Consider the following 55529-nt stretch of genomic DNA (forward strand, 5'->3'; position numbering starts at 1 on the left):
GGGGGAGCGGCGTGGTTCGTGGGGTGTTTTCAGCCAGGTGCAGTGCAGTGCAGGTGCAGGCGTAGGTGCGGCGTTCGGCACTCGGGGCCGGTGCCCTGACACGGCACCGGCCCCGTCCTCGTGTTCAACCGGCTGCGGCGGCCCCGAACCACTCGGGCAGCCGACCGAGCAGGTCGTGCTGGTCGTCACCGACCCACGCCACATGGCCGTCCGGCCGCAGCAGCACGGCGGGTGCGTCCAGTTCCTCGCTGACGTCGACGACGTGGTCGACCCGGTCCGCCCAGCCCGCCACCGAGAGCCGGCCGGTCTGGTCGAGGAGCAGTCCGCGGCCGCCGTGCATCAGGGAGTAGAGACGCCCGCGCTTCAGCTCCACGTCCCGCAGCCGCCGGCCGAGCAACTCGTGCCCCTCGCCGAAGTCGTAGCGGATCCCGATCGCGGTGATCTTCTCGGTGAGGTACCGGCTCACGTCGTCGAAGTCCATCAGCTCGGACAGCAGCCGACGCACCGCCAGGGGGCCGGGCTCGGTGGACAGCAGCAGCATCTGCGCACGGGTGTTGCCGAGCACGTCCGCGGCCACCGGGTGCCGTTCGCGCTCGTAGCTGTCCAGCAGCCCTTCCGGAGCCCAGCCGTTGACGGTGGCGGCCAGTTTCCAGCCGAGGTTGAAAGCGTCCTGGATGCCGAGGTTGAGCCCCTGCCCGCCGGTCGGCGGATGGATGTGCGCGGAGTCGCCGGCCAGCAGCACCCGGCCGACCCGGTAGCGCTCGGCCTGCCGGGTCGCGTCGCCGAAGCGGGACAGCCAACGCGGTGAGTGCACGCCGAAGTCGGTGCCGGCGATCGCCCGCAGCTGTTGCCTGAACTCCTCGAAGTCCGGCGGTGTCCTGCGGTCCTCGGCCACGTCCTTGGCGGGTACGACGACGCGGTACACCCCGTCCCCGAGCGGCATGAAGCCGAACCGCTTCTGAGTCCTGCGGACTTCGGTCATCACCGCGACGAGTTCCTCGTGCGGCACGCCCGCCTTCATCTCGCCCAGCAGGGTGTCGACCGAGCTGGGCTCGCCGGGGAAGGCGACTTCGAGGAGCTTGCGCACCGTGCTGCGGCCGCCGTCACAGCCGACGAGGTGGCGAGAGCGCAGTCGCGTGCCGTCGGCGAGGTCGACGCTCACCCCGTCCTCGTCCTGACTCAGCCCGACCAGTTCGTGGCCGCGCCGGATCTCGGCGCCGAGTTCGGTGGCGTGTTCGGCCAGCAGGCGGTCGGTCGTGGTCTGCGGGATGCCGAGGGTGTAGGCGTGGGCGGTGTCCAGCCGTTCGGGCCACGGCTTCTCGATCCCCGCGAAGAAGCCGCCGACCCGGTACTGCTTCCCGTGCTCCAGGAACCTCCCGAGCAGGCCGCGTTGGTCCATCACTTCGATGCTGCGCGCGTGCAGTCCGAGTGCACGGACCACCTTGGTCGGCTCCGGGTCCTTCTCCAGCACCACCACACGCACCCCGTGCAGCCGGAGTTCGGCGGCCAGCATCAGGCCGGTCGGGCCACCGCCGGCGATGATCACGTCGATCATGAATCCCCCAAAGTGCGCATACCTCGCGCATCACTTATTTTCCGCAGGTTCTGGCTCAGGCGGGAGATTCTGCTGCACCAGGGGGGTCTTGCCGCAAGGCCCCCCGTGCGCTATAGGTTGAGAGTGGCAAGGAGCAGCGGACTCCTTGCCTTCTCTGTTTCCGGTCGGCTTCCGGATGACCGACTGCCGGGACCGACGTCCGGGGCCGTATCTCCTGATCAGCGACTGATGAAGGCGTCCGCGTGCTCGGCGGCCCACTGGGCGAAGGTGCGGGCCGGGCGGCCCGTGACCTTCTCGACGGTGTCGACGACCGTGCGGCCCACCTCGGGGGTGTTCCCGTACGCCTCCAGCAGGAAGGCGATCACGTCCTCCGGCTGCCCCGCCGCCCGCCACTGCTCGACCGCCTGTTCCTCGGTCAGCTCGACCAGGGCGATCTCCCGGCCGCGGGCGGCGGCGATCGCCGCGACCTTGTCGCCCACGGTGAGCAGTTCGGGCCCGGTGATCACGTACTCCTGACCGCCGTGGCCCTCCTCGGTGAGCGCGACCGCGGCGACGGCGCCGATGTCGCCCTCGTGCACCATGGCGCTCAGCCGGGCGACGAACGGCTCGCGCACCTCGTCCGAACCCTGGATCCCGTCCGCCCACTCCAGGGCGTTCGCCATGAACTCGACCGGCATCAGTACGGTCCACCCCACGCCCTCGTCGGCACGTACGGCGTCCTCCAGCGGGCTGGGGCCGCCGCCGTGCAGCACGGTGACCCGGTGGACGCCGGCCGCGCGGGCCAGCTCCAGGATCCGGGGGCCCGTCTCCAGCGGGGCGAAGTAGGGCCCGCCGAAGGTGATCAGGTGGAGGCCGGTGACGCCCTCCAGGGCCGGGATCAGGGTGTCGGGCTCGGTCAGGTCTCCCCGGACGACCTCGACGCCGGCCGGGAAGGCGGCCTTGGCGGGGTCCCGGGTGAGGGCGCGGACCTCGTGCCCGCGGGCCAGCAGCTCGGCGACGATCCGGCGGCCGACCGTGCCGGTTGCTCCACCGACGAGGATCTTCTGGGCCGGGGCCTGGGCCTGGGGCTGAGCCAGAGCCTGGGTCTGCTTCTGCTTCTGCTTCTGCGGCTGCGTCTGCGTCATGAAAGGAACGTAGAAGGACTTGCGGTCAGCTTCGGTCCGCAAGTCCGGTCGCCCCGGACGACGGCCCGGCCCGGGGCGTCGGCGCGCGGGTCGGTGACCGACGGGCGGGGTCGGTGACCGACGGGCGGTGCCTACGGCGTGAGGAACTCCGACGTGGAGAAGGAGACCGACGGCTCCGTCGCCACCAGCCCCTTCTTCATCCCCGGATACACGGCCACCGTGTCCTTGGTCTCGTCGGAATACGTCCGCACCACCAGCTCGTCCCGCCCGTCGCCGTCGAAGTCGCCGACCGTGACGACACGCGTGGTACCCCGGGCGGGCGGCTGCACGGTCACCATGCCCGCCGCCGTGAGGCCGGCCGCACGGCCCCGGAAGACGCGGACCTGCGAGCCGCTGGAGACGAGTTCGCTCAGACCGTCGCCGTCGAAGTCGGCGGCGTCGAGCACGGAGCCGGGGACGTCGAGGGTGCCGCGTACGGCCGCTGCCGTGAGGTCGTAGCGCAGGGACGTTTCGCCCATGGTGCCGACCGCCGCGTCGAGGCCGTCCTCGCCCTTGCCGAAGGCGCCGAGGGCGACGTCGATGCCGGCCGGCAGCGCCGCTGCGGTGCGGGTGGGGCCGGCCGGGCCGCCGAGGACGAGGGCCGAACGGCCCGCGCCCTGTGCCGTACGGACCACCAGGTCGTCGTATCCGTCGTCGTCGACGTCGGCGGACGGGCCCGTCGGGGCGTTGCCGGGCGCCTGGATCGGGGCTCCCGCCGCCCTCGGGCCGCCCTTGCGGGTGAACGGGCCGCGCAGGAAGGACAGTCGGCCGCCCGACGCGTGGACGACCAGGTCCTGCGTGCCGTCGCCGTCGAAGTCGCCGCACACCGGCTGGTCGGGCCAGTCGTTGCCCACGCGGGCGGCATCGGGGATGGCGAGCTTGACCGCCTTGCCCGTGAGGCCCTGCGGGGAGCCGAAGAGGAGCTGGAGGGGGACCGGGGGCCTGCCCTGGCCGTCGAAGGGCGGGTCGGTGGAGACGACGAGGTCCGTGAAGCCGTCCTTGTCCAGATCGCAGGTGGCCTCCGCGTCGAACACCGCCGGCAGCCGACCCTTGGTCGGGGCGGCCTGCCGCCCGGGGCTGAGCAACTGCCGGGCGCCCGGGGTGAGTCCGTGCTCGCTGCCGTAGACGATGCCGATGCCCGCGTCGTCGGCGTGGGCATCGGCCTTGGCCAGGTCGTTGAGGACCAGGTCACGATGACCGTCGCCGTTGAAGTCGTCCGGTGTCCTGCTGCCCTTGCCCCGGGGCACGGGCAACTGCGCGGGGGCGTCGGCGATCTGGACGGGGGTGGGCCGGGCCGGCGCGGCCTCCTTGTCCGGGGTGGGGCCGCAGGCCGCGGCGAGCAGGAGGGTGGTGCTCATGACCGCCGTACACATCCCGGCTCTTCGCGTGCGCACCGCTCACCTCGTCAGCACCAGGGGAAACAACCGGGTAATCATGCACGTGTGCGAGTGAGGGCGACAGTCCTGTGCCGGGATTCCGGGCCGCCGCCGGGCGGCCGGGCGCGCTTTTCGGACAGGACGCCCATCCGGAGGCCGTGCGTGTTCGTTTTCCGGCCTGTGGCGGCGGCACGTTTCGTTTCCCGCGCCACTGCGGCCGTGTGACCGGGGCAGATGACCGTCACGGGACACGACCATCCGATCGGAGAGCAGGACCCGCGGCATGACAGAGCAAGAGGATCAGCTCAGGAGGGTTGCCGCCCTGGAGGAAGAGCTGGCGCAGATGCGGCACGCCGTCGTCTCGCACGCCGTCGTCGACCAGGCCATCGGGGTGGTGCTCGTCTACGGGGGCCTGCCGCCCGAGGAGGGCTGGGAGATCCTCAGGGATATCTCCCAGCGCACGAACACCAAGCTGCGTGAGGTGGCCGAGCATCTGGTGCGGTGGCCGCAGTACGGGTGGCTGCCGCCCGAGATCCGCCATGAGTTGGACGCCGCGCTGGGGCGCCGTAGACCGCCCTCCCCCGAGTTCCGGACGGCCGCCGTGTGACCGCCGTCCGACTTCGCGCCCCGTCCGCCCCCGGCCGCTCAGCCGTGCAGGGTGCGGGAGGGGCTGGTGCCGTAGGCGTCTCGGTACAGCGCTGCGAAACGGCCGGGATGCGCGAAGCCCCAGCGCGCGGCGATGTCGCCGACGGTGACGTCACCGGACGGCTGGGCTGCCCGCAGTTCGCGGTGGGCGTGCGCGAGCCGGGCCCGGCGCAGATAGGCGAGCGGGGTGGTGTCGAGGTGCCGTCGGAAGGCGTACTGCAGGGCTCGTACGGTGACGTGGGCCGCCGCCGCGATGTCGGCGACGGTGAGGGGCTGGTCGGCGTGGTCGTCGATGAAGGCGACGGCCCGCCGCAGGGTGGTGGAGCGGGCGTCGGTGCGGTCCTGCGCGCTGTCGTCCGTGTCCGCCGTGTTGGGGAAGGCCGCCAGGACCGAGGCGGCCAGCATCTGACTGCTCGTCGACGCGACCAGCGGCTGCTCGCGGACCGCCGGGTCGGCGAGCACGTGGTCGCGCAGATAGACGATGGTCTGTCGCAGGTGCTCGGCCGCGGCGGGGGAGTGCGGGCGGTGCCCGGTCAGGCGTACCGGCTCCTGGGGGGCCTCGGCGCCGGTGGCGGCCACCTGGTCCAGCAGACGGGGGTCCAGCATCGTGATGTTGTAGCGGGCGGAACAGATGCGGCCCGCGTACGACAGATGGGGCGGCGCGAACATCACCAGGTCGCCGGGCCCGAAGTTGTCCCGGACACCTGGCAGGACGTGGTCCTGGATCGTCCCCTCGTGGACCATGCACAGGCAGATCTTCCCGAGCGGTGTGACCGAGTAGCTCATCTCGAAGTTCAGGTCGAGCTCGTCGACGCTGACCGACGGCATGGTGTCGCGCTGGATACGGGCCCTGCTGGCGCCGGGGGAGCCGCTGCCGATGCGCATCCGCGCGTAGGCACGACTGAGGAAGTCCTCCGTCACCTGGAGGTCGTCGCTGTCGAAGACCAGCGATTCCATAGCATCACCGCCCTGGCCGGCTTCTTTCCCACGCTGCCGCTCGCCCCGAAGGGCACGGGCCGACCCGTCCGCACGGTGGACGGCCGTGGGTACTCCTCCTGCTGCGCCTTCCCGCACAGCCGCGACCGACACCCGCCCGGTGCGCCTGCCCCGCCCGGTGCGCCGGCCCCGCCCTGCGCATCGGCGCCGTCGAGCCCGGGAAGTCCCCCCGCCCGCGGGCGTGAAGTCCCGCGCCGGGAAAGCCCGTTGAGAAGAAGGTCGGCCTTGGGCAGGGTCTGGGGCCATGGAGTTCTTCTGCTACCACCGTGACCGCCCCGCCTCGCTCGCCCTGCGCGAGGAGCTGCAGGAAGCCCACTGGACCTACATGGACGGGTACGCGAAGGAGCTGATCGCCCGCGGCCCGACCTTCGCCGCCGACGGCGAGACGCCCACGGGCAGTGTGCACGTCGTCGACCTGTCGGGTCCGGCCGCCGCCCGCGCGTTCGCCTTCGACGAGCCCAACCAGCGGGCCGGGGTGTACCGGGACGTGCTGCTGCGCAGGTGGCGCAACCTGCTGGGGCGCACGATGTGGGACTTCCCCGGCGGCCCGACCGGCGGCGACCGCTATCTGGTGCTCGGCCTCGGCGCGGGACGGGCCGTCGACCTCACCGTGCCGGCCGACCGTGACGAGCTGATCGCGTACGGGCCGCTGCTGTCCGACGACGGCACCGCCTGGCTGGGCACGGCCGTGCTGCTCAGGGCCCCGGATCCGAAGACGGCGCGCGCGGTCCTGAGCGCGGACGGGTACGCGGACGTGGAGGTCCACGCGTGGGAGTTCGGCGGTCGGCGGTGACGACCGGCTTCCCCGGTGCCCGGCGCCGGCACCACCGGCCGGGTCGGCCGGCGTGATGCCGTCCCGCTGGGAACGCCACGGTTCGCGCGAATGATTCGACGGGTCACGCGCCCGGTCACGCAGGGAGCGAGGTGTGCCCAGCGGTACGGTCCACACATATTCGGAATTTCATTGGGAAGTCGACGGCATTGGATATTCCTGATAATCACCGTTGACGGATATTCCCCCGAATGCCAGATGTCCTGCGCCGTCCGGTGCTCGTTAGGTGGACGTGACTTGGCAGGAAAGATATGCGGCTGAGGACGGCTCGCTCCGCCTCTGGCAGGCAGCTGATCAGACCACTGCGGAAAGCATCACACACTGCTCGGATCTGCTTGACGACTTCCTGAGAACCATCAGTCGGATGGAGAGTGAATATCTCAGGGAGTCAAGGGAAGTGGAGAACTTTTAAAATGAGGTCCGATTATGACGCGCTAGACGGACAGCCGCTCACTCAACAGGTCGACACGCAGCACTTCTGGCAGGTCCCCGATCCGACGATCACGTCCGAGGGCTGGGATCCGGACGCCGAACTGGCGCAGATGCTGAACACCACGCACGGGGTCGACCTGAACCCCGCTCCACCCCTGCCGACCCCCGCCTCGCCGCTGTCGGACGGCGCTCGCCGCCCCCGCCGCCCGGTCAACCGGCGACGGCACCAGGCGAGCTCGCACTTCCTTGCCGGCAACCCCAAGGTCATCACTGTCGCGGTCCTGGTCGCGGCCATCACGGTGTGCGCGGTGACGATGCTGACCTGGTCCATCTCGTACTCGTACGATCAGCTCCGCGCCATCGCGCTGCTCGTGGTGTCGCCGAAGCTGGCGCAATGGTGGCCGCTCACGGTGTACGGGCCGTGGATGTTAGCGGGACTGTCCATCCTGCGAGCCGCGGTTCAGCGGAGAACCGCCCGGCGTTCCTGGGCCGTCATGCTGGTTTCCTCCGGCACGGCGGTGGCGCTCTGCATCGGCCAGTCCCCGCATTCCCTGCTCGCGATGGTGATCGTCGGAATTCCACCGATCACCGCCCTGATCTGCTTTCGGGAACTCGTCGGTCAGTTCTCGTCACGGCCGGGTCCGAAACACGCCGCCGACGCGCTGGGCGGGTCCAAGCAGAACCGGTCCTGAGATCAGTACCGGTAGGGCTGCTGCGGCGACTGCCCGTACGGCTGCCGGCCGTCGTGGGCACCGCCGGGGACGGCCTGTGCCTGGAGCTGCTCGGCCTGCTCCGCGGTCACCTTCTGCTCGGCGCCGCAGAAGGTGCACTGCGTGGCGTACTTGGTCGAGAACGGGAACAGCGGCACGAAGAACAGCGTGAACTTCGTGACGCGCTTGCGGAGCGTGTGCGCGGCGGGGTTGCCGCACTGGCCGCACACCAGCGTCAGTATCGCCAGCTGGTAGAGGTAGCCCTTGGTGCCGAAGATGATCACGCGGTCGGTCCTTTCGATCAGTTCCTGCCCTCAAGCCTGCCGCACCACGACGCCCCCTGTCCCGCGTGGGAACAGGGGGCGTCGCGCTGTGCCGCGTGGGCCCGGTCACTTCACCGGCGTCGGCTCCGGCTCGCTCTCCGCCTCGGCCTCGCCCGCCGGGGGCTCGTCGTCCGGGACGGGGGTCTTGACGGACTCCAGCAGCAGCTGGGCGACGTCGACGACCTGGATCGACTCCTTGGCCTTGCCGTCGTTCTTCTTGCCGTTGACCGAGTCGGTCAGCATGACCAGGCAGAACGGGCAGGCCGTGGACACGATGTCCGGGTTGACGGAGAGGGCCTCGTCGACGCGCTCGTTGTTGATGCGCTTGCCGATCCGCTCCTCCATCCACATCCGCGCACCACCGGCGCCACAGCAGAAGCCGCGCTCCTTGTGACGGTGCATCTCCTCGTTGCGGACGCCCGGGACGCTGGCGATGATCTCGCGCGGCGGCGTGTAGATCTTGTTGTGGCGGCCCAGGTAGCACGGGTCGTGGTAGGTGATGATGCCCTCGACCGGCGTGACCGGGACCAGCTTGCCCTCGTCCACCAGGTGCTGGAGCAGCTGGGTGTGGTGGATGACCTCGTAGTCGCCGCCGATCTGCGGGTACTCGTTGCCGATCGTGTTGAGGCAGTGCGGGCAGGTGGCGACGATCTTCTTCGCCGACTTCGGCTTCTTCGACTCGGGCACGACGTTGCCCTCGTCGTCCATCTCCTCGCCGAACGCCATGTTCAAAGCCATGACGTTCTCCATGCCGAGCTCCTGGAACAGGGGCTCGTTGCCGAGGCGGCGGGCGGAGTCACCGGTGCACTTCTCGTCGCCGCCCATGATCGCGAACTTCACGCCCGCCATGTGCAGCAGCTCGGCGAAGGCCTTGGTGGTCTTCTTCGCCCGGTCCTCCAGGGCGCCGGCGCAGCCCACCCAGTACAGGTACTCGACCTCGGTGAGGTCCTCGATGTCCTTGCCGACGACCGGCACCTCGAAGTCGACTTCCTTCAGCCACTCCAGGCGCTGCTTCTTCGCCAGACCCCAGGGGTTGCCCTTCTTCTCCAGGTTCTTGAGCATCGTGCCCGCCTCGGACGGGAAGGCGCTCTCGATCATCACCTGGTAGCGGCGCATGTCGACGATGTGGTCGATGTGCTCGATGTCCACCGGGCACTGCTCGACGCAGGCGCCGCAGGTGGTGCAGGACCACAGGACGTCCGGGTCGATGACGCCGTTCTCTTCCACGGTGCCGATCAGCGGGCGCTCGGCCTCCGCGAGGGCGGCCGCGGGGACGTCCTTGAGCTGCTCCTCGGACGCCTTCTCCTCGCCCTCCATGGTCTTGCCGCCGCCGGCCAGCAGGTACGGCGCCTTGGCGTGCGCGTGGTCGCGCAGCGACATGATCAGCAGCTTCGGGGAGAGCGGCTTGCCCGTGTTCCAGGCGGGGCACTGCGACTGGCAGCGGCCGCACTCGGTGCAGGTGGAGAAGTCCAGCAGGCCCTTCCAGGAGAACTGCTCGACCTGGGAGACACCGAAGACGTCGTCGTCACCGGGGTCGGTGAAGTCGATCGGCTTGCCGCCGGACGTCATGGGCTGCAGGGCGCCGAGGGCCGTCTCACCGGTGGCGTTGCGCTTGAACCAGATGTTCGGGAAGGCCAGGAAGCGGTGCCAGGCCACACCCATGTTGGTGTTCAGCGAGACCACGATCATCCAGATGAACGAGGTGCTGATCTTCACCATCGCGGTGAGGTAGATCAGGTTCTGCAGCGCGGTCACGCTCAGGCCCTTGAAGGCCAGGACCAGCGGGTACGAGGCGAAGTACGCGGCCTCGTAGTGCTCCACGTGGTGGATCGCACCCTCCAGGCCGCGCAGCACGTAGATCGCGAGGCCGATGGTGAGGATGACGTACTCGACGAAGTACGCCTGGCCGGACTTGGAGCCGGCGAAGCGGGACTTGCGCCCGGCGCGGGACGGCAGGCTCAGTAGCCGGATGACCATCAGCACGGCGATGCCCAGGATCGTCATCACGCCGATGAACTCGATGTAGAGCTCGAACGGCAGGAACCCGCCGATGACCGGCAGCGTCCAGTCCGCCTGGAAGAGCTGCCCGAACGCCTGCGCGAGGGTCGGCGGCAGAGTCAGGAAGCCGACCGCCACGAACCAGTGGGCGATGCCGACGACGCCCCACCGGTTCATCCGGGTGTGGCCGAGGAACTCCCGTACCAGCGTCACACTGCGCGCGTAGGGGTTGTCGGTCCGGCTGCCGGCCGGTACCGGCTGGCCGAGCTTGAAGTACCGGACGAACTGGCCGATGGCGCGTGCGAGCAGCGCAACGCCGACCACGGTCAGGACCAGCGACACGATGATCGCGGCGAGTTGCATTTCGGGGCTCCTCGGGCCTGCGAGGGGTTCTTCGGGAGGGGTTCTACGAGGGGATCTTCGAGATTACTAAGCGGTAACTTATGCAGTCCGTCTGAGACTACCCCCATCTTCCGTCGCACTGTAGCCAGGTGCGGGGTGATCTGAATCGCTGAGGGTTGCCTTAAGATCCGATCGTGTTATTCATCACGAATTGGGGCATATCGCACTAACCTAGCGCCGTGCTGTACGGGATTGCCGCTGCCACGAGCGCCCTACTCCTCGCCGCCTTCCTCGCGGCGCTGTTCCGGCTGCCCGCTCTGCGCCTCGGCATCGTCGACCGTCGACGTCAGCGGCCCCTGCCGCTGCTCGGCGGTGCGGGTGTCGCCCTCACCACCTGCCTGGTCGTCGCCGCCTGGGAGTGGGCGGGGGTCGCCCCGCTGGGCTCCGAGATCAGACGGCTGCTGATCGCCGCGGGCGCCGTCGCCCTCCTCGGGCTGGTCGCCGACGTACGGCGGGTGAAGGCGCGGTTCCTGCTCGGCGGTACGGCCGTGGCGGCGGCCTGCGTGGTGCCGTACGGCGAGACGGGCTTCCTGTTCGGGGTGCCGGCCATCGGCTGGATCGTCGTCGTCAGCCTCGGTTTCAAGGCGCTCGACCACGCGGACGCGCTCGCCGGGACCGTCGGGGTCGTCACCGCCTTCGGTGTCGGTGTCTGCGCGGCGGCCGAGATGATGGACGAACTCGCCGTACTGCTGAGCGTGCTGGCCGCCGCCCTGACCGGTTTCCTCATGCACAACTGGCCGCCCGCGCGCATCGGTCTCGGATCGTGCGGGTCGCTGTTCATCGGGTTCGTGCTGGCCTCGTCGGCCGTGATGACCCGCGCCGGGCACCCTCCGGCCGCGAGCGCGGGTGTCCTCTACGCCCTCACCGCCCTGGTCACCGCCGACGTCCTGCTCGTGGTGGTGTCCCGCAGGCTGGCCGGACGGCCGCTGCTGCGCGGCGGACCGGACCATCTCGCCCATCGCCTGCGCCGGCTCGGCCTCACCCCGCCGGGGGCCGCCGTGCTGCTGGGGGTGCTGGCCTTCTCCGGGGTACTCGTCGGCGTCCTGGTGCACATGGGATGGGTGTCGCGGTCGAGCGCGTACTGGGTGGGGGTCGGGGCCCTGATCGTCGTACTCGCATCGCTGCGGATCAAGGTCTACGGGCCTCGGCGTCAACCCTCCTTCCCCCGGAGGGGGCCCGTGGGGACCTCCACTCGACTGGCATCCACGCAGGTCAGAGGCTAGTTGCGTGTAAGGAACAGATAAGACTTGAGTGGGGTGGACTCAGCTCTGTTGACCGGGGGGAGGCCGTCATGCACACTTGAGTCCGTTCCACTCAAGTCAGCTGGAGGAATCAACCATGGCACGTGCGGTCGGCATCGACCTGGGCACGACTAACTCCGTCGTCAGCGTTCTGGAGGGCGGCGAGCCCACCGTCATCACCAACGCCGAGGGCGCCAGGACCACGCCGTCCGTCGTCGCCTTCGCCAAGAACGGCGAGGTGCTGGTCGGCGAGGTGGCCAAGCGCCAGGCGGTCACCAACGTGGACCGGACCATCCGTTCCGTGAAGCGCCACATGGGCACCGACTGGAAGATGGAGCTCGACGGGAAGCCCTTCAACCCGCAGCAGATCTCCGCCTTCATCCTCCAGAAGCTGAAGCGGGACGCCGAGTCCTACCTGGGCGAGAAGGTCACGGACGCGGTCATCACCGTCCCGGCCTACTTCAACGACTCCGAGCGCCAGGCGACGAAGGAGGCCGGCGAGATCGCCGGTCTGAACGTCCTGCGCATCGTCAACGAGCCCACCGCGGCGGCGCTCGCGTACGGCCTCGACAAGGACGACCAGACGATCCTCGTCTTCGACCTCGGCGGCGGCACCTTCGACGTGTCCCTGCTGGAGATCGGCGACGGCGTCGTCGAGGTGAAGGCCACCAACGGTGACAACCACCTCGGTGGTGACGACTGGGACCAGCGCGTCGTCGACTACCTGGTGCAGCAGTTCAAGTCCGGTCACGGCGTGGACCTCGCCAAGGACAAGATGGCGCTGCAGCGTCTGCGTGAGGCCGCCGAGAAGGCCAAGATCGAGCTGTCCTCGTCCACCGAGACCTCGATCAACCTGCCTTACATCACCGCCTCCGCCGAGGGCCCGCTGCACCTGGACGAGAAGCTCACCCGGGCTCAGTTCCAGCAGCTGACGGCCGACCTGCTGGAGCGCTGCAAGACCCCGTTCTTCAACGTCATGAAGGACGCCGGCGTCTCCATCAACGAGATCGACCACGTCGTCCTCGTCGGTGGCTCGACCCGTATGCCCGCCGTCGCCGAGCTCGTCAAGGAGCTGACCGGCGGCAAGGAGGCCAACAAGGGCGTGAACCCGGACGAGGTCGTCGCCATCGGCGCCTCGCTCCAGGCCGGTGTCCTCAAGGGTGAGGTCAAGGACGTCCTGCTCCTCGACGTGACCCCGCTGTCCCTCGGTATCGAGACCAAGGGCGGCATCATGACCAAGCTCATCGAGCGCAACACCACGATCCCGACCAAGCGGTCCGAGATCTTCACCACGGCCGAGGACAACCAGCCGTCCGTGCAGATCCAGGTCTACCAGGGCGAGCGCGAGATCGCGGCGTACAACAAGAAGCTCGGGATGTTCGAGCTGACCGGTCTGCCGCCGGCGCCGCGCGGTGTCCCGCAGATCGAGGTCTCCTTCGACATCGACGCCAACGGCATCATGCACGTGACCGCCAAGGACCTGGGCACGGGCAAGGAGCAGAAGATGACCGTCACCGGCGGCTCCTCGCTGCCGAAGGACGAGGTCGACCGGATGCGCCAGGAGGCCGAGCAGTACGCGGAGGAGGACCACCGCCGCCGCGAGGCCGCCGAGACCCGCAACCAGGGCGAGCAGCTCGTCTACCAGACGGAGAAGTTCCTCAAGGACAACGAGGACAAGGTCCCCGCCGAGGTCAAGACCGAGGTCGAGTCGGCCGTCGAGGAGCTGAAGACCGCGCTCAAGGGCGAGGACACCGCCGAGATCCGCACGGCCACCGAGAAGGTCGCCGCGGTCTCCCAGAAGGTCGGCCAGGCCATGTACGCCGACGCCCAGGGCGCTCAGGCCGCGGGTGGTCCGGAGGGCGCCGCCCAGGGTGGCAAGCCCGCCGACGACGACGTCGTGGACGCCGAGATCGTGGACGACGAGCGCAAGGACGGTGCCGCGTAATGACGGAGGAGACCCCGGGCTTCGAGGAGAAGCCCGACGTCCCCTCCGGCGCGACCCCTGACGACGCCGAGTCGAAGGCCGCTCCTCAGGAGGGAGCGGCCCCGGCCGGGGACGGAGCAGCAGACGCGGGCCTGGTGGCCCAGCTGGACCAGGTGCGCACCGCGCTCGGTGAGCGCACCGCGGACCTCCAGCGGCTCCAGGCCGAGTACCAGAACTACCGCCGCCGGGTCGAGCGGGACCGGATCACGGTCAAGGAGATCGCCATCGCGAACCTCCTGACCGAGCTCCTGCCCGTGCTCGACGACATCGGCCGCGCGCGGGAGCACGGCGAGCTCGTCGGCGGATTCAAGTCCGTCGCGGAGTCGCTGGAGACCGTCGCGGCGAAGATGGGCCTGCAGCAGTTCGGCAAGGAGGGCGAGCCCTTCGACCCGACGATCCACGAGGCCCTGATGCACTCCTACGCGCCGGACGTCACCGAGACGACCTGCGTGGCGATCCTGCAGCCCGGGTACCGCATCGGCGAGCGCACCATCCGCCCCGCGCGGGTGGCCGTCGCCGAGCCCCAGCCGGGCGCGCAGACCGTCAAGACCGAGGAGTCCGAAGAGAACGCGGCGGCCGACGACAAGGAGAGCGGTGGCCCGGACGAGGGCTGACGTTGGACTGACGAACTCGACAGGGAAGGAGGGACGTCGGGGATGAGCACCAAGGACTTCATCGAGAAGGACTACTACAAGGTCCTCGGCGTCCCCAAGGACGCCACCGAGGCCGAGATCAAGAAGGCGTACCGCAAGCTCGCCCGCGAGTACCACCCGGACGCCAACAAGGGCAACGTCAAGGCTGAGGAGCGCTTCAAGGAGATCTCCGAGGCGAACGACGTCCTCGGCGACCCCAAGAAGCGCAAGGAGTACGACGAGGCTCGCGCCCTCTTCGGCAACGGCGGCTTCCGCCCGGGGCCGGGCGGCGCGGGCGGCTCCTTCAACTTCGACCTGGGCGACCTCTTCGGAGGCGGCGCCCAGGGCGGCCAGCAAGGAGCCGGCGGCTTCGGCGGCGGCCTCGGTGACGTCTTCGGGGGCCTGTTCAACCGGGGCGGTACGGGCACGACCCGCACCCAGCCCCGGCGCGGCCAGGACATCGACACCGAGGTCACCCTCAGCTTCACCGAGGCGATCGAGGGGGCGACGGTCCCGCTGCGCATGTCCTCGCAGTCTCCCTGCAAGGCCTGTGCGGGCACCGGTGACAAGAACGGCACGCCGAGGGTGTGCCCGACGTGTGTGGGCACCGGCCAGGTGGCGCGGGGCTCGGGCGGCGGGTTCTCCCTGACCGACCCGTGCCCGGACTGCAAGGGGCGCGGCCTGATCGCCGAGCACCCGTGCCTGGACTGCAAGGGCAGCGGGCGCGCCAAGTCGTCCCGGACCATGCAGGTCCGCATCCCGGCCGGGGTGTCGGACGGCCAGCGCATCCGGCTGCGCGGCAAGGGCGCGCCCGGTGAGCGCGGCGGCCCGGCGGGTGACCTCTACGTGACCGTGCACGTCGGCGAGCACCCGGTGTTCGGGCGCAAGGGCGACAACCTCACGGTGACCGTCCCCGTGACCTTCACGGAGGCGGCCCTCGGCGGCGAGGTCAGGGTCCCCACCCTGGGCGGACCGCCGGTCACGCTGAAACTGCCGCCCGGCACCCCCAACGGCCGCACCATGCGGGCGCGGGGCAAGGGCGCGGTCCGCAAGGACGGCACCCGCGGCGACCTGCTGGTCACCGTCGAGGTGAGTGTCCCGAAGGACCTTTCGGGGAAGGCTCGTGACGCGCTTGAGGCGTATCGCGAGGCAACCGCGGGTGAGGACCCGCGGGCGGAGCTGTTCCAGGCCGCGAAGGGAGCATGAGACAGATGGACGGTCGTCGACGCAACCCGTATGAACTGACCGAGGAGACCCCGGTCTACGTCATTTCGGTGGCGGCCCAGCTGTCCGGCCTGCACCCGCAGACCCTGCGCCAGTACGACCGCCTCGGCCTGGTGTCTCCCGACCGCACGGCCGGGCGGGGCCGCCGCTACTCGGCCCGCGACATCGAACTGCTGCGCACCGTCCAGCAGTTGTCGCAGGACGAGGGCATCAACCTGGCCGGTATCAAGCGCATCATCGAACTGGAGAACCAGGTCGCCGCGCTCCAGTCCCGGGTCGCCGAGATGCAGGCGGCCCTGGACGGCGCGGCGGCGGCGATGCAGCAGCGCGAGGCGGCGGTGCACGCGTCGTACCGCCGCGACCTGGTGCCGTACCAGGAGGTGCAGCAGACCAGCGCGCTGGTGGTGTGGCGGCCGAAGAAGGCCAGGGACTGAGCACGTACGCGGAAGCGAAGGGGCCCGGAGGTACGACCTCCGGGCCCCTTTCCGCGTACGTGGCACGGGCTTCAGGGAATGAGTTGTCCGATGGCGTCCGCGACCAGCATCCACATGGGCTGCGCGCCGGTGCCGAACGCGGCGGCGAGGGCGTACCCGAGAGCCACGTCCAGGGCCTCCGGGGCCGCGTCCGCCCGCCAGTCGGCCACCACCCTGCCGTCGCCCTCGCAGGTGAGAGCGGCCAGCCGCCGCCCGTCCCGCAGCAGGCGGCTGTCCGGCAGGGAGTCGGGCACCAGCCGCCAGACGTGTCCCGCGTACCGGACGTCGACCCGGTACGAACGCCGGGTCAGCCCTCCCTCCGCCGGGTACAGGCCGGCCTCCTCGCCGTCGACGGTGAGCGTGAGCCGGCCGGCGGCCCGGGTGCCGACGGGGATGTGCTCCTCGGCCTCGGTACCGGCGGCGCGGCTCAGTACGATCCGCGGGACCGCCTCGCCCTCGACGACGACATGACCGCGCTCGGTGTCCAGATGGACGGTCAGCGGGCCGAACAGGCTGTCCTCGACGGGGGTTTCGGTGGGAGTCATGAGGATGATCTTCTCAGACGCGGTCGGCCGACCGTTGCGGTGACCGACCGGTCCTCAGGTCCGCACGTCCTTCCCCAAGCCGATCCCGCGGCTGCCGTCGAGGGAAGCCGCCGGTGTCCCGGTCTGGCTGATATCGCCCTTTGAAGCCCATTGCGCGCTGTATGCCGGTGATGGCGCCTTTCCGGGCCGTGGTCGCGGCGATCGCGCGCCTGGCTGAGTTCATTCGTTCCTCTGGTCGAATGCGGTACGGCGGTCGGTAAGCCGCTCCGATCGCGACTCGCGCGGAATGGAGTCGGTTGTGTGGATCTTGCCCTTCCGTGCGATCGCGGTTCGGTGGAGGGGGCGTAAAGGGCGTTTGGAGGGGTTCCGTCATGTCTTCACATGCGCAGCGGAGCGTGGTGTTGCGCACTCGTTAAGTCATTCCGCTTGACGCTGGGGGCCGTCGCCGCGTTGTCTTTTCAGACATCTGGGCGCATTAGCGCCCGTGTCCCGATGGCACCAGAAGTGAGCTCCTCTATGCGTTCCATGCGCCCCACGCGTCGTCTCGCCACCGCCGTGGCCGCCGCGTCCACGATGACCCTTTCGCTGACCGCGTGCGGGACGCTGGGGGTCAGTGGGGACAGCAGCGCGGCGAGCCCGACCAAGGGCAACGACGTCACCGTGGGGCTGCTGCTGCCGGAGACGGCCAACACGCGCTACGACAAGTTCGACTACCCCATCATCAGGAACAAGGTCCAGGAACTCACCGACAAGCAGGGTCGGGTCGTCTACCTGAACGCCGACGCGGACGCGGCCAAGCAGGCCAGCCAGCTGCAGAAGATGATCGACGACCAGGTCGACGTGATCCTGCTGGACGCCGTCGACTCGCACGCCATCGCCGACGGCGTGCAGAAGGCCAAGGACGCCGGCATCCCGGTCATCGCCTACGACCGCCTGGCCGAGGGGCCCATCGACGCGTACGTCTCCTTCGACAACGAACTCGTCGGCGAGGTGCAGGGCCGCTCCCTGCTGGAGGCCATGGGCGGCTCCAGCGTCGACTCGTCCGACAAGATCGTGATGATGAACGGCTCGCCCACCGACCCGAACGCCGCGCAGTTCAAGGCGGGTGCCCTCTCCGAGCTCAAGGGCGCGGTCGACATCGCCAGGACCTACGACACCAAGGACTGGAAGCCGGAGAACGCCCAGACCAACATGGCCCAGGCCATCGCGGCCATCGGCGTGAACAACCTCAAGGGCGTCTACTCCGCCAACGACGGCATGGCCGCCGGAGTCATCAAGGCCCTCAAGGCCGCGGGCGTGACCAAGCTGCCGCCGATCACCGGGCAGGACGCCGAACTGGACGCCGTGCAGCGGATCATCGCCGGTGAGCAGTACATGAGCGTGTACAAGTCGTACCCGCAGGAGGCCGAGAGCGCCGCGGAGATGGCCGTGGCCAAGGTCCAGGGCAAGGACATCCAGTTCGACTCCCTCACCCAGGACCAGGTCGACAGCCCGACCCACAAGGGCATTGCGGCCCTGCTGGTGCCCGTGGTCGCGCTGACCGAGGACAACATCAAGGAGACCGTCGTCGCCGACGGCATCTACGAGCTTTCCGACATCTGCACCGCCAAGTACAAGGCGGCTTGCTCGGAGGTCGGGCTCGGCGGGTGACGTCAGCCGATTCCTTTGCGGGTGCGTGCGGTTGTTCCTTCTCCAGCCGCCGCACCCGCTGCTCTTCTCACACCCTCACGGTCCGGTGTTCGCGACTGTGACGTTCCCTGTCGCGGCCGTCAGGCGGACGTACGGCGATGCGAGGCCCACCCCATCAGCTTGTTGCAACCCGACGTGCGGAGGCCCGGAAATACCGGGACGTACCGGTATCCAACGGCACCCCTCCCGGCGTGAGCCGTGTTGCGGAGCACGGCCTGTCCGCGCATAGTTGCGCTGCGGAAGCGCGAGCGAACCGTAGGGCCGAAGGGCTGCCCACGGTGGCCTTCGACCATGGCCACGCCTCGCAGGGCTGTCCCGGCAAGGGTGTCGACACCGCGCTCCGGAGGTGAGCGAGCCGGCGAAAGAGGCAAGGACCGGGGGTGGACGGGCGATGGCCGGGCACGGGACGGAGGAGCATCCACACGGTGCCGACCGGCTGTGCGAGGCCGGGGATCGCGTGTATTCCCGGGCCGTACGGCGTGGCCGGGTGCCGCGCCGGGATGCGGAGCCGGTGCCCTGCCTGCTGGAACTCGCGTTGCTGCACCCCGACCCCGACGACATGGACTGGCTGGTGCCGACGTCCCCGCAGGAGGTCATGACGCGGCTGTTGCGCGGGGTGTACGACGAGGTCAGCGCGAGTCAGCGGCGGGTGGGTTCGGCGGTGGCGGCCTTCGAGTGGTACGCCGGGCTGGGCCAGCAGCCGCAGGCGGCCGGCGCGGAGGGCACGGCGATCCGGGTGCTGGACGGCCCCTCCCGCATCCAGGCGGCCCTGGACGCGGCGACGGAGGCGTGCACGGCGGAGGTGCTGACCGTGCAGCCCGGCGGTATCCGCCCCGAGCACGAACTGACCGAGGGCCTGCACCGGGCGCTGGCGTTGCGTGGGCGCGGCGTGCGGATGCGCGACCTGTACACGCATGTCGCCCGGCACGGCCAGGGCCTGCTCAACTACCTGGAACTCATGGGCGACGCCGTGGAGGCCCGCACGCTGGACGAGGTGATCGACCGGCTGATCCTCTTCGACCGCACAGTGGCCTTCATCCCCGCGAACGCCGACCGCACGATGGCGCTGGAGCTGCGGCATCCGGGGCTGGTGAACTACCTGGTGACGGTGTTCGAGAGGCTCTGGCGGCTGGCGATCCCGCTGACCGCGCCCCTCCCCGACACCGGCATCGAGGGCATCTCCCACCGTGAGCAGTCCATCGCCACGCTGCTCGCCGAGGGGCATCAGGACGCGGTGATCGCGGAGCGGCTGGGGATAAGCGTCCGGACCTGCAGGGCGCACATCGCGCGGTTGTCGGAGACGCTGGGCGCGGCGAGCCGTACGCAACTCGGGGTGCGGATCGCGCAGGTGGGGCTGGACCGGACGCGCGTGTCGTCGTCCGAGTCCGCGGTGGTCAGCGTGCCCGACGTGGCCGGGGTTCCTCGGGTGCAGGGGATTCCCGGTCAAGAATCCCCGACCGGCCGATGAGGTAGCCGAGCTGGGCCCGGCTCTCACTGCCCAGCGTCGCCGCGAGCTTGGCGATGTGGACGCGGGCGGTGCGGACGTTCATGCCGAGGCGGTCGGCTATGACGGCGTCGGTGTGGCCTTCGACGAGAAGGGCGGCTATGGCGCGCTGGCGCGCGGTGACGCCGTGCAGACTGGGCTGCTGGACCGCCTCGGGGTACATCGGGGTGGCCAGGCGCCACAGACGGTCGAAGGTGGTGGCCAGATAGGTGACCAGGGCCGGGTTGCGGATCTGCAGGGCGAGGGTGCGTTCCTGGTCGGCGGGGATGAACGCGACGGCGCGGTCGATGATGATGAGCCGGTCGGTGACCTCGTCGAGGGTGCGGGCCTCCGCCTCACCGTCGAGTCGTTCGTAGCGCGCGACGATGAACGGCACATGGCGCTGCGTGTGTTGGTAGAGGGTGCGGATACGGCCACCGCGGTCGAGCAGGGCCTGGTCGCGCTCCAGGGAGGCGGCCTGAGCCTCCTGCATCCGCCGGCCCCTGTGGGTGTGGGGCTGGACGGACAGCAGTTCCCGGTGTGCCGCATTCATGGCCTCTGTGATGGCCTGGTTGATCCGCTCGACACCGCTGAGCACCTCGATCCCCGCGGAGTGCGTCATCCCCGGGTCGTGCCCGCCGATCCGCATCAGCGGCTCGAAGATCTCGGCCAGCCGGGCCTCGCGTCGTCGCTCGTCGGCGATGCGGTCCTCGCAGACGCGCAGCAACCGGTGCAGCGCGAGGGCGGGCGCGACCGGCTCCAGGAAGCCGAGGTCGTCCAGGGCGGGGCGCAACAGACCGAGGTCGACGAGGCAGGGGGCGTCTTCACCGCGCTCGACGGGCACGTGGCCCTCACGCAGGGCCTGTTCGTACAGGGTCCTGCCCGCCTCGCACAGCGCCTCCGGTCCGTGGGTGTGCGCCTGGCTCACTCGGGTCTGCCTCCGGCCGGCGTCGACTGGTCCTGTTGCAGGATCCCCGACTGGGCTATGAGGTAGCCGAGTTGAGCGCGGCTGCCGCTGCCCAGGGCCGTGGCCAGTTTCGCGATGTGCGCTCGGCAGGTGCGCACGTTCATGCCCAGCCGGCGCGCTATGGCCTCGTCTACATGTCCTTCCACCAGGAGTTTGGCGATGGAGTGCTGGATCTCCGTGATCCCGTCGGGGGCGGTCTCGTAGGGAGCGCCCGCGCTCAGCGGAACCGCTCGGTCCCACATGAACTCGAAGACCTTGATCAGGTAACCGATCAGCCCCCGGTGACGGAGTTCCAGGGCGACTTTCTGGTCGTCCCGGATGGGGATGAAGGCCGTGGTCTCGTCGCAGATGATGAGCCGCTCGACCACTCCGTCGATGGTCCGGTACTCGACCTTGCCGTCGGAGAGCTGATCGACGTATGCGAGCCTCTCCGGGCTGTAGCGGGCCGTGTGCGGGTAGAGAGTCCTGATGCGCACCCCGCGTTCGATCAGGGGCCGGTCGCGTTCGAGCCCCTGGATGAGGCTGCGCTCGGGCCGGTGGCCGCTCGGCTGCACCGTGAGCATCTCGGTCTGGCACTGGGCGGTGGCGAGGTTGAGCGCCGCGTTGATCCGGTCGCTGCCTTCCAGCACCGTGATCGAGTCACTGGTGGTCGCCTGGGTGCTGAGGGCCATGAACGGCGCGAAAACGTCGGACAGTTCGATGGACAACCGTCGGCGCTCGGTGATCTCGTGCTCCAGCGGGCTGAGCCGCTGGGCGAGCGCGACCGCCGGAGGCACTGGTCGCAGCCAGCTCGGGTCGTCCGGATCCGGGTGCAGAAGGGAGAGTTCCTCCAAGCAGGGAGCCGTTTCCGCGTCCGCTCGGGAGATACGTCCCGCGCGGATGGCGTTTGCGTAAAGTCGGCTGCCTTCCCGACACAACTCGGTCACCGCATGGGGATGTGTCGCTTTAGTCTGATTAGTCCCCAAATCTCCACCCCCCAGGGTCCTGAACATGCAGGAACATGATGCACCGATCGTGTGGCCATGAAGTGCCCGAATGAGCCATCGTCTTACTCGACGGGGGAAGAGGGGACCTTCAAGTGAGGACGAAGCCGACTATGCGTAACAAAATGCTTCGCTCGGTGCTTGTCGCCATCTTCTCCGCCGTCGTGGCCGTCGGAACCGCAAGTGGCCTCTCCGGTACGAAGGGCGACAGTCGGGCGAAGGACAGTGTTTGGCCGGCGAGCGCCGCGACTCACGTCCTGGCGGACAGCGTCTGGCCGGGCGCGGCCGCGTCCGAGGCTCACGTCCTGTCGGACAGTGTGTGGCCGATTACGTCCGAGACCGAGGGAGCGGGGAGCTGACGTGACCACCCCACCCGACGACCGCTCCTTCCGCCGCGAGATGGCCACCGCCTACCGCTCCGGCTGGCACTTCATCGACCTGGTCACCGCGATCCCCCACCCCGGTGACTCGCTGATGGTGACCGTCTTCGGTGAGCCGGTCGTCGTCACGCGGGACGACGAGGAGGACGTACGGGCGTACCGGTGTCTGCGGCGGCCTCGGGGGGCGCCGCAGCCCGTGCGGTGCGCCATCCGGTACGGAATGATCTTCGTGAACCTCGACCAGCGCGACCACCGCCTGGTGGAGGCGGACGCTCCGACCGCTAGGACCATTTCAGCCACCCCCCGCAGTGCCTGACGCGATTCCCCCGTCGTAACAGATCGCTCAGGTGCTTCCCCCCGCAGCGGCGTCACCGTGACCTGAACACGGTGACGCCGCTGCAGTTTTCAGGCGACATGTCCCTGTATCCGACGGTTACGGGGGTGGCCGAAACCGGGCGACCGGTATCCGGCCACGCGGAAGCCGGGTCACCCCTCTCACCCCTTCCCCATCGCCCGTCGCAATGCGATCTCGATCACCACCCGGTCGGGATTGGGGCGCGGCGTCCGCCCGTAGCGTTCCGCGTAGCGCCGCTCCGCCTCGGCGATCAGCTCCGGCTCGTTCCGGACGCGGGCCACTCCCTCCAGCGTCGCCCAGCGCCGGCCGTCCACCTGACAGACCGCGACCCGTGCCCCGTCCTCTCCCGCGGCGAGTACATGGCCCACCTTCGCGCTCGACTTGCTCGCGATCACCCGAGCCAACCGTGCCTCGGGGTCGTATGTGACTCCGACGGGCACCACGTGCGGGGTGCCGTCCCGGCGCAGGGTCGTCAGGGTGCACAGATGCTTTTCCTGCCAGAAGGCGAGGTAGGGCGCGTCGGGTGCGCCGGGGTCCTGGGGGTATGCGGCCATGGGCGGACCCTAAGCCCTGGCGGACCGTCGTACATCTCCCGCTCCTACCTTGAGCGGAATAGACTCAACTTTGTGTACGCTGACTCAGTCAGTACTGGGCAAGCTGACGCCAGGAGGAGAACGGACACGTGGACGCAGAGCTGACCAACAGGAGCCGAGACGCGATCAACGCGGCCAGCAACCGGGCCGTGACCGAGGGGCACCCGGACCTCACCCCGGCCCACCTGCTCCTCGCTCTGCTTCAGGGGCAGGACAACGAGAACATCATCGACCTGCTGGCCGCCGTGGACGCCGACCAGGCGGCCGTGCGCGCGGGCGCGGAGAAGGCGCTCGCCGCCCTGCCCAGCGTGACCGGGTCCACCGTCGCACCCCCGCAACCCAACCGGGAGCTGCTCGCTGTCATCGCGGACGCCCAGGCGCGGGCAAAGGACCTCGGCGACGAGTACCTCTCCACCGAGCACCTCCTCATCGGCATCGCCGCCAAGGGCGGCCCGGCCGGCGAGGTGCTCACCCAGCAGGGGGCCGGCGCGAAGAAGCTGCTGGACGCCTTCCAGAAGGCGCGCGGCGGGCGCCGGGTGACCACGGCCGACCCCGAGGGGCAGTACAAGGCCCTGGAGAAGTTCGGCACCGACTTCACGGCCGCCGCGCGGGAGGGCAAGCTCGACCCCGTCATCGGGCGGGACCAGGAGATCCGGCGGGTGGTGCAGGTGCTGTCCCGCCGCACCAAGAACAACCCCGTCCTCATCGGCGAGCCGGGCGTCGGCAAGACCGCCGTCGTCGAAGGGCTCGCCCAGCGGATCGTCAAGGGCGACGTGCCCGAGTCGCTCAAGGACAAGCGGCTCGTCGCGCTCGACCTCGGGGCGATGGTCGCCGGGGCCAAGTACCGCGGCGAGTTCGAGGAGCGCCTGAAGACGGTCCTGGCCGAGATCAAGGACTCCGACGGGCAGATCATCACCTTCATCGACGAACTGCACACGGTGGTCGGCGCCGGGGCCGGCGGCGACTCCGCCATGGACGCCGGGAACATGCTCAAGCCGATGCTCGCGCGCGGCGAGCTGCGCATGGTGGGCGCCACGACCCTCGACGAGTACCGGGAGCGGATCGAGAAGGACCCCGCCCTGGAGCGCCGGTTCCAGCAGGTGCTGGTCGCCGAGCCGACCGTCGAGGACACCATCGCGATCCTGCGCGGGCTCAAGGGGCGCTACGAGGCCCACCACAAGGTGCAGATCGCGGACAGCGCGCTCGTCGCCGCCGCGACGCTCTCCGACCGGTACATCACCTCCCGCTTCCTGCCCGACAAGGCCATCGACCTGGTCGACGAGGCCGCCTCCCGGCTCCGCATGGAGATCGACTCCTCGCCCGTCGAGATCGACGAACTCCAGCGCTCCGTCGACCGGTTGAAGATGGAGGAGCTGGCGCTGGAGAAGGAGACCGACCCCGCCTCCCGGGAGCGCCTGGAGCGGCTGCGCCGCGACCTCGCCGACAAGGAGGAGGAACTGCGCGGCCTCACCGCCCGCTGGGAGAAGGAGAAGCAGTCCCTCAACCGGGTCGGCGAACTGAAGGAACGCCTCGACGAGGCACGCGGACAGGCCGAACGTGCCCAGCGCGACGGCGACTTCGACACCGCCAGCAAGCTGCTCTACGGCGAGATCCCGGCCCTGGAGCGGGACCTGGAGGCCGCCTCGCAGGCCGAGGAGGAGGCCGCCAAGTCCACGATGGTCAAGGAGGAGGTCGGCTCGGACGACATCGCCGACACCGTCGCCGCCTGGACCGGCATCCCGGCCGGCCGCCTGCTGGAGGGCGAGACGCAGAAGCTGCTGCGCATGGAGGACGAGCTGGGCAAGCGGCTCATCGGGCAGACGGAGGCGGTGCGGGCCGTGTCCGACGCCGTGCGCCGCACCCGCGCCGGCATCGCCGACCCGGACCGCCCGACCGGCTCCTTCCTCTTCCTCGGCCCGACCGGCGTCGGCAAGACCGAACTCGCCAAGGCCCTCGCCGACTTCCTCTTCGACGACGAGCGGGCGATGGTCCGCATCGACATGTCCGAGTACGGCGAGAAGCACACCGTGGCCCGGCTGGTCGGCGCGCCTCCCGGCTACATCGGCTACGAGGAGGGCGGCCAGCTCACGGAGGCGGTGCGCAGGCGGCCGTACAGCGTGGTGCTCCTCGACGAGGTCGAGAAGGCGCACCCGGAGGTCTTCGACATCCTCCTCCAGGTGCTGGACGACGGTCGGCTGACGGACGGTCAGGGCCGTACGGTCGACTTCCGCAACGCGATCCTGGTGCTGACGTCGAACCTGGGCAGCCAGTTCCTCGTCGACCCGATCAGGACCGAGGCGGAGAAGAAGGAGCAGGTCCTGGAGGTGGTCCGCGCCTCCTTCAAGCCGGAGTTCCTCAACCGGCTCGACGACCTGGTGGTCTTCTCCGCCCTGACCAAGGACGAGCTGGGCCGCATCGCCCGCCTCCAGATCGACCGCCTGGCCAAGCGGCTCGCGGAACGCCGCCTCACCCTGGAGGTCACCGACGAGGCCCTGGCCTGGCTCGCCGACGAGGGCATGGACCCGGCCTACGGCGCCCGCCCTCTGCGGCGCCTCGTCCAGACCGCCATCGGCGACCGCCTCGCCAAGGAGATCCTCTCCGGCGAGGTCAAGGACGGCGACACGGTCCGGGTCGACGCCTTCGGGGACGGCCTGATCGTGGGGCCGGAAACCGGCAAGACCCTGTGATGTCCGGGTACCCGGTGCACCGGGTACCCGACTCGATCACCGGATCGAGTCAGCCCACGGCTGACAGGGCCGTCCGGGCTTGCCACCCCCCTCCCCGGATGAGGGAGGATGGCGGGATCCGTACGAAGGGAAAATCACGGTGAGCATCGACCCGTCCTCGATTCCGAACTTCGGGGGCCAGCAGCCGCAGCCCGGGCCTCCGCCCGGCCCCGTAATCCCGGATCAGGACCTCGTGAAGCAGCTCCTCGACCAGATGGAGCTGAAGTACGTCGTCGACGACGAGGGTGACCTCGCGGCGCCGTGGGAGCAGTTCCGTACGTACTTCATGTTCCGCGGCGAGGGTGACCAGCAGGTCTTCTCGGTGCGGACGTTCTACGACCGGCCCCACAAGATCGACGAGAAGCCCCAGCTCCTGGAGTCGATCGACGACTGGAACCGCCGGACCCTGTGGCCCAAGGTCTACAGCCACACCCACGACGACGGCACCGTCCGCCTCATCGGCGAGGCGCAGATGCTGATCGGCACCGGCGTGAGCCTGGAGCACTTCGTCTCGTCGACGGTCAGCTGGGTGCGGGCCGCCATCGAGTTCGACAAGTGGCTCGTCGAGCAGCTCGGTCTGGAGCAGGAGATCAACGACGCGGAGAAGCCCGAGGACGACGAGGAGTAGTCCTCGTAGCGCACGTGCCCACGGCGGCGTACCGGCGATCACGACCGGAGCCGCGCCGCGGGTGAGGGAGAGCCCGGCCCAGGGCGCCCGGTCGGAACGGCCGGACGCCTGGGCCGGGCTCTCGCCGTAGAGGCCCCCGTCCACAGGCTGTGGACGGCTCGGCGGGCCGGCGGACGGTCGGGCCCGCGGGCATCCCGGAGTAGCTAGAACGCCGCCCTGAGCTGCTTCACGGCCTCCTCCAGCACCTCCGTGCGCTTGCAGAACGCGAACCGCACGAACGGCGCCCCTTCCTCCCGGTGGTCGTAGAAGACCGCGTTCGGAATGGCGACCACCCCGGCCCGCTCGGGCAGCGCGCGGCAGAAGGCGACGCCGTCCCGCTCGCCGAGGGGGCGGATGTCGGTGGTGACGAAGTACGTGCCCGCCGGCCTGAACACCCCGAAGCCCGCCTCCGCCAGCCCCGACACCAGCAGGTTCCGCTTGGTCCGCATGTCCTCGCGGAAGTCCGCGAAGTAGCTGTCGGGCAGGGCCAGCGCCTCCGCGACCGCGTACTGGAACGGCCCCGACGAGACGTACGTCAGGTACTGCTTGGCGGAGCGAACGGCGGTGACCAGGCCGGACGGCGCGGTCACCCAGCCGACCTTCCAGCCCGTGAACGAGAACGTCTTGCCCGCCGACCCGATGGTCACCGTCCGCTCCCGCATCCCCGGGAACGTGGCGAGCGGCAGGTGCTCGGCGTCGTCGAAGACCAGGTGCTCGTACACCTCGTCCGTCACCACGAGCAGGTCCCGCTCGACGGCCAGCTCGGCGATCACGGCCAGCTCCGCGCGGGTGAGGACCGTGCCCGTCGGGTTGTGCGGGCTGTTGATCAGCAGCAGGCGGGTGCGGTCCGTGACGGCGGCGCGCAACTCGTCGAGGTCGAGCCGGAAGCGCCGGTCGGTGTCCGAGCCGCCCGGCCGCAGGGTCACCGGCACCCGCGTCCCGCCCGCCATCGCGATGCACGCCGCGTACGAGTCGTAGTACGGCTCCAGGGCGATCACCTCGTCACCCGGCTCCAGCAACGCGAGCAGCGCCGCCGCGATGGCCTCGGTGGCGCCCGCGGTGACCAGGACCTCGCCGTCGGGGTCGTACGACAGGCCGTAGCGCCGCTCCTGGTGGGCGGCGATCGCGGTGCGCAGCTCGGGGACGCCCGGGCCCGGCGGGTACTGGTTGCCGCGGCCGTCGCGCAGCGCCCGCACGGCGGCCTCGCGGACCTCCTCGGGGCCGTCGGTGTCGGGGAAGCCCTGGCCCAGGTTGATGGACCCGGTCCGCAGGGCCAGCGCGGACATCTCCGCGAAGATCGTCGTCCCGAACTCGGCGAGCCGGCGGTTCAGCAGGGGGCGGGGACTGGAGGTCATGCCGGTCATCCTGCGCCCAAGCTCTGGAGTTCCTCAACTCTGCTTTGGGCCGCGAGAGGGCCGGGCATCTCCCTCGCACGCACCGAGCGGGAGGCGCCCACGGGGGACGCCTCGGTCCGCTTCGGGGGATCGGAAGGGGGCTGACGCCATGGTTACAGCCATTGTCGTGGTGCTGGTCGCAGTCGTGTTCACCGTGATCTTCGTGTCCATCGTCCGCAGCGGTGGACGTCCGGCCCAGCGCTCGCACAGCCGCAGGGGCCGCTCGCACGACAGCGGCGGCAGCAGCTGGTGGGCGAGCAGCGGAGGCAGCGGCTCGTCCTGCGGCGGCGGTGGGTCGTCCTGCGGCGGTGGGTCGTCCTGCGGCGGTGGCGGCGGGGGCGGATGCGGTGGGGGAGGCAGCTGACACGGGGCAGCTGAGCTCCCCGGAAGGGGGAACCGCATCCGTACCGAGCGGGGCCGGTGCCCGACCGGCCCCGCTGTGCTGTTCCCCGGGGCTCTCGGTGGGCCTGGTGCGCTCCGGCGCACGCCTCGTTCGGGTCGGCGCACGCCGGAGTTGAACAGGTGAGCTGATAAGCCCTCTGAGGGATGGAAAGCCCACGAACTTGGGTAAAAATGCTGTGGCGGCGCCACAGTTCATGATTCCCTGACACCCACCAACGCAGCCCCTCGGACGTCCCGCGGACACCCATCTGACCGGCCGACTGGGCTGACCGGGCCGATCTCCCGGTGTCGGCCGGGTTCGCCGGGGACCGACACCTCCCCTTTCCTTGTGTGCTTGCGGAGCGGATCCATGCTCACGACCCTGAACACCGCCTACACCGACACGCGCGCGGCCGATCTCGCCTGGGCCCTGGGGCGCGAGCCGCTGCCCGCCCTGGCCACCCTGGACCTCGAACTGACCGGTGCCAAACTCCAGTTGCGCCTGCTCGGCGCGTCCCACCAGGTGCTGCTGGAGGAGGAGCGGGGCGACTGCTCGGAGACGGTGGCCTGCATGCCCGGCAGCAGCACACCGCTGCCGCTCGGCGTGGCCAAGCGGGCGGACGACTGGGAGTACGAGTTCGCGGCCCGGGTGGAGAAGCTGTCGCCGGGTCAGTTCGCCGGTCGTGCACAGGAGTTGCTGGCGCTGGTCGCCGACCACCCGCACGGCCTTGCCGGCGTGTTCCCCGGCAGCCCGCACGCCTTCACCGCGCTGCTGGCCCAGCACCACGAGGGGCAGGTCCACTGGCGGACGTGGCACGCGTACCCGCAGGACGGGCAGTTGGTGGCGACCAGGACGAGGGTGGGGGTGCGCAGACCCGCGGCTCCTCGGCCGGTCAAGGCGTAGGGACGCCCGGACGAGCCGCCGACCGGCGATCGTCCTCGGCCGACTGCAAACGTCCGCCGCCGCAACACCACACGTGTGGGTGACGAAGCGTGCCGCAACCGTAACGTACCGTCGGCAGCGTGATCGAACCGCAGGCCCCCGCCCCACCCGGCACTCCGGCGCACCGGGGCGGTCGCGCGCGGCTTCCGGTCCGCCCGGGCACCGGGCGGTTCCTGGTCCTCGCGGGCGTCTTCGTCTGCGCCGCCTGCGGACTCGTGTACGAACTCGAACTGGTCGCACTCGCCTCGTACTTGATCGGCGACTCGGTCACCCAGGCCTCCGTGGTCCTGTCCGTCATGGTCTTCGCGATGGGCATCGGCTCCCTCGTCGCCAAGCGCCTGCGTCCGCTCGCCGCGGCCGGTTTCGGTGCCATCGAGGCCGTCCTCGCCCTGGTCGGCGGGTGCAGCGCGCTCGCCCTGTACGCCGTCTTCGCGTGGACCGGAGACTGGGGCGGGATGTGGGCCAACGGGCCCCGCTGCCTGCTCGTCGCCTTCTCCCTCATCATCGGCCTGCTGATCGGGGCCGAAGTGCCGCTCCTGATGGAGCTGATCCAGCGCATCCGACGGCAGGACGCCGGCGGCGCCGTGGCGGACCTGTTCGCCGCGGACTACGTCGGCGCGCTCGTCGGCGGCCTCGCCTTCCCCTTCCTCCTGCTGCCCCTGCTGGGCCAGTTGAGCGCGGCCCTGATCACCGGCGCCGTCAACGCCGTCGTGGGCGGCGCGCTCGTCCTCGGCCTCTTCCGCGGGGACCTCACCCGCCGCGCCCGCTGGCTGCTGGTCGCCGCCAACGTCGCCGTGCTCGGCGTCCTCGCCTCGGCCGCCGTACTCGTGGACGACTTCGAACGGGCGGCACGGCACGCGGTGTACGGGTGGGACGTCCGCGTGGCGATCCGGACCGAACTCCAGGAGGTCGTCATCACCGGCGGCACGCACGGCCGCCCCCTCGACCTCTTCCTCGACGGCCGCCTGCGTGTCAGCGGCAGCGACGAACGCCGCTACCACGAGGCGCTGGTCCACCCCGCGATGAGCGGCGAGCGCAGCCGGGTGCTGATCCTCGGCGGTGGTGACGGGCTGGCCGCGCGCGAGGTGCTGCGCCATCCCGGGGTGCACCGGGTGGATGTCGTCGAGGTCGACGCCGAGGTGGTGCGGCTGGCCCGCCGCGACCCCGCGCTGTCCGGGCTCAACGGCCACGCGTACGACGACAACCGCGTCCACGTCATGACGGACGACGCCTTCCACTGGCTGCGGGCGGCGCCGCCGGCGACGTACGACGTCATCGTCTCCGACCTGCCCGACCCCGGCATCACCGCCGGCACGAAGCTGTACTCGCAGGAGTTCTACGGCCTCGTCGGCCGTGCCCTGACCCCGCACGGCCGGCTCGCGGTCCACGCCGGGCCGGTGTCCTCCAGCCCCCGCGTCTTCTGGACGGTCGAGAGGACCCTGCGGGCGGCGGGTCTGGGCACCGTCCCGTACCGCGTCACGGGCGGCGACGCGGGCTTCACCCCCGGCCCCGACCGCTCGACGGTCCGGACCCGAGCCCCGCGCGACTGGGGGTTCGTCCTGGCCGGCCCAGGAGAACGACCGGCACTGCGGCTCCCCGCGGGGGAGGGGGCGCCGCGGTCGGGGACCTTGACGCGGAAGGGGCTTTCGGCGGCGGCGCGGGCGGCGGAGGGGATGCGGATCGCAGGGGCGGGGGTGTCGACGCTGGTGCATCCGCGGTACTGAGGGGCCGGCGAGGATACGCCCGGTGTGGCGGCGGGCGGTGAGAATCGCCGGATGTGGGGGTGCAGTTCACGCCATGCTGGGTAGGCTCGCTCAGCATGGAGCATGACGTGTTCGTTCCGGTTCCGGCCGAGCGGCTCAGGGAGGTGCTGGCCGATCCCGTGCGGGTCGCCCGGGCGGTCCCCGGGCTCCAGCAGGACGCCGGCGCCGAGCCCGTCGCGGGGCGGCTGAAGGTGCGCATCGGCGGTCACACCATCACCTACCGGGGGCTCGTACGGCTCACCGCGCAGGACGACGGAGCGTACGCCATGGAGGGCGACGCGACCGAGGCGCGCGGCACCGGCTCGGTCAAGCTCGCGCTCGTGCTGCGGCTGCTGGACGCGGACGGTGGCACCACGGTGCGGTTCGAGGGGTCGGCCTCCGCGGACGGGCGGGTGTCGGAACTGCCGGGGGATGCGGTCGGGACGGCCGTGACGCGCCTGCTGAACCGTTTCGCGGAGAACCTGGGGGCGGCGGCGGGTGAGCAGGGGCCGTCGGAGCCGGGCCCGGACGAGTCCGGGGACTCGTCGGAGGCCACGGAGGAGGGCCTGGCACCTGGAGAGTTCGAGACTCGGGTGACCAGCGACTTCGAGACGACGCCGGACGCGGACGACGCGCCGGCGCCGGAGTCCGTCTTCGACGCCGGGGTACCGCCGTCGTCGCCGGAGCCGTCGCCGGGGGAGCAGGAACCCAGGACAGACCCCGACAGCGACCCCGAGGAGGAACCGCCCGTCGCCGAGGCGGCCCACGCCCGCCGGACGATGATCGGCCGCAGCGCGGAGGAAGTGGACCACGCGCCCCCACGAGGGCGTTATGCGCCGGTCCCCGCCCCGCAGACGGTCGTCCCCAGCTCCACGCTGCGGTGGGCCGCACCTGCGGCGGCGCTGGTCTTCGCGTCGGCGATCGTGGTGGGGCGCATGCTGCGGCGGAGACGCTGACAGCCCTTCGCCCCGCCGGTGAGCAAATGCTCAGTATGTCCGTGGCTACGGCACCCGTCGTCGCACCGGTCGTCCCTCCAGTGGCGGTGCCGTCACGCCGCCGTGTGTGCGGCACTCGGGGCGTGTGCAGTCCGGCGGCGGGCGCCGGACCGTCGCGAAGGCGAGCAGCGCTCCGGCCACCAGTGCGCCCGCGCACAGGAGCATCGCCCGGCCGAACGCGTCGTCGAAGGCGTCCGGTGAACGGTAGGCCTCCGCGCCCATCCCGGTGAGCAGCGGCAGCGCCGCCACGGCGACCAGACCGGCCGCGCGGGCCGCCGCGTTGTTGATGCCGCTGGCCAGACCCGCCCGCGCGACGTCCACCGAGGCGAGGACGGTGGCGGTCAGCGGAGCGACCAGGGTGACCAGGCCGAGGCCGAGGACGAGCACGGCGGGGAGTACGTCGGTGACGTACGAGGCGTCCGGGCCGACGCGCAGCATCAGCAGCATCCCGGCCGCGCACAACAGGGGCCCGACGGTGAGCGGGATGCGCGGGCCGATCCGGTCGGCGAGGGCGCCGGAGCGGGCGGAGAGCAGCAGCATCAGGACAGTGGTCGGGAGCAGTGCCGTACCGGCGCCGAGGGCCGAGTAGCCCGAGACGACCTGGAGCTGGAGCGCGGCGAGGAAGAAGAAGCCGCCGAGAGCCGCGTACACGCAGAGAGTGACGAGGTTGACCGCCGTGAACTGGCGGGACGCGAAGATGTCGAGCGGCATCATCGGGTCGGGGCGGCGCTTCTCGACGACGACGAAGGCGACGCCCGCGGCCACACCCGCGACCGCGGTGAGGACGACGGCGAGGGAACCGGTGCCCGCCTCGATCAGTGCGTACGTCACCAGGGCGAGGGACAGGGCGCCCAGTGCCGCGCCGAGCACGTCGAAGCGGCCGTGCTTGCGTCCGTCCCCCGACTCGGGGACATGGCGCAGCGCGACGGGGACGCAGAGCAGTGCGAGGGGGACGTTGAGGAGGAAGATCCAGCGCCAGCCCGGGCCGTCCACCAGCCAGCCGCCCAGGAACGGGCCGGCCGCCGCGCCGATGCCCCCGAACCCCGACCACAGGCCGACCGCCCGTCCGCGGTCGTCGGGATGGAAGGACGCCTGGATCAGGGCCAAGGACCCCGGTGTGAGCAGCGCCCCGCCGATGCCCTGGAGCGCCCGGGCGGCGATGAGCACCCCGGCGTTCGGGGCGATGCCGCACAGCAAGGAGGCCCCCGCGAACCAGACGACCCCCACGACGAAGATCCTGCGGCGTCCGTACCGGTCCCCCAGCGACCCGCCCAGCAGGATCAGCCCGGCCAGCGTGAGCATGTACGCGTTGACCGTCCACTGCAGCGCGGCGAGGTCGGCGTCCAGGTCGCGGCCGATGCGCGGGAGGGCGATGTTGACGACGGTCGAGTCCAGCATCGCCATGCTGGAGCCGAGGACGGTGGTGAGCAGGATCCACCTGCCCTGCGGTGAGGCCAGCCGGACGTCGGGCATGCCCCCAGGTATACAGCGAGCCGGGTGCTGTGGCACCCGGCTCGCGGAAGACGGCTGTGGAGCCGTCGGTTACTTGATCTTCGTACCGGCCGAGCGCAGGTTCGAGCAGGCCTCGACGACGCGCGCGGCCATGGACGCCTCGGCGAGCTTGCCCCAGGTGCGCGGGTCGTAGGTCTTCTTGTTGCCGACCTCGCCGTCGACCTTCAGGACGCCGTCGTAGTTCTGGAACATGTGGGCCGCCACCGGACGCGTGAAGGCGTACTGCGTGTCGGTGTCGATGTTCATCTTGACGACGCCGTTGTCCAGCGCGGTCGCGATCTCCTGCTCGGTGGAGCCGGAGCCGCCGTGGAAGACGAAGTCGAACGGGGACGCCTTGCCGAACTTGGCGGCGACGCCCTCGTTGAGCTCCTTCAGCAGCTCCGGACGCAGGACGACGTTGCCCGGCTTGTACACACCGTGCACGTTGCCGAAGGAGGCGGCCAGCAGGTAGCGGCCCTTCTCGCCCAGGCCCAGGGCCTCCGCCGTACGGATGGCGTCGTCGACGGTGGTGTAGAGGGAGTCGTTGATCTCGTGCGTGACACCGTCCTCCTCGCCGCCGGTCGGGGTGATCTCGACCTCAAGGATGATCTTCGCAGCGCGGGCGCGCTCCAGCAGCTCCTGCGCGATGGAGAGGTTGTCGGCGAGGGTCTCGGCCGAGCCGTCCCACATGTGCGACTGGAAGAGCGGGTTCTCGCCGCGGGCGACACGCTCCTCCGACACGGCCAGCAGCGGGCGTACGTACCCGTCGAGCTTGTCCTTCGGGCAGTGGTCCGTGTGCAGGGCGACGGTGACGTCGTACTTCTTGGCGACGATGTGCGCGAACTCGGCCAGGGCGACGGCGCCGGTGACCATGTCCTTGCTGTGCTGACCGCCCAGGAACTCGGCGCCACCCGTGGAGATCTGGATGATGCCGTCGCTCTCCGCCTCCGCGAAACCGCGCAGGGCCGCGTGCAGGGTCTGGGAGGAGGTCACGTTGATGGCCGGGTAGGCGAACTTGCCTGCCTTCGCCCGGTCGAGCATCTCGTTGTAGACCTCGGGGGTTGCGATGGGCATCTGTCCGCTCCTTGAGTGTGCGGGTTGACGTACTGCGTTACTGCGTTTTTCTTACGGCCCTGACCTAGACCTTGGGAGGTGTGACGTCGTCGTCGGCGCCCATCTTTCCAGACGAACCGGGATGCTCCGAGCGCCTGTCACCAGCCGAGACGGATGGCCGCCGGGACCAGGTCAGTCGAGGCCGAGCTCGTCCTTGGAGTAGGCGAACAGGTACGGCACTCCCGCGCCCTCCTGGATCTTCTCGGCGGCGCCGGTGGCCCGGTCGACGATGGTCGCCACGGCGACGACCTCGGCGCCCGCCTCGCGCACGGCCTCGACGGCGGCGAGCGGGGAGCCGCCGGTGGTGGAGGTGTCCTCGACCACCAGCACGCGCCGGCCGGCGATGTCCGGCCCCTCCACCCGGCGCTGCAGCCCGTGCGCCTTGGCGGCCTTGCGGACGACGAAGGCGTCCAGTCGCTTCCCGCGCGCGGCGGCGGCGTGCAGCATGGCGGCGGCGACGGGGTCGGCGCCCATGGTGAGCCCGCCCACCGCGTCGAACTCCAGGTCGGCGGTCAGGTCGAGCAGCACCTGCCCGACCAGCGGGGCGGCCTCCCCGTCCAGGGTGATGCGCCGAAGATCGACGTAGTAGTCGGCTTCCAGACCCGAAGACAGGGTCACCTTGCCGTGCACCACGGCCTTGTCCTTGATCTGCTGCAGCAGCTCGCCGCGTACGTCAGTCATGCCGCCCAGCTTAGAGGCGCCGCCAGCTCCAGACGGTGGTGGCCTCAAGCGGCTCCAGGGGCGTGACCAGGCGGGGCATGCTGTTCAGGCCGTTGGGCGGGCCGGTCTGCGGCTCGACGCACACGGCGGCGTCCTGCTCGTCGTAGATCACGACCCATTCCTCCCGGGCGGCCACCTTCAGCTCCAGCTGCCCCGGCCAGGTGAGGGTGACGTCGACTCCGCCGGGCATGCCGAAGCAGTCGTCCCAGGGGCCGGGCCGTGGGTCGATACGGTTGCCGGTGGGCAGGTGGTCGTCGCCGCGCTCCTCCTGCCAGGCGGGGGTGAAGTCGAGCCGTACGTCCTCTCCGCCGAGGTTGCGGTTGAACCAGGGGTGCCAGCCGATCTGGGCCGGGAAGGACGTCTCGTACGTCTCGACGGACATGGTGAGGGTGAGGCTGTCCCCGGCGAGGCGCACGATCTGGGTGACGCGGCCGGGGTAGGGCCAGGGCTCGACCAGGTCGTACGTGATGACCGCCTCGTCGCCGGTGACCCGGGCGACCTTCCAGGCGCCGTCGCGGGCGGTGCCGTGGATGGCGTGCGGCGGGGCGTTGAGCGGCATCTGCCGCACCACGGCGCCGTCCAGGTACCGGCCGTCCCGGATCCGCCCGCACCAGGGAACCATCGGGAAGCACCCGAACCGCTCGCCCTGCCGCAACAACTCCGTTCCGCCGACGCGCAGCCCCCCGACCCGACCGCCGTTCTGCGGCAGCACGTCCACCTCCGCGTCGCCCGCGGTCAGCGTGATGTGTTCGTTAGGCACGGCACGACCCTACTGGCGTGATCAAGGGGCCCGCTGCCCCATAGGACAGACTGGGAAGCATGGCCATTCACGAAAACCTCCTCGGGGGCCCGCCCCCGACCCACCTCCCCGACGACCCCGAGCCGCGCGAGCTGCTCGCCGGCGGTACCGCCCCGGCCGATGTCGCCGCGAAGTACCCGACGTCCTCGCTGGCCTGGGCCCAGCTGGCCGACGACGCGTTCGAGCGGGGCAGCGTCGTGGAGTCGTACGCCTATGCCCGTACGGGCTACCACCGCGGCCTGGACTCCCTGCGCCGCAACGGCTGGAAGGGCCACGGCCCGGTCCCCTGGGAGCACGAGCCGAACCGCGGCTTCCTGCGCGCGCTGCACGCCCTCGCCCGCGCCGCGGGGGCGATCGGCGAGCAGGAGGAGTACGAGCGCTGCTCGCAGTTCCTGAAGGACTCCTCACCGACGGCGGCCCAGACGCTGGGCTAGCCGGATCGTGACAGCGGCCCGCCCCGGCGGTGTGACCAGGGCGGGCCTTGCGATGTCCGGGGCGATCCCTGAGGATGCCGAGTGGGGACCGGGGCCCCTTTGCCGATAACGGCAGGGCGGACCGCTACCCGGAGTTACACAGGAGACAGCGATGTCCCAGCCGGCTCACCAGGCCAAGGACACGTCCGCGGAGACCCAGGAGCCCGAGACCCCGAATCTCGACTTCGCGGGCACCACGCCGTACGAGGACTACGTCAAGGCAGACGTACTCACCCACCTCCAGCACACCCTCTCCGACGACCCCGGAGAGATGGTCTTCCTGGTCACGACCCAGGTGATGGAGCTGTGGTTCACGGTCATCGTCCATGAGTGGGAGACCGCCGCCCGCGCCCTGCGCGAGGACCGCGTCGGCGTGGCGATCGACGCCCTGAAGCGTTCCGTACGGGAGCTGGAGGCGCTGAACGCCTCCTGGACGCCGCTCGGGCAGCTCACGCCCGCCCAGTTCAACGCCTACCGCAGCGCGCTCGGCGAGGGCTCCGGATTCCAGTCGGCGATGTACCGCCGGATGGAGTTCCTGCTCGGTGAGAAGTCCGCGTCGATGCTGGTCCCGCACCGCGGCGCACCGCGCGTCCACGCGGAACTGGAGAAGGCGCTGCACGAACCGAGCCTGTACGACGAGGTGCTGCGCTTCCTCGCCCGGCGCGGCTGCGCGATCCCCGAGGCCGTCCTCAAGCGCGACGTCGCGCAGCGCTACCAGCCGTCGGAGGCGGTCGAGGCCGCTTGGACCGCGATCTACTCCGGCGACCAGAACGCCGAACTCACGCGCCTGGGAGAGGCGTTGACCGATGTCGCGGAACTGGTGTGGCGCTGGCGCAACGACCATCTGGTCGCCACCCGGCGCGCGATGGGCGCCAAGGCGGGTACCGGCGGTTCGGCCGGGGTGGCCTGGCTGGAGAAGCGGGCGCAGAAGAACGTGTTCCCGGAGCTGTGGACGGCGAGGTCCCATGTCTGAGCTGACCGGACACGACACCGACGGCGCCGCACCCCGCGTCAAGGCCGAACTGGTCACGCGGGCCGAACTGGCCATGAAGGCGGAGAAGTTCGACGCCGCCGACGAACTCGCCGGCAAGCGCGCCGAGTTCGTGCTCGACGAGGTCGTCTACCTCGACGGCAACTCCCTGGGTGCCCTGCCCGCGAACGTGCCGGGCCGGATCGAGGACGTCGTACGGCGGCAGTGGGGCCGGCTGCGCATCCGGTCCTGGGAAGAGAGCGGCTGGTGGACCGCGCCCGAGCGGATCGGCGACCGGATCGCCCCGCTGGTCGGCGCGGCACCCGGCCGGATCGTGGTGGGTGACTCCACGAGTGTCAACGTCTTCAAGGCACTGGTGGGCGCGGTACGGCTGGCAGGGTCCGACCGCGACGAGATCCTCGTCGACGCGACGACGTTCCCCACGGACGGGTACATCGCCGAGTCGGCGGCACGGATGACCGGCCGTACGCTGCGGCCGGTGACGCCCGCAGAGGTGCCGGGCGCGCTCAGCGAGCGTACGGCCGCCGTCCTGCTCAACCACGTCGACTACCGCACCGGCCGGCTGCACGACCTGCCGTCCCTCACCGCAGCCGTGCACGCGGCGGGCGCGGTGGCGGTCTGGGACCTGTGCCACAGCGCGGGCGCGTTGCCGGTGGGTCTGGAGGAGCACGGGGTCGACCTGGCGGTCGGCTGCACGTACAAGTACCTGAACGGCGGCCCGGGTTCACCGGCGTACCTGTATGTGCGCGGTGATCTCCAGGATCGCTTCGACTCGCCGCTGCCCGGCTGGAACTCGCACGCCGACCCCTTCGGCATGCGCGGTGACTTCGAGCCGGCGGCGGGTGCGCTGCGAGGGCGGGTCGGCACGCCGGACATCCTGTCCATGCTCGCCCTGGAGGCCGCGCTGGACGTCTGGGACGGTGTGTCGATCGAGGCGGTACGGGCCAAGTCCCTCGCGTTGACGGACTTCTTCCTGGAGTGCGTCGAGGCGTACGTGGAAGAGGGGCGCGTCGAGTCCGTGACCCCCGCCGCCCACGACCGGCGCGGCAGCCAGGTGGCCCTGCGCTGCGTCGGTGCCGAGGAGGTCATGAAGCGGCTCATCGAACGAGGGGTCGTGGGCGACTTCCGGCATCCCGATGTACTGCGGTTCGGCTTCACACCGCTGTACGTCGGGTTCGCGGACGTGGAGCGGGCGGCGCGGGTGCTCGGGGACGTGCTGCGCCGAGCCTCGTAGGTCCCGGGGCTGGGTGGTGTCTGACAATTCCCGTCGTCCGCCCGGAGGGCGGGCCACGCGGCGAGCGTGCGTGCCAGGCGTCGCGTGGCAGGCAGGAATTGGCAGACACCACCTAGACGGTGTACACCCCCGCCACGGCAGCCGCGTGCGCGGCCCGCGCGGCGCGCTCCGCGGCGGGGGCGTCCGGGATCACGCCCGTCGTCAGCAACTGGTGGTAGAGGGGTGCCGACACCGCACGTACGACCGCCCCGGCGTCGGTCCCGGCGGGCAACTCGCCTCTCGCGACGCCCTGTTCCACGCACGGCGCCCACTCCGCGACCCGCACCTCGTAGAAGCGGCGCAGTGCGGTCGCCGTACGTTCGTCGCAGGTCGCCGCGGCGATGACGGCGCGGAACAGGGCGCCCTGCCGGGGGTCCGCAAGCGTCCGCTGCACCAGCGCGGCGTTGGCCCGCAGGTCCCCCAGCACCGTGCCGGTCTCCTCGCGCGGCAGCGACTGCTCGGCCATGTCGGCGAGCAGGTCGGCCACCAGCCCGGTCACCGAGCCCCACCGCCGGTACACGGTCGTCTTGCCCACCTCCGCGCGCCGGGCGACGTCCGCCAGGTCGAGGCTGTCGAACCCCTGCTCGGCCAGCACGTCTCCGGCCGCCCGCAGTACGGCCGCACGGACACGCGCGGTACGCCCCCCGGGACGCAGGGTGCCGGGCTCGGCGGACATATCAGCCTCCTTGGTGCGCGTACGGTGTGCGCCGCCAGCGTAACGGAACGATGGAACCGTTTAACCCTCACCGAGCGTGACATCCTCGCGTCCGCCCATGTCACCGGCCTGGTACCGTCCCCGCCAACGGCCGAATCCCCACCTGGTCCGCCACCCCCCGCTTCCGTCCAAAACCGTTTCGTCGCTGAGAGGTTGGAGCATGCCGGACGACGTCGCAGCAGCCCGGGCCGCCGCCGAGGAGAAGTCGGCCTTCTCGCACCCGCCCGTCGATCCCGACGCCCTCGCTTCGTACGGTGACCATCCCGACCAGGTGATCGACTTCTACGCCCCGCGCGCCGAGCCGGGTCCGGGCGCCGCGGCCCCGCTGGTCGTCCTCCTGCACGGCGGGGCGTGGCGGGCCCCCTACGACCGCCGGCATGTGACGCCGTTCGCGGAGTTCCTGGCGCGGCGGGGGTTCGCCGTGGCCAACGTGGAGTACCGGCGGGGCGCGGAGGGCTCGGAGGGTGCGGAGAGCGCGCAGGGGTCGGGCGGGAGTGCTTCGGGGCCGGCGGGGTCGGGGGCGGGCGGCGGGCCGGTCGCCGGGCGCTGGCCGGCGACCTTCGACGACGTCGCCGCGGCGCTGGACGCGCTGCCGGCGCTGGTGCGGGAGGCCCTTCCGCAGGCCGATCCGCGACGGACCGTGCTCGTCGGGCACTCCGCGGGCGGACACCTGGCCCTGTGGGGGGCGGCCCGCCACGTCCTTCCCGCGGACGCACCCTGGCGCACCGCCGGCCCGGCGTCCCTGCGCGGTGTGGTCGCCCTCGCCCCGATCGCGGACCTCGCGGTCGCCGACATGCTGGACGTCTGCGGTGGCGCCGCACGCCAACTCCTGGGCGCCGACGTGAAGTTCGCCGAGCGTCGGCCGTACGCCGACCCCGCTCTGCTGCTTCCGACCGGCATCGCGACGACACTCGTGCAGGGCCGCGCGGACATCGTGGTGCCGCAGGCGGTCGCCGAGTCGTACGCGGATGCGGCGGCGAAGGCGGGGGAGGTCGTCGGGCTGACGTTGCTGGAGGACGTCGGGCACTTTCCGCTGATCGACCCGGCGGCCGACGCGTGCGCGGTGGTGGCGGAGGAGATCGGGCAGCTGGCCTGGTGAGGGCGCCGCCCCGCACGAGGGCGCGGGCTCGGGCAGGAAGGCAGGCCGGGCAGCGGTGACGGCAGCCCTTTCATACCCGTAATACCTGAGAGCTACGTCGCAGGTGAGTTCCCTGGCGGGACGCGGACGACGGGTCCGCATCCGTAATTTCCCATCCAGGCAAGCCCGATGGCCGGGCGGACCGGGAGGGAAGCGACCATGGGGCGGACGACGGGGGCCGGCGCGGCGGGCGCGTCGGGCAGGAGGCAGGATCCGGGCAGCAGGCAGGATCCGGGCGGCGGGCAGGATCCGGGCAGCAAGCAGGGGCCGGGCGGCGGGCCGGGCAGGGCGCACGAGCCGGATGACCTGCACAGGGGCCACCGCACCGGCAGATGGCGCCGCGTCCTGCTCGCCTCGCTGATCACCGGAGCCCTTGTCGTCCCGCTGTCCGGTGCCGCACGCCCCGAGATCCCCGCACCGGCCCCGGCCGCCCTCGCACCGGTGACGGCGGTGACGCTGGACGAGGCGTACGCGGCCAACCGGGCCAACGCCGCCGAGGCGGCCCGTATGGCCGCGGCCCACGGCGACCGCGAGCGGGCCGCGGCCGACCGCGCGATGGCCGACCCGTCCCGCCGCTTCCTCTCCTTCGACGGCCGTGGCGCCGGCCTCGCGACGGAGGTCTTCGGCGACCTGGCCGACGCCGACCGCATCGCGGTGCTGGTCCCGGGCTCCGACACCTCGATCGACACCTACGGCCGGTTCCGCACCGCCGCCCGGGCCCTGCACGAGCGGCTCGTCCAGGAGGCCCCGCGGGGCACCCGGGTCGCGGTGGTCGCCTGGCTCGGATACGAGACGCCGGGCACCGTCAGCACCACGGTCACGACGGCGGGCCGCGCCGAGGAGGCGGCGCCGAAGCTGCGGGAGTTCGTACGGCAGCTGCGGGCCCTCCCGGACGGCGGGCCCAAGGGGCGCACCGGCACCCGGCCGCACCCGCCCCGGACATCCCTGCTCTGCCACTCCTACGGCTCGGTGGTCTGCGCCCGTGCCGCCGCCCACCTCGACGTCGACGACATCGCGCTGATCGGCAGCCCCGGTACCGGGTCCGACACCGCCGCGGACCTGCGCACCACGGCGCGCGTCTGGGCGGCTCGGGGCAGCGACGACTGGGTCGCGCAGGTCCCGCACATCCGCATCGACCTGCTCGGCACCACCGTCGGCTTCGGTACCGACCCGATGTCCCCGTCCTTCGGCGCCCGGGTCTTCGCGGCGGGCGAGGGCGGCCACAGCGACTACTTCAGGCCCGGCTCGGCGTCCCTGGCCAACCTGACCCGCATCGTCCTGGGCGAGACCGCGGAGGTGACCCGTGGCTGAGCGTGGCACCTGGCAGGGGATACGCCGGGGCGCCGCCCGCGTCGACGCCGCCACCCCCGCGGAACGCGACCGGGCGGTCGACGCCCTGCGGGCCTTCGCCATCCTCGGCGTCGTGCTCGGCCACTGGCTGGTCACCGCGCTGGTCGCCAAGGGGGCGACCGGCCTGCGCACGGCGAGCCCGCTCCAGCACATGCCCTGGCTGGCCCCGATCTCCTGGGCCTTCCAGACTCTCGCGGTGTTCTTCCTGGTGGGCGGTCATGTGGCGACCCGAGGTCACGCCTCGGCCCGAGCCCGCGGTACGACGTACGGACAGTGGCTGACGTCCCGGCTGTCCCGTCTGTTCAAGCCGGTGGCGGCCGTCCTCACCCTGTGGACGGTGACATCGGGCCTCCTGCTCCTCACGGGCACGGACCTCGCCACCGTCCACACCCTGCTCAAACTCGCCCTGTCCCCCCTGTGGTTCCTCCTGGTCTTCGCGGCGCTCACCGCGGCGACGCCCCTCCTCCTGCGCGTCCACCCCCTCTGGCCCCTGGCCGTCGTCCTCCATGTGGACCTGCTCCGCTTCGGCCTGGGCGCCCCGGCGTGGCTCGGCTGGGTGAACCTGGCGGCCGGCTGGCTGGTGCCGTTCACCCTGGGCGCGGCCTGGACCCGGGGCGAGTTGGAGCGCCGCCGCGCGGGCTGGATCCTGCTGGTCGGGGGCGCCGCGGTGACGGCGGCGCTGGTGGCCGCCGGGGGATACCCGGCGTCGATGGTCGGCGTCCCCGGCGCCGGTGTCTCCAACCTCAACCCGCCGACACTGGCCGCCGTGACCTTCGGTCTGACCCAGTGCGGACTGGCGCTGCTCCTGCGCGGGCCACTGCGCCGTGCGATGCGCAGGCCCCTGCTGTGGGCGGCGGTGGCGCTGCTCAACCTCTCCGCGATGACGATCTTCCTCTGGCACCAGACGGCCCTGATGGCCACCACGGCTGCCGCCCTGACGGCAGGTCACCTCCCGGGGCTGCACACCCTGCCCGACAACGTCGGCTGGGTGGCGGCCCGCCTGGCCTGGCTACCGCTGTTCGCCGCCGCGCTGGCCCTGTGCTGGACGGCGTTCCGCCCCTACGAACAGGGCCCTCGCCGTCCCGTGAACCGTAAGTCCCGGGTGATCCGCTCCCAACCCACGCCACGGAACCGGGAAAAGAAGGCACCGCACCATGCCTAGGGTTGACCACGTGAACGAAGAGGAGGGGTCCCGCACGTCCGACGGCGCCCGGCCCCCGCAGAGGCCACTCCCACCCGCTCCCACGGTCGGACGCCGCCTGGCCCAGCACCTGCGCAAGCCCTTCGGCACGCCCTGGCGCCGCTGGCTGACCATCCTCATCGCCTTCTGGATCGCCCTCGGCGTCTCCCTGGCCGGCGGCAACGAACTGAGCGTCAGCTACCGCCTGACCACCGCCCAGGGCCTGCTCGCCGGCTTCGCTCAGGGCCTCACCCTGGTCCTCGCCCTGTGGCGCCCGGGGCGGGCCTGGGCCCTGAGCCTCGCGGCGACGATCGTCACCGCCCTGGTGGCCCGCCCCCGCCTGCCGGAGGTCGTACCGCCCGACCCCAACTGGCCCTGGAGCACCCCCGCGGTCATCGCCCATGCCGCCGTCTTCCTGCTCCTCGCCCTCCGCGTCCCCACCCGCAACGCCGTCGCGGCCCTCGCGGTGTCGGGCCTGGCGACCTTCGTCCTCCAGGGCGTCATCGGTGCCCGGCACTACTCCGCCACCGGCACCGTCGCGGTCGTCGTGTTCGCCGTGGCCGTGCTGGTGGGCACGGCCCTGCGCGGCCGCAAGGAGGCCCGCACCCAACTCGTCGCACAGGAGACCCTCACCGCGGCGGAACGGGCGCACCGCACCCTCCTGGAGGAGCGCAGCCGTATCGCCCGCGAACTGCACGACGTCGTCGCCCACCACATGTCCGTCATCTCGATCCAGGCCCAGGTGGCTCCCCACCTCGTGGAGAACCCGTCCCACGAGCTGAAGGAGAACCTGGAGGGCATCCGCCAGAACGCCCTGGACGCCCTGACCGAACTGCGCCGCGTCCTCGGCGTCCTGCGCTCGGAACACCCCGACGCCCCGGACCCCAACGACGCGACCGGCACCGCCTCCGCCCCGCACGCTCCCCAACCCACCCTCGACCGGTTGGAGGCGCTCGTGGAGAACATCCGCGCCGCCGGCCTGACCGTGACCGTCGAGATCACCGGGCGGCGCCGCCCGCTCCAGCCCGGCGTGGAACTCTCGGCGTACCGGATCGTGCAGGAGGCGCTGAGCAACATCCTGCGGCACGCTCCCGGCGCCGTCGCCCGCGTCGCCGTCCGCTACGAGTACGACGGGCTGACCATGCGCATCACCAACTCACGGCCGGAGCTCCCCGCCCCACCCTCGCAGGGCGCGGGCCACGGGCTGCTGGGCATGCGGGAGCGGGCCGCGATGCTCGGCGGCGCCCTGTCGGCGTACCCGTCGAAGGACGGCGGTTATGTGGTGAGCGCGTACCTTCCCGCGGCCCAGCGCATCGAGGGCCTCGGCTACGTCCCCGACAATCCCAGTCACGCCAACTACCCGATCGAGGACGGCACCGCATGACGAGCAGCCCCATCCGCGTACTGATCGCCGACGACCAGCAGATGGTCCGGCAGGGATTCACCGTGCTGCTCAACACCAAGCCCGACATCGAGGTCATCGGCCAGGCGGTCGACGGACTCGACGCGGTCGCGAAGGTCGCCGAACTCGCCCCCGACGTCGTCCTGATGGACATCCGCATGCCCGAACTCGGCGGCATCGAGGCCACCCGGCGCATCACCGCCGACACACCGCACATCAAGGTCCTGGTGCTGACCACCTTCGATCTCGACGAGTACGTGTACGAGGCACTGCGCGCGGGAGCCTCGGGCTTCCTGCTGAAGGACGCCTCCGCCGACCAACTCGCCGAGGCGGTACGGGTGGTCGCCGCGGGCGACGCCCTGCTCGCGCCCGGCATCACCCGGCGGCTGATCTCCGAGTTCTCCCGCCTGGACAATCGGCCCCGCGCTCCGCTCAAGGAACGTGTCGGGGACCTGACCGAGCGCGAGACGGAGGTCCTCGCCCTGATCGCCCAGGGCCTGTCGAACGCGGAGATCGCCGAGCGCCTGGTCGTGGCCGAGCAGACCGTGAAGACCCATGTGGGCCGGATCCTGGTGAAACTGGGGCTGCGGGACCGGACGCAGGCGGCGGTGTTCGCGTACGAGTCGGGACTGGTGCGGCCCTCCGGTTACTGAGCGGACCGGGACTGCGGGACCCGGCGCCCCGGCCACCCGGCGCCGCGGCCACCTGGCGTCCCGGCGCCTCGACGCCCCGGCACCCGACGACCTGCGGTGATACCCGTAGTACCTGAGAGGGACCCGAAGGAATCCCTCTCACTGGGGACGACCGCGGCAGCACTGTGCGCCTACCGTTCTGTACGTGACCGAGACGACCCAGATGCCGACCCCGCCGAAGGGCGACGGCGCCAAGCCACGCAGCCCGGAGTTCCGGCTGGCTGCGGATGCCCTGCACGGGCTGCGGCAGGACCTGTTCCATGACGCGTTCGCCTACCGCCCGCTGTCCCGCCTGCCCGTGGACGGCCCGCTGACCCGGCGACTGCCCGGCCGCCTGAGGGAGTACGCGGCCTGGCGGGCGCACGCCCTGGTCACCGCGGCCGCACTGCTCACGCTGGCCATCGGCAGTGTCGACGGCGGCGGGCCGTCCCTGCTGATCGGTCCGCTCTGCGCCCTCCCCGTCCTGCTGACCATGGCGCGCCCCGTCGGGGCCTTCTGGCTGTCCATGGCCGCCACCCCGGTCGTCTCGGTGCTCGGCGGAAGCCTGGGCGACTGGCCGTGGGCTCCCGGTGCCTTCGCCTGCCATCTGGCGGTGCTGACCGTCGTGGCCGTGCGCACCCGGCCGCGTACGGCGGCATGGATGTGGGCGCTGACGGCGGCGTACGGCCTCCTGGCGGAGGCCGGATTCGGCCCCGGCTACTACTACGGCACGAACACCGGACCCATGCTCGTCGTATCGGCGATGATCCTGCTCTGCGTCGCCGTCCGGCACATTCGCCGCGAGGCCAGGCAGGAGGTCACCGCCCAGCAGACGGAGACCGCGCAGGAGCGCTCCCGGCGCACCCTGCTGGAGGAGCGCACCACGATCGCCCGCGAGCTGCACGACGTCGTGGCCCACCACATGTCGGTCGTCGCCATCCAGGCGGAGGCCGCCCCCTACCGGGTGGAGAACCCGCCGCCGGAGCTGGAGCGGGCCTTCGCCACCATCCGGGAGAACGCGGTGGCGGCCCTCACCGAGCTGCGCCGCGTTCTGGGCGTCGTGCGCGCCGAGGACTACGAGGCCCCGGACGCCCCGCAGCCCACGCTGGGCGACCTGGACGCCCTGCTGGCGAACGTGCGGGACGCGGGACTGACCGTGGAGAAGGCGGTGACCGGCGGGGTGCGCGAGCTGCCGCCCGGGGTGGAGCTGTCGGCGTACCGGATCGTCCAGGAGGCCCTGAGCAACAGCCTGAGACACGCGCCGGGTGCGAGCGCCCGCGTCGAGATCGGGTACGTCCTCGGCGGCCTGGGCCTGCGCATAGTCAACGGCCCGCCGCCCGCGCCGGCCCTCCTCAAGCCCTCGCCGGGCGCGGGGCACGGCATCACCGGGATGCGGGAGCGGGTCACCATGCTGAACGGGGAGATGACGGCGGGCCGTACCGAGGACGGCGGCTATGAGGTGACGGTGTTCCTGCCGGTCGCCGTGACGGCAGAGGACGGCTGATGAACATTCGGGTGCTCATCGCGGACGACCAGATGATGGTGCGCGAAGGCTTCTCGGTCCTGCTGAACGCGATGCCGGACATCGAGGTCGTCGGCGAGGCCGTGAACGGCCGCGAGGCGGTGGAGCGGGTACGGGAACTCAACCCCGACGTGGTGCTGATGGACATCCGCATGCCGGAGCTGAACGGCATCGAGGCCACCCGGGAGATCGTCGCGGCCGACGGCGCGGCGAAGGTGCTGGTGCTGACCACCTTCGATCTCGACGAGTACGTGTACCAGGCGCTGCGTGCGGGAGCCTCCGGCTTCCTGCTGAAGGACGCCTCGGCCCGCCGGCTGGCCGACGGGGTGCGGGTGGTGGCGGCCGGGGAGGCGCTGCTCGCGCCTTCGGTGACGAAGCGGCTGATCACGGAATTCTCGAAGCTGTCCGACGCCCCGCGCGCGATGTCCTCCGCGCACGCGGCCTACGGGGACCTGACCGAGCGGGAGACGGAGGTGCTGGTGCTGATCGCCCAGGGCCTGTCGAACGCGGAGATCGCCGAGCGGCTGGTGGTGGCCGAGTCGACGATCAAGACCCACGTCAGCCGGATCCTGGTGAAGCTGGGCCTGCGCGACCGTACGCAGGCGGCGGTGTTCGCCTACGAGGCGCGCTTGGTCACTCCGGGCTGAGCCGCCGGGGCTACGGTGAGGGCATGGAACAGCGCATCACTCTGATCACGCTGGGAGTCTCCGATCTCGCCCGTTCCAAGGCTTTCTACGAGGCCCTGGGCTGGCGCGGGCAGGAGGTCGAGGAGACCGTGTTCTTCCAGGCGGGCGGCCTGGGACTGGTCCTGTGGGGGCGGGAGAAGCTGGCGCGGGACTGCGGTGTGGAGCCAGGACCGGCGGGTGGGTTCGGCGGGATCGCCCTCGCGCACAACGTCCGCTCGCAAGGGGAGGTCGACGCGCTGCTCGCGGCGGTGCAGCGGGCCGGCGGCACCGTGACCAAGCCGGCGGCCGTCAACGCGATCGGGTTCTACTCCGGCGCCTTCGTCGATCCCGACGGGCACGCCTGGGAGGTCGCGTACAACCCCGGGTTCCCGCTCGCCGAGGACGGCTCGGTCACGCTTCCCGACTTCAGCACCCTCTAGACCCCTGGTCACAGAGGGGGACGGCGGACTAACGTCCGTGCATGGCAGCTCGATCCGACCTCGCTTTCGACCCGTGGGACCCGGCGTTCCTGGCCGACCCGTACCCCGCCTACGCCGAACTGCGTGCCCGGGGCCGGGTGCACCGCTTCGAGCCCACGAACCAGTGGCTGGTGCCGCACCACGCGGACGTCTCGGCGCTGCTGCGGGACCGGCGCCTGGGCCGGACGTACCAGCACCGTTTCACCCACGAGGAGTTCGGGCGGACGGCGCCGCCGCCGGAGCACGAGCCGTTCCACGTCCTCAACGACCACGGGATGCTCGACCTGGAGCCGCCGGACCACACCAGGATCCGGCGGCTGGTGTCGAAGGCGTTCACGCCGCGCACGGTGGAGCGACTGAAGCCGTATGTGCGGGGGCTGGCCGGGGATCTGGTGTCGGCGCTGGTCGAGAAGGGCGGCGGCGATCTGCTGGCGGACGTGGCGGAGCCGTTGCCGGTCGCGGTGATCGCCGAGATGCTGGGCATCCCCGAGTCGGACCGGGCGCAGCTGCGGCCGTGGTCGGCGGACATCTGCGGGATGTACGAGCTGAACCCGTCCGAGGAGACGGCGGCGCGGGCGGTGCGTGCGTCGGTCGAGTTCTCGGACTACCTCACGGAGCTGATCGCGGCCCGCCGCAAGGAGCCGGGGGACGACCTGATGTCCGGCCTGATCGAGGCCCACGACGAGGGCGACCGGCTCACCGAGCAGGAGATGATCTCCACGGCGGTCCTCCTCCTCAACGCCGGCCACGAGGCCACGGTGAACGCCACGGTCAACGGCTGGTGGGCGCTGTTCCGCAACCCCGACCAGCTCGCCGCCCTGCGCGCCGACCACTCCCTGATCCCGTCCGCGATCGAGGAGCTGATGCGCTACGACACCCCGCTGCAGCTGTTCGAGCGCTGGGTGCTGGACGAGATCGAGATCGACGGGACGGTGATCCCGCGGGGCTCGGAGATCGCGATGCTGTTCGGCTCCGCGAACCACGATCCGGAGGTCTTCGCCGACCCCGACCGCCTCGACCTCACCCGCAAGGAGAACCCGCACATCTCCTTCAGCGCGGGCATCCACTACTGCATCGGGGCTCCGCTGGCCCGCATCGAGCTGGCGGCGTCGATGGCGGCGCTGCTGGAGCGGGCACCGACCCTGCGGCCGGCGGCGGAGCCGGAGCGGAAGCCGAACTTTGTGATCCGGGGGCTGGAGGGGCTGAGCGTCGAGGTGGGGTGATCACTCGTCCGGCTGATCGCCGAGCGAACCCCGTTCGTGGTCGTCGCTGCCTCGTCAAGCTGGTGCCTGCCTGCGAAGGGAGGCACCATGACGGTTATGGCAGAGCGTGCGTCGTCTCAGTTGTCGGTGGACATGTTCGAGCGGATCGCTGATTTCGCCGAGCGGGAGGACGAGACCGTCAGGTTCGAGTTCATCGACGGACGGATCGGGCTCAGGAAATCGACAAACGGCAACCACGGCGCGATCACCATGTGGCTGATCCGTCAGTGCATGCGTGCTCGGCCAGAGCTGGACCTCAATCCTCTTCAGGGGCTCAAGGTCGAGGCATACCGCAAGGGCCGTGCCCGGCCCGACGGCGTGCTCGCCCCTGTCGATCACTTCGTGGGCCAGGGGGATTGGGCCGACCCCCGGGGCGTGCTGATGGCAGTCGAGATCACGTCCTACGACTCTGACACCCATCGGCGCGACCGGGTCGAGAAGCCTCGGGCGTACGCCGAGGCGGGTATCCCGGTCTATCTGCTGATCGACCGGGACAACCTGTCCATCCTCGTACACAGTGATCCGGACCTGGAGGACGGTTACCGCGACATCCACGTGGTCAGGCTCGGCGGCAAGGTCGCTCTCCCTGACCCCGTCGGAATCGAACTCGACACCGAGGAGCTCAAGCAGTACGTCGACTGAGACCGCTCACGTGGTCACGTCCCGCCGCCGCAACCCCGCCAGCCCCGCGGCGACCAGCACCACCGCCAGCCCCAGCAGGACCAGCACCGGCCGCCACTGCATCTCCCCGCCCGGCAGCTTCGGCAGGTGCCCGAACGGCGACAGATCCAGCACCGCCTGCGGCACATCGAGGGCAGGCCCCACCCACCCGAGCAGCAGCACCGCCCCGGCGACACCCCACGCCGCCATGGCCGCCCGCGGCAGCACCCCGTACAGCAGGACCGCCAGCCCGCCGACGACCCACACCGCCGGGAGCTGCACCAGGCAGGCCCCCAGGATCGGGCCGACCTGCTTGCCGTGACCGGCCGCGAAGCCGAGCCCCGCGAGCAGCATGATCAGCGCCGAGCCGGTGAAGGCGATCACCAGGTGCCCGGCGGCCCAGCGCAGTCGGCCCACGGCGTTCGCGAGGACGGGTTCGGCCCGCATCGAGGTCTCCTCGCCGTGCAGCCGCAGCACCGACGCCACGACGAACAGCGCCGCGACCAGGCCGAGCATGCCGATCATCGATGCCAGGAACGCATCCGTCAGCCCCGCCTGCCCACCCATGCGCGCGAAGATCTCACGCGCCTTCTCGTTGCCGCCGACGATGTCGGCCACGCCGTCGGTCAGCCCGCCGTAGACGACCCCGGCGAGGAAGAACCCGATGCTCCAGCCGAGCACGCCGCCGCGCTGCAACCGCCAGGCCAGGGCGCCCGCCGTGCCGAGGCGGCCCTCGGCGGGGCCCGGCCGGGCGGGCAGGAAGCTCATGCCCACGTCGCGGCGTCCGGCGAGCGCGTACGCGGCCGCGCCCTGCGCCGAGGCCGCCGCCGCGAACAGCAGCAGCACCCACCAGCGTTCGCCCGCGAAGGGCCGCAGGTTCTCCAGCCAGCCCAGCGGTGACACCCACGTCAGCACCGAGGAGCCGTCGTCCGACGCCGAGTCGCCCGCCGCGCGCAGGACGAAAGCGGCGCCCAGCAGACCTGCCGTCAGCCCCCGCGCCAGTCGCGCGCTCTGGGTGAACTGGGCGACGATCGCCGCCAGCGTCGCGAAGACCATGCCGACCCCGGCGAGCCCGAGCCCGAAGGCCAGCGCACCAAAAGCGCCCCGACCGGCGAGTCCGGCCGCCACCAGCAGGGCGAGCACGGCATTGGCGACGCCCGCCGTCAGCAGCGCGGCCGTCAGGGAGGCCCGGCGCCCCACCATCCCGGAGGCCACCAGCTCCTGACGGCCGCTCTCCTCCTCGTCCCGGGTGTGCCGTACGACGAGGAGCAGGCTCGTCACGGCCGCGAGCGCGCCCGCGTACACACCGACCCGCCAGGCGGTCAGGGCGCCGATCGAGTCGCCGAGAACGGGGCCGATCAGCGCGCGGAATGAGGCGTTGGCGGCGGTGTCCCGCACCAGGTCGGCGCGCTCGGCCGGGGTGGCGTACAGGTTCTCCAGCGTGTTCGGCATGGAGAGGATCATCAGCGCGTTCACGGCGACCCAGACCGGGATCATCACCCGGTCGCGGCGCAGCGCGAACCGCAACAGCGTTCCCGTGCCGGCGAGTTGGCGCGAGCCTGACGGCCGTACCCCGGAGGCGGTGGCGGTCATCGGGCCACCTCGCTCGCGTCGTTCTGGTAGTGCCGCAGGAACAGCTCCTCCAGGGTCGGCGGCGTCGACGTCAGCGATCGCACGCCGGACTCGCTGAGCGACCGCAGAACGGCGTCGAGTTTGTCGGTGTCGACCTGGAGGCGGACGCGGTGACCCTGGACGTCGAGGCCGTGGACGCCGGGCAGGCGCGACAACCCGTTGGGCGGGCCCGCCAGTTCGGCCGTCACGCTGGTCCGGGTCAGATGGCGCAGGTCGGCGAGCGAACCGCTCTCGACCGTACGGCCCTTGCGGATGATGCTGACCCGGTCGCACAGTTCCTCGACCTCGCTGAGGATGTGGGAGGACAGCAGGACCGTACGGCCGCGCTCGCGCTCCTGCACCACGCAGTGCTGGAAGACCTCCTCCATCAGCGGGTCCAGGCCCGAGGTCGGCTCGTCGAGGATCAGCAGGTCCACGTCGGAGGCGAACGCGGCGACGAGGGCGACCTTCTGCCGGTTGCCCTTGGAGTAGGTGCGGCCCTTCTTCGTCGGGTCCAGCTCGAACCGCTCGATCAGTTCGGCCCGGCGCCTCTTGTCGAGGCCGCCGCGCAGCCGGCCGTACAGGTCGATGACCTCTCCGCCGGAGAGGTTGCGCCACAGGGTGACGTCGCCGGGGACGTAGGCGATCCGGCGGTGCACCTCCACCGCGTCGGCCCAGGGGTCGCGGCCGAGCACCTGGGCGCTGCCGGAGTCTGCGCGCAGCAGGCCGAGCAGGACGCGGATGGCGGTGGACTTGCCTGCGCCGTTGGGGCCGAGGAAGCCGTGGACCTCGCCGGCCTCGACGTCCAGATCGAGCCCGTCGAGGGCATGGGTCCTGCCGAACGACTTGTGCAGCCCGCAGACCGTGAGTGCCTTCGTCATGCTTCGAAACGTACGCTTACTTCAGAAGTTTGTGAAGTTAAGGAAGTTACTGAATCATCGATAGGATGGGCGCATGACGGAATCAGCCGAGTCCGGGCGGAACGCGGAGGCCGTGTCGAAATTCGTGGAGGGCTTCGCGGCGCAGCTCGTCGAGGCCGGGATGCAGCGCATGGCCGCGCGGGTCTTCGCCGCGCTGCTCGCGTCCGACTCCGGGGCCATGACCTCCGCCGAACTCGGCGAGCAGCTCCAGGTCAGCCCGGCGGCCATCTCAGGGGCCGTGCGCTACCTCGCCCAGGTGCACATGGTCTCGCGCGAGCGCGAGCCGGGCTCACGACGGGAGCGGTACCGGGTGCACAGCGACCAGTGGTACGAGGCGCTGACCAACCGCGACGCCGTGCTCAAGCGCTGGGAGCAGACCCTGCGCGAGGGCGTCGACAGCCTCGGACCCGCGTCCCCGGGCGGGCAGCGCATCGCCGAGACGCTCGCCTTCTTCGAGTACCTGGAGGGCGAACTCGGCAAGCTGATGGAACGGTGGCGGGAGCACCGGGACCAGGCCTTCGGCCGGGGAAGCCCCCGCTAGGAGTTCCGGGGCCGTCGGCCTCCCGCCCGGGACACCCGGCAGCCCACGCTCGCCGCCCCGGCGGCCCGCACCGCTCCCCGCTCACCGCCCCGGCGGCCCGCACCGCTCCCCGCTCGCCGCCCCCGCAGCCCGCACCGCTCCCCGCTCACCGCCCCCGCAGCCCGCACCGCTCCCCGCTCACCGCCCCGGCAGCACCAGCCGCAACCCGCCTTCCCCCACGGTCCAGGTCCGTCTGCGCAGCGGCCCCGAGACCGTCGCGTCGGCCCGGTAGCGGAAGTGGGCGCCCGACACCGTCACCGTGCGCCCTTCGGCCCGCAGCGGGGCGGCCTCCGCGCCCACCGAGGACGGCCGTACCTCCACCTCGGCCACACCGGTGGCCCCCGGCGTCACCGACACCGCCTCCACCGGCTGGTCGAGGTCCACCAGCGTCGCCCCGTCGACCTCGACGCGCAGCCGCGACGGCCCGGACACCGCGGGGAGTGTGCCCCGGGCCGGCACCAGGGTCCGTACCAGCGACTGGCAGGTCCGCAGCCACGGCCGTGAGACACCCGCTCCCACCGCGGTCGCCCCTGCCGGCTCGGCGTCGAGGTCCCGCACCGGCGGGATCCGCAGCGCGCCCAGCACCACGCCGTCGCTGTCGTCCACGAGGAGGTCCAGGCGCCGCTCCGCGCCCTCCAGCACGGCACGGGCCGCCGCCACCGCCCCCGTGGGCACCCCGAGGGAGTCCGCCAGGGACAGCACCCGCCCGACGGGCACCATCGACAGCACGCACTCGGCCAGCTCCCGCTGCCGGTGCAAAAGCGACACGGCCCGCGTCAGCGCATGGTCGTCGCCCACGAGCACCGGCCGTCGCGACCCGCGCCGGGCCAGGGCCCGCGCGAACTCGTCCGGACCGTCCGGCAGGCACACCTTCGTCGCCGCACCCGCGCTGAGCACGTCTTTCGCGATCCTCACGGACTCCCCGTCCGTCCTGTGAGCGAGCGGATCGATCACCACCAGCAGCTGATCGGACGTCGCGAAAGTCGCCACCTCGGCCATGCCTCGCTTCCTCGGGTAGCATCTTTGTGCAAGAGCCCCTTGCGCTATTGCGCCAGGGGCTTCGTCTATTCCGGGGCCATCCGGTCCGACGGCGTGCGGCCAACGACGGTCGCCACCGATCGTGGTGTACACGGCGGAGACCCTCCGTGTACACCCCTGACCTTGGACATGCCCCGCCCGGAAGGGGTGTACGCGCGTGCCCGCACTTGTGCTGCTCGGTGCTCAGTGGGGTGACGAAGGCAAGGGAAAGGCGACGGACCTGCTAGGCGGCTCCGTCGACTACGTGGTGCGTTACCAGGGTGGTAACAACGCCGGCCACACGGTGGTCGTGGGCGATCAGAAGTACGCCCTGCACCTGCTCCCTTCCGGAATCCTGTCGCCGGGGTGCACCCCGGTCATCGGCAACGGTGTCGTCGTCGACCCGTCGGTCCTGCTCTCCGAGCTGAGCGGTCTGAACGAGCGCGGCGTCGACACGTCCAAGCTCCTCATCAGCGGAAACGCGCACATCATCACGCCGTACAACGTGACGGTCGACAAGGTGACGGAGCGCTTCCTCGGCAAGCGGAAGATCGGCACCACCGGTCGCGGCATCGGCCCGACCTACGCCGACAAGATCAACCGCGTCGGTATCCGCGTCCAGGACCTGTACGACGAGTCGATCCTGACCCAGAAGGTCGAGGCGGCCCTCGACGTCAAGAACCAGGTCCTGACCAAGCTCTACAACCGCCGCGCGATCGCCGTCGAGCAGGTCGTCGAGGAGCTGCTGGGCTACGCCGCGAAGATCGAGCCGTACGTCGCCGACACCGTCCTGGTCCTCAACCAGGCGCTGGAGAACGACAAGGTGGTCCTCTTCGAGGGCGGCCAGGGCACGCTCCTCGACATCGACCACGGCACGTACCCCTTCGTCACCTCGTCCAACCCGACCGCGGGCGGCGCCTGCACCGGCGCCGGCGTGGGCCCGACGAAGATCAGCCGCGTGATCGGCATCCTCAAGGCGTACACCACGCGCGTCGGCGCGGGCCCGTTCCCGACCGAGCTGTTCGACGAGGACGGCGAGGCGCTGCGCCGCATCGGTGGCGAGCGGGGCGTGACGACCGGCCGTGACCGCCGCTGCGGCTGGTTCGACGCGGTGATCGCCCGCTACGCGACCCGTGTGAACGGCCTGACCGACTTCTTCCTCACCAAGCTGGACGTGCTGACCGGCTGGGAGCAGATCCCGGTCTGCGTGGCCTACGAGATCGACGGCAAGCGCGTCGAGGAACTGCCCTACTCCCAGACCGACTTCCACCACGCGAAGCCGGTCTACGAGATGCTGCCCGGCTGGTCCGAGGACATCTCGAAGGCCAAGTCGTTCTCCGACCTCCCGAAGAACGCCCAGGCCTACGTCAAGGCGCTGGAGGAGATGTCGGGTGCGCCGATCTCCGCGATCGGTGTGGGCCCGGGCCGGGACGAGACGATCGAGATCAACTCGTTCCTGTGAGCCGATGTCAGGAGAAGGGGCGTCCCGTCGGGGCGCCCCTTCTCCTGATGGAGCAGTGAGTGAGCGAAGCGCGCATACCGCCCATAACGTGATGCCGTACGACTCAGCGGCGAACAGAGGAAGGTGAGCGTCATGCGCGTGCTGCTCCAGGCCCATCTCGACACGGAGAAGTCGAACGCTGTCATTCGCAGCGGCAAGATGCCCCA

Annotated in this window: 52 protein-coding genes (1 of these 52 running past the window's edge); 33 read left to right on the top strand and 19 right to left on the bottom strand. The window is 71.1% G+C overall.

Annotated elements, in window-relative coordinates; translation table 11 throughout:
* Positions 1–124: 124 nt before the first annotated feature.
* The 3 genes from rox to ACFYNL_RS18130 all read right to left on the bottom strand — a co-directional run bounded on the left by rox (position 125) and on the right by ACFYNL_RS18130 (position 4076).
* Positions 125–1555, bottom strand: a complete 1431-nt coding sequence (gene rox, locus ACFYNL_RS18120; protein ID WP_388803960.1) for a rifampin monooxygenase — start codon at positions 1553–1555, stop codon at positions 125–127.
* Positions 1556–1773: 218 nt separating this feature from the next.
* Positions 1774–2679, bottom strand: a complete 906-nt coding sequence (locus ACFYNL_RS18125; protein ID WP_388803962.1) for an NAD(P)H-binding protein — start codon at positions 2677–2679, stop codon at positions 1774–1776.
* 131 nt (positions 2680–2810) lie between these two features.
* Complete coding sequence (locus tag ACFYNL_RS18130; RefSeq protein WP_388803965.1) at positions 2811–4076, bottom strand: FG-GAP repeat domain-containing protein; 1266 nt, start codon at positions 4074–4076, stop codon at positions 2811–2813.
* A gap of 301 nt (positions 4077–4377) precedes the next feature.
* Between ACFYNL_RS18130 and ACFYNL_RS18135 the strand changes: the two genes are divergently transcribed.
* Positions 4378–4701 carry an ANTAR domain-containing protein gene (locus ACFYNL_RS18135; protein WP_388803968.1) on the top strand — a complete coding sequence of 108 codons (324 nt, stop codon included), beginning with the start codon at positions 4378–4380 and terminating at the stop codon, positions 4699–4701.
* Positions 4702–4739: 38 nt separating this feature from the next.
* Here the strand turns inward: ACFYNL_RS18135 and ACFYNL_RS18140 are convergent, their stop codons facing one another.
* On the bottom strand, positions 4740–5696 hold the full coding sequence (locus ACFYNL_RS18140) for a helix-turn-helix transcriptional regulator (RefSeq protein WP_388803971.1): 957 nt from the start codon (positions 5694–5696) through the stop codon (positions 4740–4742).
* 283 nt (positions 5697–5979) lie between these two features.
* Here ACFYNL_RS18140 and ACFYNL_RS18145 point away from each other — a divergent pair, with 283 nt between their 5' ends.
* Both ACFYNL_RS18145 and ACFYNL_RS18150 read left to right on the top strand, forming a co-directional pair.
* Complete coding sequence (locus ACFYNL_RS18145; protein WP_388803974.1) at positions 5980–6528, top strand: YciI family protein; 549 nt, start codon at positions 5980–5982, stop codon at positions 6526–6528.
* 452 nt (positions 6529–6980) lie between these two features.
* On the top strand, positions 6981–7691 hold the full coding sequence (locus ACFYNL_RS18150) for a DUF2637 domain-containing protein (RefSeq protein WP_388803977.1): 711 nt from the start codon (positions 6981–6983) through the stop codon (positions 7689–7691).
* Between the two features lie 2 nt (positions 7692–7693).
* Here the strand turns inward: ACFYNL_RS18150 and ACFYNL_RS18155 are convergent, their stop codons facing one another.
* Positions 7694–7993 (bottom strand): zinc-ribbon domain-containing protein, encoded by a 300-nt coding sequence (locus ACFYNL_RS18155; protein ID WP_388803980.1) that lies wholly within the window; start codon positions 7991–7993, stop codon positions 7694–7696.
* 105 nt (positions 7994–8098) lie between these two features.
* A complete protein-coding gene (locus tag ACFYNL_RS18160) occupies positions 8099–10393 on the bottom strand; it encodes a heterodisulfide reductase-related iron-sulfur binding cluster (RefSeq protein WP_388803983.1) in 2295 nt (764 codons plus the stop codon).
* Positions 10394–10611: 218 nt separating this feature from the next.
* On the opposite strand from ACFYNL_RS18160, the gene ACFYNL_RS18165 reads away from it, so the two are divergent.
* The 5 genes from ACFYNL_RS18165 to ACFYNL_RS18185 all read left to right on the top strand — a co-directional run bounded on the left by ACFYNL_RS18165 (position 10612) and on the right by ACFYNL_RS18185 (position 15947).
* Entirely contained in the window at positions 10612–11655 is a 1044-nt protein-coding gene (locus tag ACFYNL_RS18165) for an MraY family glycosyltransferase (protein WP_388803986.1), read from the top strand.
* A 115-nt stretch (positions 11656–11770) separates the two neighbouring features.
* Positions 11771–13618: a molecular chaperone DnaK gene (gene dnaK, locus ACFYNL_RS18170; protein WP_388803989.1), complete on the top strand. Its 1848-nt coding sequence runs from the start codon at positions 11771–11773 to the stop codon at positions 13616–13618.
* On the top strand, positions 13618–14271 hold the full coding sequence (gene grpE, locus ACFYNL_RS18175; protein WP_388803992.1) for a nucleotide exchange factor GrpE: 654 nt from the start codon (positions 13618–13620) through the stop codon (positions 14269–14271). The genes dnaK and grpE overlap by 1 nt, the downstream gene beginning before the upstream one ends.
* A 42-nt stretch (positions 14272–14313) precedes the next feature.
* Complete coding sequence (gene dnaJ, locus ACFYNL_RS18180) at positions 14314–15495, top strand: molecular chaperone DnaJ (protein ID WP_388803995.1); 1182 nt, start codon at positions 14314–14316, stop codon at positions 15493–15495.
* Between the two features lie 5 nt (positions 15496–15500).
* Entirely contained in the window at positions 15501–15947 is a 447-nt protein-coding gene (locus ACFYNL_RS18185) for a heat shock protein transcriptional repressor HspR (RefSeq protein ID WP_388803998.1), read from the top strand.
* Positions 15948–16018: 71 nt separating this feature from the next.
* Here ACFYNL_RS18185 and ACFYNL_RS18190 read toward each other — a convergent pair whose 3' ends face one another.
* Complete coding sequence (locus tag ACFYNL_RS18190; protein WP_388804001.1) at positions 16019–16531, bottom strand: hypothetical protein; 513 nt, start codon at positions 16529–16531, stop codon at positions 16019–16021.
* 516 nt (positions 16532–17047) lie between these two features.
* Between ACFYNL_RS18190 and ACFYNL_RS18195 the strand changes: the two genes are divergently transcribed.
* Entirely contained in the window at positions 17048–18181 is a 1134-nt protein-coding gene (locus tag ACFYNL_RS18195) for a sugar ABC transporter substrate-binding protein (protein WP_388804004.1), read from the top strand.
* Positions 18182–18611: 430 nt separating this feature from the next.
* Positions 18612–19688: a LuxR C-terminal-related transcriptional regulator gene (locus ACFYNL_RS18200; RefSeq protein WP_388804007.1), complete on the top strand. Its 1077-nt coding sequence runs from the start codon at positions 18612–18614 to the stop codon at positions 19686–19688.
* Here ACFYNL_RS18200 and ACFYNL_RS18205 read toward each other — a convergent pair.
* On the bottom strand, positions 19615–20631 hold the full coding sequence (locus ACFYNL_RS18205) for a LuxR C-terminal-related transcriptional regulator (protein WP_388804010.1): 1017 nt from the start codon (positions 20629–20631) through the stop codon (positions 19615–19617). The genes ACFYNL_RS18200 and ACFYNL_RS18205 overlap by 74 nt on opposite strands.
* Complete coding sequence (locus ACFYNL_RS18210) at positions 20628–21662, bottom strand: helix-turn-helix transcriptional regulator (protein ID WP_388804013.1); 1035 nt, start codon at positions 21660–21662, stop codon at positions 20628–20630. The genes ACFYNL_RS18205 and ACFYNL_RS18210 overlap by 4 nt, the downstream gene beginning before the upstream one ends.
* Before the next feature lie 390 nt (positions 21663–22052).
* On the opposite strand from ACFYNL_RS18210, the gene ACFYNL_RS18215 reads away from it, so the two are divergent.
* Positions 22053–22349, top strand: a complete 297-nt coding sequence (locus ACFYNL_RS18215; protein ID WP_388804596.1) for a (2Fe-2S)-binding protein — start codon at positions 22053–22055, stop codon at positions 22347–22349.
* Between the two features lie 179 nt (positions 22350–22528).
* Here ACFYNL_RS18215 and ACFYNL_RS18220 read toward each other — a convergent pair whose 3' ends face one another.
* The gene (locus ACFYNL_RS18220) at positions 22529–22942 is read right to left on the bottom strand and encodes a pyridoxamine 5'-phosphate oxidase family protein (RefSeq protein WP_388804016.1); all 414 of its coding nucleotides are present in this window, start codon (positions 22940–22942) and stop codon (positions 22529–22531) included.
* Positions 22943–23070: 128 nt separating this feature from the next.
* On the opposite strand from ACFYNL_RS18220, the gene clpB reads away from it, so the two are divergent.
* On the top strand, positions 23071–25668 hold the full coding sequence (clpB, locus tag ACFYNL_RS18225) for an ATP-dependent chaperone ClpB (protein WP_388804019.1): 2598 nt from the start codon (positions 23071–23073) through the stop codon (positions 25666–25668).
* Positions 25669–25807: 139 nt separating this feature from the next.
* Positions 25808–26335, top strand: a complete 528-nt coding sequence (locus ACFYNL_RS18230; RefSeq protein ID WP_019756423.1) for a YbjN domain-containing protein — start codon at positions 25808–25810, stop codon at positions 26333–26335.
* Positions 26336–26538: 203 nt separating this feature from the next.
* On the opposite strand, the gene ACFYNL_RS18235 is transcribed toward ACFYNL_RS18230, so the two are convergent.
* Positions 26539–27738, bottom strand: a complete 1200-nt coding sequence (locus ACFYNL_RS18235; RefSeq protein ID WP_388804023.1) for a pyridoxal phosphate-dependent aminotransferase — start codon at positions 27736–27738, stop codon at positions 26539–26541.
* 139 nt (positions 27739–27877) lie between these two features.
* Here ACFYNL_RS18235 and ACFYNL_RS18240 point away from each other — a divergent pair, with 139 nt between their 5' ends.
* From ACFYNL_RS18240 to ACFYNL_RS18255, 4 genes are all read left to right on the top strand, one after another.
* Entirely contained in the window at positions 27878–28132 is a 255-nt protein-coding gene (locus tag ACFYNL_RS18240; protein ID WP_388804026.1) for a hypothetical protein, read from the top strand.
* Between the two features lie 387 nt (positions 28133–28519).
* Positions 28520–29053 carry a DUF2617 family protein gene (locus ACFYNL_RS18245; RefSeq protein WP_388804029.1) on the top strand — a complete coding sequence of 178 codons (534 nt, stop codon included), beginning with the start codon at positions 28520–28522 and terminating at the stop codon, positions 29051–29053.
* Between the two features lie 119 nt (positions 29054–29172).
* Entirely contained in the window at positions 29173–30816 is a 1644-nt protein-coding gene (locus ACFYNL_RS18250) for a polyamine aminopropyltransferase (protein WP_388804032.1), read from the top strand.
* Positions 30817–30911: 95 nt separating this feature from the next.
* Positions 30912–31790: an SRPBCC domain-containing protein gene (locus ACFYNL_RS18255; RefSeq protein ID WP_388804035.1), complete on the top strand. Its 879-nt coding sequence runs from the start codon at positions 30912–30914 to the stop codon at positions 31788–31790.
* 45 nt (positions 31791–31835) lie between these two features.
* On the opposite strand, the gene ACFYNL_RS18260 is transcribed toward ACFYNL_RS18255, so the two are convergent.
* From ACFYNL_RS18260 to ACFYNL_RS18275, 4 genes are all read right to left on the bottom strand, one after another.
* Positions 31836–33302, bottom strand: a complete 1467-nt coding sequence (locus ACFYNL_RS18260; protein WP_388804038.1) for an MFS transporter — start codon at positions 33300–33302, stop codon at positions 31836–31838.
* Between the two features lie 69 nt (positions 33303–33371).
* Positions 33372–34394 carry a class II fructose-bisphosphate aldolase gene (gene fbaA, locus ACFYNL_RS18265; RefSeq protein WP_388804039.1) on the bottom strand — a complete coding sequence of 341 codons (1023 nt, stop codon included), beginning with the start codon at positions 34392–34394 and terminating at the stop codon, positions 33372–33374.
* Between the two features lie 171 nt (positions 34395–34565).
* Positions 34566–35114 carry an orotate phosphoribosyltransferase gene (gene pyrE, locus ACFYNL_RS18270; protein WP_388804042.1) on the bottom strand — a complete coding sequence of 183 codons (549 nt, stop codon included), beginning with the start codon at positions 35112–35114 and terminating at the stop codon, positions 34566–34568.
* A 10-nt stretch (positions 35115–35124) separates the two neighbouring features.
* A complete protein-coding gene (locus tag ACFYNL_RS18275) occupies positions 35125–35913 on the bottom strand; it encodes an aldose 1-epimerase (RefSeq protein WP_388804045.1) in 789 nt (262 codons plus the stop codon).
* Between the two features lie 59 nt (positions 35914–35972).
* On the opposite strand from ACFYNL_RS18275, the gene ACFYNL_RS18280 reads away from it, so the two are divergent.
* The 3 genes from ACFYNL_RS18280 to kynU all read left to right on the top strand — a co-directional run bounded on the left by ACFYNL_RS18280 (position 35973) and on the right by kynU (position 38650).
* Complete coding sequence (locus ACFYNL_RS18280) at positions 35973–36386, top strand: DUF3151 domain-containing protein (RefSeq protein WP_388804048.1); 414 nt, start codon at positions 35973–35975, stop codon at positions 36384–36386.
* Between the two features lie 151 nt (positions 36387–36537).
* A complete protein-coding gene (locus ACFYNL_RS18285) occupies positions 36538–37398 on the top strand; it encodes a tryptophan 2,3-dioxygenase family protein (protein WP_388804051.1) in 861 nt (286 codons plus the stop codon).
* A 73-nt stretch (positions 37399–37471) separates the two neighbouring features.
* Positions 37472–38650, top strand: coding sequence for a kynureninase (gene kynU / locus ACFYNL_RS18290; protein ID WP_388804599.1), 1179 nt, complete (start codon positions 37472–37474; stop codon positions 38648–38650).
* Between the two features lie 112 nt (positions 38651–38762).
* Here the strand turns inward: kynU and ACFYNL_RS18295 are convergent, their stop codons facing one another.
* Complete coding sequence (locus ACFYNL_RS18295) at positions 38763–39365, bottom strand: TetR/AcrR family transcriptional regulator (RefSeq protein WP_388804054.1); 603 nt, start codon at positions 39363–39365, stop codon at positions 38763–38765.
* A 199-nt stretch (positions 39366–39564) separates the two neighbouring features.
* Here ACFYNL_RS18295 and ACFYNL_RS18300 point away from each other — a divergent pair, with 199 nt between their 5' ends.
* The 10 genes from ACFYNL_RS18300 to ACFYNL_RS18345 all read left to right on the top strand — a co-directional run bounded on the left by ACFYNL_RS18300 (position 39565) and on the right by ACFYNL_RS18345 (position 49715).
* Entirely contained in the window at positions 39565–40503 is a 939-nt protein-coding gene (locus tag ACFYNL_RS18300) for an alpha/beta hydrolase (RefSeq protein WP_388804057.1), read from the top strand.
* 198 nt (positions 40504–40701) lie between these two features.
* The gene (locus ACFYNL_RS18305; protein WP_388804060.1) at positions 40702–41853 is read left to right on the top strand and encodes an alpha/beta hydrolase; all 1152 of its coding nucleotides are present in this window, start codon (positions 40702–40704) and stop codon (positions 41851–41853) included.
* Positions 41846–43054 (top strand): acyltransferase, encoded by a 1209-nt coding sequence (locus ACFYNL_RS18310; protein WP_388804063.1) that lies wholly within the window; start codon positions 41846–41848, stop codon positions 43052–43054. The genes ACFYNL_RS18305 and ACFYNL_RS18310 overlap by 8 nt, the downstream gene beginning before the upstream one ends.
* Positions 43047–44456, top strand: a complete 1410-nt coding sequence (locus ACFYNL_RS18315) for a sensor histidine kinase (protein WP_388804066.1) — start codon at positions 43047–43049, stop codon at positions 44454–44456. Before ACFYNL_RS18310 ends, ACFYNL_RS18315 begins: the two co-directional genes overlap by 8 nt.
* Positions 44453–45127, top strand: a complete 675-nt coding sequence (locus tag ACFYNL_RS18320; RefSeq protein ID WP_388804069.1) for a response regulator — start codon at positions 44453–44455, stop codon at positions 45125–45127. Before ACFYNL_RS18315 ends, ACFYNL_RS18320 begins: the two co-directional genes overlap by 4 nt.
* A gap of 184 nt (positions 45128–45311) precedes the next feature.
* Positions 45312–46649, top strand: a complete 1338-nt coding sequence (locus ACFYNL_RS18325; protein ID WP_388804072.1) for a sensor histidine kinase — start codon at positions 45312–45314, stop codon at positions 46647–46649.
* On the top strand, positions 46649–47314 hold the full coding sequence (locus ACFYNL_RS18330) for a response regulator (RefSeq protein WP_388804075.1): 666 nt from the start codon (positions 46649–46651) through the stop codon (positions 47312–47314). Before ACFYNL_RS18325 ends, ACFYNL_RS18330 begins: the two co-directional genes overlap by 1 nt.
* Before the next feature lie 23 nt (positions 47315–47337).
* Positions 47338–47772: a VOC family protein gene (locus ACFYNL_RS18335; RefSeq protein WP_388804078.1), complete on the top strand. Its 435-nt coding sequence runs from the start codon at positions 47338–47340 to the stop codon at positions 47770–47772.
* A gap of 41 nt (positions 47773–47813) precedes the next feature.
* Positions 47814–49034: a cytochrome P450 gene (locus ACFYNL_RS18340; protein ID WP_388804081.1), complete on the top strand. Its 1221-nt coding sequence runs from the start codon at positions 47814–47816 to the stop codon at positions 49032–49034.
* 87 nt (positions 49035–49121) lie between these two features.
* Positions 49122–49715 carry a Uma2 family endonuclease gene (locus ACFYNL_RS18345; protein WP_388804602.1) on the top strand — a complete coding sequence of 198 codons (594 nt, stop codon included), beginning with the start codon at positions 49122–49124 and terminating at the stop codon, positions 49713–49715.
* A gap of 6 nt (positions 49716–49721) precedes the next feature.
* On the opposite strand, the gene ACFYNL_RS18350 is transcribed toward ACFYNL_RS18345, so the two are convergent.
* Both ACFYNL_RS18350 and ACFYNL_RS18355 read right to left on the bottom strand, forming a co-directional pair.
* The gene (locus ACFYNL_RS18350) at positions 49722–51326 is read right to left on the bottom strand and encodes an ABC transporter permease (protein ID WP_388804084.1); all 1605 of its coding nucleotides are present in this window, start codon (positions 51324–51326) and stop codon (positions 49722–49724) included.
* Positions 51323–52225 carry an ATP-binding cassette domain-containing protein gene (locus ACFYNL_RS18355; RefSeq protein ID WP_388804087.1) on the bottom strand — a complete coding sequence of 301 codons (903 nt, stop codon included), beginning with the start codon at positions 52223–52225 and terminating at the stop codon, positions 51323–51325. Before ACFYNL_RS18355 ends, ACFYNL_RS18350 begins: the two co-directional genes overlap by 4 nt.
* 73 nt (positions 52226–52298) lie before the next feature.
* On the opposite strand from ACFYNL_RS18355, the gene ACFYNL_RS18360 reads away from it, so the two are divergent.
* Entirely contained in the window at positions 52299–52805 is a 507-nt protein-coding gene (locus ACFYNL_RS18360; protein ID WP_388804090.1) for a GbsR/MarR family transcriptional regulator, read from the top strand.
* 177 nt (positions 52806–52982) lie between these two features.
* Here the strand turns inward: ACFYNL_RS18360 and ACFYNL_RS18365 are convergent, their stop codons facing one another.
* Positions 52983–53843: a diacylglycerol kinase gene (locus ACFYNL_RS18365; protein ID WP_388804094.1), complete on the bottom strand. Its 861-nt coding sequence runs from the start codon at positions 53841–53843 to the stop codon at positions 52983–52985.
* 196 nt (positions 53844–54039) lie between these two features.
* On the opposite strand from ACFYNL_RS18365, the gene ACFYNL_RS18370 reads away from it, so the two are divergent.
* Together ACFYNL_RS18370 and ACFYNL_RS18375 are read left to right on the top strand one after the other, a co-directional pair.
* Positions 54040–55323, top strand: coding sequence for an adenylosuccinate synthase (locus tag ACFYNL_RS18370; RefSeq protein ID WP_388804097.1), 1284 nt, complete (start codon positions 54040–54042; stop codon positions 55321–55323).
* A gap of 132 nt (positions 55324–55455) precedes the next feature.
* Positions 55456–55529, top strand: the 5' end (the start) of a protein-coding gene (locus ACFYNL_RS18375) for a hypothetical protein (protein ID WP_388804100.1). Its footprint extends 217 nt past the window's final position; only the first 74 of its 291 coding nucleotides appear in the window; the start codon lies at positions 55456–55458; its stop codon lies off the right edge, out of view.

Origin of the sequence: Streptomyces sp. NPDC007808 (assembly GCF_042868655.1) — a bacterium.
Lineage (GTDB): Bacteria > Actinomycetota > Actinomycetes > Streptomycetales > Streptomycetaceae > Streptomyces.

Excerpts from the sequence above, each read along its gene's own strand:
- rox (WP_388803960.1), bottom strand. The coding sequence starts at position 1,555 with ATGATCGACGTGATCATCGCCGGCGGTGGCCCGACCGGCCTGATGCTG.
- ACFYNL_RS18125 (WP_388803962.1), bottom strand. The coding sequence starts at position 2,679 with ATGACGCAGACGCAGCCGCAGAAGCAGAAGCAGAAGCAGACCCAGGCT.
- ACFYNL_RS18130 (WP_388803965.1), bottom strand. The coding sequence starts at position 4,076 with ATGAGCACCACCCTCCTGCTCGCCGCGGCCTGCGGCCCCACCCCGGAC.
- ACFYNL_RS18135 (WP_388803968.1), top strand. The coding sequence starts at position 4,378 with ATGACAGAGCAAGAGGATCAGCTCAGGAGGGTTGCCGCCCTGGAGGAA.
- ACFYNL_RS18140 (WP_388803971.1), bottom strand. The coding sequence starts at position 5,696 with ATGGAATCGCTGGTCTTCGACAGCGACGACCTCCAGGTGACGGAGGAC.
- ACFYNL_RS18145 (WP_388803974.1), top strand. The coding sequence starts at position 5,980 with ATGGAGTTCTTCTGCTACCACCGTGACCGCCCCGCCTCGCTCGCCCTG.
- ACFYNL_RS18150 (WP_388803977.1), top strand. The coding sequence starts at position 6,981 with ATGAGGTCCGATTATGACGCGCTAGACGGACAGCCGCTCACTCAACAG.
- ACFYNL_RS18160 (WP_388803983.1), bottom strand. The coding sequence starts at position 10,393 with ATGCAACTCGCCGCGATCATCGTGTCGCTGGTCCTGACCGTGGTCGGC.
- dnaK (WP_388803989.1), top strand. The coding sequence starts at position 11,771 with ATGGCACGTGCGGTCGGCATCGACCTGGGCACGACTAACTCCGTCGTC.
- grpE (WP_388803992.1), top strand. The coding sequence starts at position 13,618 with ATGACGGAGGAGACCCCGGGCTTCGAGGAGAAGCCCGACGTCCCCTCC.
- dnaJ (WP_388803995.1), top strand. The coding sequence starts at position 14,314 with ATGAGCACCAAGGACTTCATCGAGAAGGACTACTACAAGGTCCTCGGC.
- ACFYNL_RS18185 (WP_388803998.1), top strand. The coding sequence starts at position 15,501 with ATGGACGGTCGTCGACGCAACCCGTATGAACTGACCGAGGAGACCCCG.
- ACFYNL_RS18190 (WP_388804001.1), bottom strand. The coding sequence starts at position 16,531 with ATGACTCCCACCGAAACCCCCGTCGAGGACAGCCTGTTCGGCCCGCTG.
- ACFYNL_RS18195 (WP_388804004.1), top strand. The coding sequence starts at position 17,048 with ATGCGTTCCATGCGCCCCACGCGTCGTCTCGCCACCGCCGTGGCCGCC.
- ACFYNL_RS18200 (WP_388804007.1), top strand. The coding sequence starts at position 18,612 with ATGGCCGGGCACGGGACGGAGGAGCATCCACACGGTGCCGACCGGCTG.
- ACFYNL_RS18210 (WP_388804013.1), bottom strand. The coding sequence starts at position 21,662 with ATGTTCAGGACCCTGGGGGGTGGAGATTTGGGGACTAATCAGACTAAA.
- ACFYNL_RS18215 (WP_388804596.1), top strand. The coding sequence starts at position 22,053 with ATGGCCACCGCCTACCGCTCCGGCTGGCACTTCATCGACCTGGTCACC.
- ACFYNL_RS18220 (WP_388804016.1), bottom strand. The coding sequence starts at position 22,942 with ATGGCCGCATACCCCCAGGACCCCGGCGCACCCGACGCGCCCTACCTC.
- ACFYNL_RS18235 (WP_388804023.1), bottom strand. The coding sequence starts at position 27,738 with ATGACCGGCATGACCTCCAGTCCCCGCCCCCTGCTGAACCGCCGGCTC.
- ACFYNL_RS18240 (WP_388804026.1), top strand. The coding sequence starts at position 27,878 with ATGGTTACAGCCATTGTCGTGGTGCTGGTCGCAGTCGTGTTCACCGTG.
- ACFYNL_RS18245 (WP_388804029.1), top strand. The coding sequence starts at position 28,520 with ATGCTCACGACCCTGAACACCGCCTACACCGACACGCGCGCGGCCGAT.
- ACFYNL_RS18255 (WP_388804035.1), top strand. The coding sequence starts at position 30,912 with ATGGAGCATGACGTGTTCGTTCCGGTTCCGGCCGAGCGGCTCAGGGAG.
- ACFYNL_RS18260 (WP_388804038.1), bottom strand. The coding sequence starts at position 33,302 with ATGCCCGACGTCCGGCTGGCCTCACCGCAGGGCAGGTGGATCCTGCTC.
- fbaA (WP_388804039.1), bottom strand. The coding sequence starts at position 34,394 with ATGCCCATCGCAACCCCCGAGGTCTACAACGAGATGCTCGACCGGGCG.
- pyrE (WP_388804042.1), bottom strand. The coding sequence starts at position 35,114 with ATGACTGACGTACGCGGCGAGCTGCTGCAGCAGATCAAGGACAAGGCC.
- ACFYNL_RS18280 (WP_388804048.1), top strand. The coding sequence starts at position 35,973 with ATGGCCATTCACGAAAACCTCCTCGGGGGCCCGCCCCCGACCCACCTC.
- ACFYNL_RS18285 (WP_388804051.1), top strand. The coding sequence starts at position 36,538 with ATGTCCCAGCCGGCTCACCAGGCCAAGGACACGTCCGCGGAGACCCAG.
- kynU (WP_388804599.1), top strand. The coding sequence starts at position 37,472 with ATGAAGGCGGAGAAGTTCGACGCCGCCGACGAACTCGCCGGCAAGCGC.
- ACFYNL_RS18295 (WP_388804054.1), bottom strand. The coding sequence starts at position 39,365 with ATGTCCGCCGAGCCCGGCACCCTGCGTCCCGGGGGGCGTACCGCGCGT.
- ACFYNL_RS18300 (WP_388804057.1), top strand. The coding sequence starts at position 39,565 with ATGCCGGACGACGTCGCAGCAGCCCGGGCCGCCGCCGAGGAGAAGTCG.
- ACFYNL_RS18305 (WP_388804060.1), top strand. The coding sequence starts at position 40,702 with ATGGGGCGGACGACGGGGGCCGGCGCGGCGGGCGCGTCGGGCAGGAGG.
- ACFYNL_RS18315 (WP_388804066.1), top strand. The coding sequence starts at position 43,047 with ATGCCTAGGGTTGACCACGTGAACGAAGAGGAGGGGTCCCGCACGTCC.
- ACFYNL_RS18320 (WP_388804069.1), top strand. The coding sequence starts at position 44,453 with ATGACGAGCAGCCCCATCCGCGTACTGATCGCCGACGACCAGCAGATG.
- ACFYNL_RS18330 (WP_388804075.1), top strand. The coding sequence starts at position 46,649 with ATGAACATTCGGGTGCTCATCGCGGACGACCAGATGATGGTGCGCGAA.
- ACFYNL_RS18335 (WP_388804078.1), top strand. The coding sequence starts at position 47,338 with ATGGAACAGCGCATCACTCTGATCACGCTGGGAGTCTCCGATCTCGCC.
- ACFYNL_RS18340 (WP_388804081.1), top strand. The coding sequence starts at position 47,814 with ATGGCAGCTCGATCCGACCTCGCTTTCGACCCGTGGGACCCGGCGTTC.
- ACFYNL_RS18345 (WP_388804602.1), top strand. The coding sequence starts at position 49,122 with ATGACGGTTATGGCAGAGCGTGCGTCGTCTCAGTTGTCGGTGGACATG.
- ACFYNL_RS18350 (WP_388804084.1), bottom strand. The coding sequence starts at position 51,326 with ATGACCGCCACCGCCTCCGGGGTACGGCCGTCAGGCTCGCGCCAACTC.
- ACFYNL_RS18355 (WP_388804087.1), bottom strand. The coding sequence starts at position 52,225 with ATGACGAAGGCACTCACGGTCTGCGGGCTGCACAAGTCGTTCGGCAGG.
- ACFYNL_RS18360 (WP_388804090.1), top strand. The coding sequence starts at position 52,299 with ATGACGGAATCAGCCGAGTCCGGGCGGAACGCGGAGGCCGTGTCGAAA.
- ACFYNL_RS18365 (WP_388804094.1), bottom strand. The coding sequence starts at position 53,843 with ATGGCCGAGGTGGCGACTTTCGCGACGTCCGATCAGCTGCTGGTGGTG.